Source organism: Mycoplasma sp. 4423 (assembly GCF_054353855.1).
On sequence record NZ_JBTHHJ010000004.1, the window covers coordinates 1 to 57,671 of the forward strand.

Below are 57,671 nucleotides of genomic sequence, written 5' to 3' on the forward strand. Positions count from 1 at the left end.
TTAAAAAGAATATAATTATTCTAATAAAAAACTTAACAAGAATTTGTTATTTTTTTACTATGTAAAAGGAGGTTTGATGCAAGAAAACAAAAATGATTCGTTAGAAACTCAAAAAGAAAATGTAACAAATGAAACCAGCATTTGTGATCCAATTTTTGAAGAAACCAAAAAAGCCGAAAATGATAATAGTTTAATTTCAAAAATATCACGAAAAACACTTACATTAGAAATTGGAGAAATTCTAGCAGGAACCAGCGAAAGAAAAACTCGTTTAGTTAAAAAAAATACCATTTATAAAAGAACCAAAATGGCAAATTTCGGATTGAAACTAAGTTTGCTTTATTCACAAAAACCTTTTTGAAAACTTGTTTTAATTACAATTGCTGCTGCTGTCTTTTTTGGCGTTATTTCGGTTTTTTTAGTTAAAAATGTCGGAATTTATAACTTTGGATTAGCAACTTTTGGACAAGCTTTATCAAAACTTTTAATTGTTTTGCTTCCAAAAGGAAGTGTTACACTAGGAATTCGCAACTTTTTAGATCAATTTGTCTTTTGATTAGCTTATATTATCCTAAGCATACCGATATTTATTTTTGGTTATAAAAAAATAGGTAAATTATTTACGAATTTAACGGTAATTTTTTTAGTTGTTTCTTCATTAGTTTCCTTCGGATTAGGATTTATTCATAATATTGGTTCAATCTACTTAATTGGTGATTTTTCAAATGCTGAAATTAAAAAATCACTTTCTGAATGACAGCAACCATTAAGCGGGATAATCCCACTAACCTGAAAAGATGGTGGAAATATTATTGCATTATTTGTTTTTGCTATTATATACGGATTTTTACTTGCATGAATTTTTGCAATTATTCAGATAATCGGTGGAACTGCTGGAGTTACAGGGATTATTGGTGAATGATATGCAAATACTAAGCAAAAATCATTTGGTTCTATTTCAGGTAATATTAACATTATAATTGTTTTAATTGGTGTGTTAATTGGTTCATGATTGCCTGGTTCACTACTTTTGGAAGCAGCATCAAAATCAGGTAATATTTCTGGTCATGAACTTGCTCAAATAAACTCCTTAAAGTGATCATTTCAATTATATTTATCTCCGAATTTTGTTGCAACAATCTTAACAAATATTGTCTATATCATTGTTTTAAATAAGTTATATCCAAAATTTAAGTTAGTCCGTGTTGAAATTTACTCACTCAAAAAAGCAGTAGAAATCGCTCAAATCATTAAAGTTGACCGTAAAATTGTTACAGGTGTAAGTTTGTTTAAAGCACAAGGTGGTTATTCAAATGAATTATTAGATGTTGTTACATCAATTACATTGTTTAGACAAGTAAATCGAATTATAAAAGATGTCCGAAAAATAGATAGCGATGCATTTATAGCAATATCCGATGTTACCAGCATTGATGGACACATTTTCTTACCACAAAACAAATTTTAAAAAACCAAGTTTCCTTGGTTTTTTTGTATCATCATATTATTTGCTACTAGCAAAAGGACATAAATGAATAACTTTACACAATTTGAGAATTATTTTTTACCTTGGGGGTACAAGGCTAAATAATTATAATTAAAGAATTTTAAAATATTAAATATTTACAAATAAAATTCACTTTTTTATTCTATAAATAAAATTATTTCCACATTTGTTCCATTTTTTTATTTTTAATACCTTTAAATGTATTTCTTACTCTTTTGTTTCTACATCATTTAAAATTTGATTAAAAATATCTATTATCAATGAATGAGGTATGGCAGAAGCGGGTCCTGCTTCACATATTTGTTCATTTACCATTTTATTTTTTTGAACAGGTGTTTTATATCTTTGCACAAAATCCATTGCACCCATACCACTTTTGACTTTACGAGCCTTAATCATCCGATTCAATGAAGCCAATCCTAACATCCTACTATCCAAATCGCGTCTAAGTTTAATGTTGTGATCATCTTTTAATACATAATACTTTTCACCATTAATTTCTTGTATCGTATAAGGTGGATCGATTCTTCCTTTTTTTAAAATTAATTTTAAATTGCTATAAAAATAAGTTGCTTTAGTTGTTAGAAAACCATATTTTCCATAGCTTGCTTCATTAAAGTAATGATTTTCATTGTGAAAATCTTTACAGTTAAATTGTATATATTTTCACATCATTGATTGTTTAGGATTTTCAATATAAAAATATTTTGGTTTATAAAACTTTATTAATTCAATTGTATTATTTAAACATTTTTCACCCAGACGTTTGATAAAAAGTTGCACATCTGCCTTTAAATTTTTAGTAAAACCTCCCTTTAATCTTTCAAATTCTTCTATACTGCGTTCTAAAACATAATCCTTGGTTTCGTTTAGTTTTCAAAAAGGAGTTCCTCCACCTTTCATTGCTAAAACACAACTGAAACTTTGACATAAGGGACTGGCAACTATAATATCAGGTTTAGGATATTTTCAAAATAATTGCACTATATTATCTGATGCTAAATCTAATTTATAATGGTTATTTCTAGTAGGTTCAGTAATATCTCATGTATATATTTCAAATTTTTCTTTTAAATATTTATCTTCATTTATTGCATTAAATACTGAGTTTTGACCACCACCGAATAAATCCCAGACAATTAATTTCTTCATAATTCATCCGTATAAATTTCAAATAATTTTTTTATTTCTTTAATATCAGTGTTTTTGATAATAAAACTATCAAAATCACTTTGTATATTTTTACTAAATAAATTACTATAAAGTGCATTTATTATTTTAAAGCTAAGTTCTTTTTTAATAGATTCTTTCGAAGAGCCCTTATGAATCCCTGTATGACAAGCAGCACACAATGGAATTAAATTTATGCTACTATGGAATCATATTTCAATCAATTATTTCACCTTTATCCTTAAAATACTTAATAAAATATCATTTTGGAACAATATGATGAATGTCTACATAAGATAAACCGTAATTATTTAATTTATCTATATCAATGTTTTCACCAAGTGGGCATTTATAGTCATAATTTGAGCTTATCAAGGCACATTTATAATTTCAAAAACTTCTAATTTTTAAGACTTCATTTTGGTTTATTTTTGGACCTTTGTTTATAAGTGAATTTTGAATTTTCATATTTTCAGAATATGGATTAAAATTCATCTTATTAACTGTTTCTTTAAAATTATCAAAAATTTCTTCATCAAAGTCATTCGATGTTACATAGTATAAATATTTTATTTTTGATTGCTTATTTTTCTTAATTCAATAAGGCAAAATTACATCCGAATTTAATGGTAGTATCTTATTTTTTAAATCACTATATTCCATTAAAATAAATGAATTTGATACAGATACTTGTTTGTTATAACCAAAAAATGATTTACTCATAAAAACTAAGTAAACATCTTTATTTTCACGGTATCCAGCTACTAAAATAGAATCTTTTTTATTTATCACATCATCTAAAAACGAATCATTTCTTAACCTTATTTTGTTAGGCTGATAAATATTACAAAAAGATGTAAAGTGTATATAATACAATGATTTTTGATTCATATTTTTGAATTTTGATAATTGGTATCCTAAATTAGATAAATAACTAAATAACCTTGTCTTTTTAAAATCTTCTAACGGTATTTGTGATTTAGATAAATGTTTATAAATCTCTTGATAATTCTTTTGCATAAAATCCTTATAAGTTATAAATTATAACAATTATTTTTGCTGCTGCTTGTTTATATCTAGTAATTTTATGTTTATTTTCATAACATATTCTGAATCTAACTCACATCCTATGAAATTTCTATTTAATTCTTTTGCTACAAATGATGTAACACCACTACCACTAAATAAATCTAAAACAAGATCACCCGGATTAGAACTTGCTTTTATTATTCTTTCAATCATTGTTTTCGGTTTCGGTGTTGGATGATTAGTCTTCACAACCTTGCCGTTAACTTTATTCGTATGTCTAACCGACGGAATTTCTCAAATATCAGTACATAATTTACCATTCGGATTAGGTGTTCATCGTTTCCCTTTTTTAATTATCCCTTTGTTTTTAGCATTCAAAAGTCGCTTCTTCGAAAGATATTCAGTTCTTATATCATTATAATTGAATGTATATTTATTAGATTTTGTTAGGAATGTAATTGTCTCTTGATTATTAACATATTTTTTCTTACTTGGTGAAAAACCATCTTTTTTATATCAAATAATATTATTTTTAAATAACATCCCTTTGTTAATTAAATAAACTAAAATGAAAGCAGAATTATATGAATTATTGAACAAATATATGCTTGCTGTATCTTTTAATTTCATAACTGCTAAATCTAATCAAGAATACATAAATTCAAAATATTCCTGATTAGATTCAAATTTATCTCAACTGCTTTTATTTAAATTATAAGGTGGATCTGCAATGATTAAATCAACTGAGTTATCTTTTAAATTCTTTAAAAACTCAATAACATCCATCTGATACACTTTATTAACTTCCATATTACTCCTATAACTTTTATATTATAAATCTTAATATATGAATATCTTCACAAAACGTTTTATATATTGTTATTTTTGATGTTTTTGTTGAATAAATTCCATATTTTTTGTTCTTTAATTCTCTTCTTTTGAAAAACTATATAATAATCATATGCTAAAAATTTATGTTTGTGGACCTACTGTATATAATGATGTGCATATTGGGAACCTTAGACCAATATTAACTATGGATCTTATTTTAAAAGCGGCCAGAGTATTAAATATCGACTTTAAATTTATACATAATATAACAGATATCGATGATAAAATCATTAATAGAGCTTTACAGGAAAATGTCAGCGAATCAGAAATAGCTACAAAGTATGCAACTTATTATTTAGATATTTTAAAAAAGTTAAAAGTTGACACAGTTTATCAATATGAATATGTTACAAAAAATTTGGATATTATTGAAGATTTTATAAAAAAAATGACATTAAAAAATCATACATATATATCACAAAATTCATTATATTTTGATATAAAAAATAACTTATCACACTATGGTATAGTATCAAAACAAAAAATTGAACATATGATTTTTGATGAAAATCTTAGAGAACATAAAAGGTTTTATGCTGATTTTGCTTTATGAAAAACAACTGATAAAGGGATAAAATATCATTCATCTTTTGGAATTGGTAGGCCAGGTTGACATACTGAGTGTGCAGCTTTAGTTTATAAACATTTTAATAATGATGGACTCGATATCCATGGAGGCGGTATGGATTTGACATTTCCACATCATGAAAATGAAAATATCCAATATTTTGCAGTAACAGATAATGATATCACCAAAAAATGATTGCGAACTGGACAAATTAATTTAAAAGGACAAAAGATGTCTAAATCATTACAAAATTTTATTTTAGCAAAAGATTTTTTGAATCAATATACAGGTGATCACTTAAAATTATTATTTTTGCTAAATTCTTTTACAGCAAATATTAACATCGATGATAATGCAATAAACAATATCGAAATTTTGTTAAAAAGAATTAAGAAAATCTTCTTTTTAAAATACCTAAAAAATATTAAAAGCAACTATGATAAAGATAAATACAAAAATATTATGCGACTTTTATATCAACAAAAATTTTCTGATTTTAATAAAAAGATTAATGATTTAATTAAAAACATTAATATCAATAAAAAAAGCAATGATATTAGTTTACTTACTGAAATTTTTAGTACCTTAAGATTTGATATCTGTGATTTTGATTATCTACCTTATGTCAAAATATATCATCAATGACAAGAACATCTGCAAAATAAAGACTACCAAAATGCAGATTTACTCAGAAATACCTTAATGGAACAAAAATTGGTCTAAATATGGACAAATGTTATGAAAAATTTTAAAGAAAATATGAAAGAATTATTAGTGTGTGGAAAAAACACCTTGCTTGACGCAATTGCTGCTAAATATAAATTTAAAAAAATATATTTAGCTAAAGCAGAATACACTAAATTTTTAAAGAAGACTAACAATGTAGAAATAAAGGATAATGCTTTTTTAAATAATATAACCAAGGAAAACCACCAAGGGTTTATTGGTATATTAGATGGTTTTAATTATAAAGATATAAATCTTATAATTAAAACCAAACCACAATGTATTTTAATTTTAGATCATTTACAAGATCCACATAATTTTGGTGCAATCATTAGAACTGCTAATGCAGCCGGAATCAAAGACATTATTATTCCAAAAGAAAAAAGTGTTTTAATTAATTCTACCGTGTTAAAAGTTGCATCTGGTGGTTTTGTAAATATCAATTTTTACAAAGTATCTAGTCTTTCGGCAACAATTTTGAAACTTCAAAAATTTGGGTATTGATCTTATGCTACCACCATAGATGCTAAGGCAATTCCACACACACAAATAAAATATAATAAACCAACTATTTTAGTTGTAGGAAATGAAGGAGATGGAGTTTCAAAAAGTGTTTTGTCAGTCTGCGATCAAAGTGTTTATATCAAACAATACGGAAGCATACAATCTTTAAATGTTTCGGTTGCAACTGGTATTATCCTTTTTGATTATATCAGTAAATTAAATGAGGACTAAGTTCCAGATCAAAAATCTTGATTCAGAAGTTATTGAGTTTTTAAACTTGGATGAAAGCAAGAAACACATCACAAATAATCAGATTATTCAATCATTTATAAAGCAATACCAGCAAATTTTATTCGCTGTATGTCATAAAATCCAAAATGTATATTTTGATCATGTATTTAGTTTTGATGAGATATTAAATGCAGCATATTATGAACTATTGCAGATGTTAAAAACAAAACGCAATCAGCAGGACATCCCTTTTGCTAACTATTTTTGAAGTATGCTAAAGTATCGCATTATCAATTTTTTTAATGCTCATTATGGAAGTCAAAGTCGTTTTGAAAACAAGATCGGTAGACACAATATAAATTTCAATCGTTTGCAAAACAAACTTTCATGATATAAAAACTTTCAAGAAAGAAACAATAAAAACGAAGCATATGTAAAATTAATTTCAATTATGCATCTGTTAAATGAACAAGAAAGAAATTATTTGCAAAACTTATTAAATAATAATAAAATGCATTATACAAATTCAAAACAAAAAGAAATTACAACAAACATCCGAGCAAAAATTACTGATTTCTTCTAAAAAAATAGTCCAATAATTATGGGCTATTTTTTAAAATTTGGTAGAATATATTATAAAAGGAAATTATGTCAGATCAAAGCAATAAACCATCTTATTATGTTACAGAACCAAGACAAAATGAATTTAAAAATAAATTAATTTCTTATATGCAAACTGATGCAATGTCGCGTTACGAAGAACCTGTTGCAAGTTTGCTTCGTAAAAATATTAGTAATAATTTTGAAGTATCTAGAGATAAATTTGGTTCAATTATTTTTTATAAAAAAGCAAGTAGCCCTAATGCTCCAAAAGTAATGATTGCTGCTCATATGGACGAAGTAGGATATTTAGTTCGTGATTTTACCAAAACTGGACAACTTCTTTTAACTCCAGTAGGCGGAATTTGAGCCTCTGTTGTTATTGGAACTAAAGCAAAATTAATCACTTCATCAAAACAAGAGTATATAGGTGTTTTCGGGCATACCAGCATCCATATTATGGAAGCATCAAAAATTTCACAAGCTCTTACAAATAATGATTTATATGCAGATTTTGGTTTTTATTCAAAAGAACAAGCAATTGCTGCAGGAGTTCAAATAGGGGATAGAGTTTATTTATCAGGTGAAACAATTTTGTTCAATGATACAAATTTAATTGGTGGAAAAGCAATGGATAATCGTGCAGGTGTAGCAGTTTTAGATGATATTGCTTCACAGATAGCTAATTGTGATTTAGATGTAAATTTATATTTAGTAGGAACTGTACAAGAAGAAGTTGGAACCCGTGGTGCTCGAACATCAGTTTCAATTATTAACCCAGATATTGCAATTGCTCTTGATACTACATCTTCACATGATACATATGCAACTATACCAGGTAGCACCAAATTAAATGCAGGTGCTGCAATCCGTGTAAAAGATGGTGGAACCTTGATGGATCCGAAACTAATTGATGCATTTATAAAAATATCAAATAAATATCAAATTCCTACTTATAAATTTGTTGCTGCTGGTGGAGGAACTGATGCTAAGGAATTACAATTTGCTCCAGGTGGGGCATCTGTGTTAACAATTTCACTACCACAAAGATACTTACATAGTCCCATCGGGGTTTGTGCAATTTCTGATTTATTAGCTGCTAGTGATTTGATAGTTAATTTTCTTAAGGATTTTAATGATTCAGAATATCAAAAAATTAAGTATAATTAATTATTAAGGAGTAACAATGGTTGAAATGTCAACAGGAGCATTTGTTGGTATGATGATAGGTGTTATCATTTTTGTTATTTTTGCCGCTGCAGTTGTAACATTTATTGTTGCAAAAAAAATGTTTCAAAAACAACTTAAAGAAAATCCACCTATTACAGAAAAACAAATTCGAATAATGTTTAAACAAATGGGACGCACTGCTAGTGAATCACAAATTAGACAAATTATGCGTTCTATGCAATCTGATAAATAATCTCTAAGGAGTTACATGAGTTTTTGGTTTAAGGTTCGTAAATTCCTTAAGTCTTTAAAATTAGTCCAGTTATTTATAAAATTTTTAAACTGACGCAGAAATATTTCGCAATTAAAATATCTTTTAATTGTTTATTTTTTTGTAGTTTTGATTTTTAGTTTACTGCTTTGAAGTCCAATTACTCAAAAGACATATAATCATAACTGAACTTCATTTGATAATTATATTAATGCTTTATTTACAACAGCGAGTGCTTTTTCAGATACCGGATTAGTTGTCTATGATACTTTTTCACATTGAAATTATTTTGGTCAAGCGATTATTGCTATTTTAATTTTACTTGGTGGAATCGGGATATTTGCCTTAAAATTCTTTATTTTCAATTATTTATTAGGTAGACAAATCACATCAATTGGAAATGTGCAACTGCTCCAGCATGAACGCGGTAGTTCGGATGTTAATGTAACTATAAAATTAATTATATCTTCTTTGAAATTTTTATTAATTGTCATACTTATTTCAAGTATTTTAATGTCGATTTATTTTTATTACACTCCACCACAACAAACATTAGGAATTAAATCATATTTACAAACACAAGGCGAATATATAAATCCTTATAAAAACTGAGCACACTCATTTAGATTTGGTTTCTTTCACACTATTTCAGCTATCAATAATGCTGGTTTTGACATTATTTCTGGTAATTCAATCATGCCTTATTATCTTAATTTTGGATTACAAATATGATTTATCATCCTTTTTGTGATAGGTGGCTTAGGTTATCCAACAATATATGATATCCATCGCTATTTAAAACATAAAATCCGTAGATACCAAGGAAAACATCGCTTTAGTTTATTTACCAAAGTTTCAATTATTTCCTATATTTTAGTATTTTTAGTAGGTTTTATTTTAACAATTTCCTTTGAAGCAACATCTAAATCACAAAATACTATCTGAAATAAAGTTTATATCCCAGGAGCATATTATCAAGAATACAATACTTGATTATCTGCAATTAATAATAACCAAAAATTTTCACATCTTTTAAATATCACAAATTCAAATAATCTTAGTGATTCGGAATTAAAAATATACAATTTATTAAACACAAGTAAGGATAATCTTGAAAATTTAAAACATTATATTAATCAAGGTTATATGTACGGAAACAATTTTGATAAAACTTTTGCGATAATATTCACAACTTTTTCAACACGTTCTGCTGGTTTTTCAAGTGTGAATTTACGAGATTTTAGTGCAAGTTCAATTTTAATATGAACAGCTATGATGTTTATTGGTGCTGCACCATCATCAACAGGTGGTGGAATACGAACAACTACTTTTGCTGTCTTGCTAATGACTACCATCTCTGTTTTAATGGGTCGCAAACGGGTAAGAATGTTTAAACGTGCTATTGAACAAAAAACCGTCTTTATGGCTACACAAACTTTTATTTTAGCTTTTGTCTTAGTCTTTTTTGTCACTTTAATCACATTTACTTCCTTTGATGTTTCAGGTGGACACATCAGTACATCAAATATGATGCAAACTGGTTCAAATTTATCAAAACCTTATTATGATCCAATGCATATCATTTTTGAAGTTTCTAGTGCTTTCGGAACTACCGGATTAAGCACTGGAATAACTAAAGATCTCAATGTTGCTTCAAAACTTGCATTAATATTAACAATGTTTATCGGTCAATTCGGTGTTTCATCAACCTTGTTGGTATGAAAACGTAAGAAATCAAAAGATCGCAGTTATGAATACATCGATGCTGATCTAGCAATCGGTTAGGAGAAAATATGAAATTTAAACAAAGCGATGACATCGCTGTTATCGGGTTAGGTCGCTTCGGACAGGCCGTTGTTGAAGAGTTAATTAAATTAGGCAAGCAAATTACAATTATCGATACCGACTCAGAACGGTTAAAACTTTATGAAGATGATGCACAAAGGCTTATAGTAGGTGATGCTGCGGAAACAAAATTGCTAAAAGCAATTGGTGTAGAAAAAATCGGAACAATCGTTGTTGCTGTCCCTGATAATATCGAAATCATTGCAGCCTTATTAGAATTAAAAGTTAAAAACATTATCGCTCGCGCTGTAAGTCGTCGTCACGCAAGGGTGCTAAGACAAATTGGTGTTAGTGCAATTTTGCGGCCTGAACAAGAAGCCGGAATCCGTGCTGCATTAATTGCATCAAATGAAAAATTTATTTTATATAGCAAGAATCTACAAGAACTCGGTGATGGTTTTGTGTTAGGAAACTCTGTAATTAAAAACAAAAGTATTTGTAATATACCAATTCGTGATCTAAATTTAAACAAATGAGAAATAACAATCGTGTTAATTAAAACCCAACAAAAGAAAATTAGACCAACTGCTGATACTGTCTTACATGAAAATGATACAGTTACTGTTATCGGTGAAATAGAAAATGTTACTGCTGCCTTTGAATGATTTAATAACCAAAACTAAAATTATTTTCCACATTGATAAAATGTGGAAAATTTTTTCACAAATTTTTTAACACCTATTTTTAAATATACATAAAAATAGGTGTTTTCTTTTGTTTTAGTCAAAACAAAATTGATTAAGAAACTAAAAAGATAAAAAATATTAAAATTTTATTTATAAGTGGTGGTAAATAGTGGTAGAATTTTATTAGATAGTGGGAGGACGTGGTAATGGTTGGACAACATACAAGAAACCTAGATGACAAAAACCGTGTTATCTTACCTCCAGTCTTTCAAGAACAGTTGGGTAATCAATTTATGGTTAGCATCGGTTTTGATGGTAATGCCGAACTACGCAGTATTGAAGAATTTGATAAATACCGTCAAAATATTGAATCAAAAAGCTTCTTTAATAAGGATGTGAGAAAGGTAACTAGATTTATTCTTGGTAATTCCTTTTTAGCCACACTAGATTCAGTGGGTCGTTTTAGCATCCCGAAAAAAATTACTACTGATCTTGCTATCAAAAAAGAAATAACATTTGTGGGTATGGGTTCGCTTGTTGAAATTTGAGCTAAGGAAAAATTTGATGCAGAAAATGCTGAAATATCACTTTCAGATATGTCGGCATTAGCAGAAAAAATTTCGCTGCTATAATGACAAACTTACATTATTCTGTACTCCTTAATGAAAGCATCGAATCCTTGCACATAGATAAAAATGGAATATATATCGATTTAACCCTTGGAATGGGTGGTCACTCAGAAGCGATATTAAAGCAACTTGAAAACGGACACTTGTATGCTTTTGATAAAGATGACTATGCTATTAAGATAGCATCTGAACGTCTTAAAAAAGTATCGAATAACTTCACGATAATCAAAAGTGATTTCAAAGATATAAAATCAAGATTATCGGATTTAGGTGTTTATTCAGTTGATGGAATTATTGCTGATTTAGGTGTTTCATCTCCACAAATCGATCAAGGTCACCGTGGATTTAGCTACAACAAAGATGCAATTTTAGATATGCGTATGAATCAAGATCAACAATTAACTGCTTATAAGGTAGTTAACGAATATAGTGAAAGTGATTTAGTACGGTTGCTATATAAATACGCTGATGTAAAACTTGCTAGTCGGGTTGCGAAAGCCATTATAGCATCGCGTCCTATTGAAACAACACTAAAATTAGTTGATGTGATAAAAAGAGCATATCCTGCTGCATTATTACGTGCTAAAAATCCTGCAAAACCTGTATTTCAAGCAATTCGCATCGAAGTAAACGATGAAATCAACTCTTTAAAAACAATGCTAAAAGATGCCATTAATTTGTTAAAAATCAATGCTTCCTTAGTAATTATCACCTTTCATTCAATTGAAGATAAGGTAGTAAAAGAGCATTTTAATCAGCTTTGTAAGTCAAAACTACCAAACAAATTACCGATTCAAGAACCAAAAGCATTTATTCAAAAACAAATTTTGCCTACTCAAGCAGAAATTCAAATTAATCGACGCTCAAAAAGTGCAAAATTACGTAAATTAACTAAATTAATATAGAAGGAGTTAAAATGAAAATATTTTTAAATTTCAATATTCATCAAAATCATTTTTACTTTTCTTCTGTTAAACATTCAAATAACAACTTTAGCAAAATTGCCGAAGATGTTAAAATCTATTATCAAAAATCCATAATTATTTTAGATTTTATTAAAGATAAAATCAACACTTATACCAAAAAATACAAAAAAGATGATATTTTTATTAATATCAATTTAAAAGATGACTTATTTTTAGAAACTAAATACATCCTTAGTCAAAAGCAAGTTAATACAGATGTTTTAAATGAAAAACCTGAGCAAATTGAAGATTTTATTCATTTAAATACCTTTAACTACCAATATCAAACATTTTATAATGGTGTTTATAAATACTATGATACTTTTCCAAAAGACAAAGATTATCAAAGTTTGCATCAATTTCAAAGTCAATTATTTGTTAAAACAAATAATTTACAATTAAATTCCTTTCTTGTAAAGACATATAAATACTTGACAAATTTAAACAAAAAAAATATTACATACACACTTGCAACCTTTCAACAAATTCTTGCAAGCACACTTAATCAAGAAAATAACAACCTTTTAGTTAACATATGTGATAGTAATATTTATGTAAGTTTTGTAAAAAATGGCTATATTCTCAATACTATTAACATCGCAATGGGTACAGATGTTATAGTAAATAAGTTTTTAGATCAAAATTTAAGTAAAAAAGTTATTTTTGCAAGAATCAATGAAATTTTATCTTGTGATTCTGGTCAAATTCTCGATGAAATCAACAATGATATATATTCACTTTTGATAAACTTTGTAAATATATTATGTTCAAAAATCAACCAAATTTTAAAATATAATAACAAAGAATTAAAAGTTTGAATTAATAGCAGCAATGACTTATTAACAGACTTTATAACTAAAAAACTTACAGAGCAAATAAACATTGATTCAAAACTACTGAAAGGTTTTTATCAATTAAATTCCATTACCCAAGGTGGTCTTAACTTGATACATAAACTTGATCCAATTATTAAACAGTCAATTATTTTTGCTAATTCATTTAACTATGATGATAGCGGACACTTACAAACCGTTACACGTGAAATTGATTTAACATATATCAAAAATAAAAGTTTTTGACAAAGAATCTTTGCTTTTAAACATTAATGAAAAGTATTAAAATTTTAGATATATGTGGTAGTTTTTGTGAAAACCCAATTTCTTTTCAGCAAAATGATGAAATTGAATATATTGCAATTTTTGCAAATAAACAAGAACTCAGTAAAAGTTTTTGTGAAAGCAAAATATTAATAAAAGAGAATCTAAAAGATAATATTGATGACTTTAGCAGTCATATTGATGCATTAATGTTAAAAAATATACTAGCAGATGCTGAAATTGTGTTAATCAGCAGTTATATAGACAATGTGGGAACTTGGTTAACTCCTGCAATAACAAAATTAGCAAAAATGCTAAACAAATTAGTTGTTTCAGTTATCAAAATACCTTTACAAAATTCATATTTACCTAATATAAAGCAATATTTAGATAAAATCATTGAATGTTCTGATGCATACACTTTTGTATCAACGCAAAAAATACATCATATGTATCCAGACTTTCCAGATCAAGAAATTAATAAAATCGCAAACTTACAATTAAGTTATTTAATTAACTTCTTAAATGAAAATGCGAATAATTCAATAAATCTTGCAAATTTAAAGAAGATGTTAGCAAATTCAGGATTAACTTATATTACTGCTGCAAAAGCATCCGGAAGCAATTTAAGTAGTAAAATAATTAAGAAGTTTTCTACATATAATTTAAATGATTCCCAAATCCAAAATGCTGCAAAAGTTTTTGTAAACATTAAAACAGATGTCAACACAAATAAAGAAATTAGCCGAATAATTTCTGAAATTGTTAAATATTTTAATTTATCTAATGATGTACAAATTATAAAAAATATAGTTTATCAACAAAAATCATTTAGTTTTATAGATGTAAATGTATTTATAAGTGGAATAAATCAAAATTTAGTAAATCGAAATAATTCTCTTGATAATAATATAAAAAATTTACATATAAATAATGTTGAATCTACTGATGCAAGATATTTGCAAGGATTGAAGCAAGCAAACTCAGAAAACACAAAAATTATTTCAAATCAAAAAAACTATAATTCAATGTATGATTTATGATTCTCGAAGTCTTAGAAGATAATTATTAATCAGAATTATAGTTGTAAACTAGTAATATTTACTAGTTTTTTTATATAAATAAGCATAATAATGTTTATCATATAAAAAATAATTAGTTATTTAAATTTTTAGTTAAATTGAATTAAAAACAACTAAAAAAAATAAGTAAATTTTGACTAAATTCATATATTCTATTTTATATTATGGTAAATGTTGTAAAATTAATAATATATGAAAAAAAGAACCTGAATTATTATTTTTTATACCATTATAACCTTTGGATTCATTTGATTAAAATGAAAAAATAAAAGTAAAAATCATCAAAAAAATACTATTTACCAAGAAAACAATTTACCATTTAAAATTCAAACATTAATTAATGCATTAAAACATGAAAATATTATCGAAATAACCAATACACACTACAGAGTTAATATCACTTTAAAAGATACTAAAATAATTGATATACAGTCAATAAAGGCTTTAAAAGGTGTTCGTGGGTTGTTTTTAAAATCTAATTCTATTTCTATCACTTTTGAACAATATACAGCAGCAGTAGCAGATGCTTTAGCAAAATATATCAAGTAGGTACTTATGCAAGAAAACAAATACCAAGTAATTTTAGATAATTTGCTCGATATCTCACAAAATGATGCATCAATTTTTACTAAACTTAGTGAAAATAATTGTGTAGATATTTATAATCTTTTACGTCTTGAAGATTTTAAAGAAGTTTTGAATAAGGAAAAATTTGAGATCAGTTTATTAGATGGAAACTTGATCGATTTTATCGATCAAGTTAAAAATACTTACGATTTTAATTCTTTAAAATCTCTTTTAGAATCAAAAGCAAATAAATATATAAGAACATCTAAGGTAGATTTTAAAGCTAATTTTGAATATGAACAAAAAAATGTGATCAATTTTTTAGAACATATACAACAAAAAGCGATTCGCAAATGAAAAATTTTAGATAATAAAGTAACATCCATTTTGGATGAAACCAATACATGACCGTTACACATCGGATTTTTGTTTGTTTCACTGCGCAAAGATGACAAAGTTATTTATGCGCCAATGTTTTTTAAAGAAGTTCAAATTAAATTTAAAAATACTATTCCTTATTTATTTTCAGATGGAGATATTAAAGTTAATGAAAAACTCATTTTCTTTTTAAACAACTCAGGATTTAACCTTAACATCGATTCTAACTTTGAGAACTTTGAAATTAATGCAATTTTTGAAAAACTAAAAACCGATTGAAACAATTTATTTACCTTACCTAATGATTTATATGATAAATTTACTCCACTTCGCAGTGATTTGATTATTAATGAAAACTTAATGTTTCATAAGGGTATGTTATTAGGGATTTTTCAACCTTGAGGTGGATATTCACGCAATCGGATGAAAGAAATTATTAATAACGATGAAATTAATGATATTTTTAAGGTTGAATTTGATAAAAACAAATATAAAAACAAAGTGATACAACTTCTTAAAAATGAAAATATTTCATTATTTAATGTTGCTAAATCCAATCTTTCACAAGATAAAGCAGTTTTATCTGCATTACAGCAAAATACCATTATCTGAGGGCCTCCTGGAACTGGAAAATCACAGACAATCGTTAATTTAATAACAAATATTTTAATTTATGGTAAAAAAGTTATTGTTGCTTCACAAAAGAAAGCTGCCTTAGATGTTATTAATGAACGTCTTGGAATTTTAAGTAAATTTTGTTTATTTTTACTTAATTATAAAGATGTTAAAAAGAAAAAGTTTTATCAACCTATTCAAGAATACCTTGATATGCTGGAAAATTTTGATTCAAAGCAACAACTACAAAAATATCCAGTAATAAGCCAACAAGAAAGCAGACATATTGTTAATGTAAATAATATCCTGAATCAAGATGGGATAAACCAACTATTTCAAGCATATTACTATTTATACAAATACAAAATGGATGTCGATTTAGAAAATGATCCACAGTTTATTAATGATTTACCAAAAGATATTATTTACCCTTCATCAACCTTACAAGAAGGAAAAGTTGCAAAAAGCATTTTAAAAGAAAATAATAGTTATTTCTTATTTTTTATGAAAAAATATTGAAAGATTCGCGATGTTGCTAAGCAGATCGAAAACAAATTAAGCAACTTTTCAGGAAGTTTATACCGATTAATAAACAATTTTCATTCTATTAAAAATGTTAGTAACTCGGTAAAATACCTAAATCGCATTATCAACGAATCTAAAAATATCAATTTCGATCAGCAAACATTAAGTGCTGAGATAGTTAAAAACATTACCTTAGAGCGCTATGTAAAGCAAATCAAAGAATTTAACCCACAATTGCAACGATTATATCGTGAATTTTCACAAAGTGTTCGCATCCAAAATCTTGAACCGTATCGTTTTGTTAAAAAATATGCTGAAATGATTAAATTAATCTTCCCTGTAATTGTAGCAACACCAGATACAGATTTATCTACTTGAAATAAAGAAGAATTTGATTATGCAATCTTAGATGAATCTAGTCAAATATTCATTGAAAAAGGTTTACCGATTTTATATTTAGCTAAAACTAAGATATTAGCAGGAGATAAACAACAAATGCGTCCAAGCAACTGATTTGGTTCACGAAACACTGATGATACCATTTTTGGTAAAGTGGATTCACTACTTGATTATGCTTTATCATTAGGAGTATATCAAATTATTTTAGATAAAAATTATCGTGCTAAAAATGCTGCATTAATGACTTTTTCATCTAAGTACTTTTATCAATCAACCCTCGATGTAGTTGATAATGCATCTGCTAGTGATGAAAATTCAGTTGAAGTATATCAAGTTGATGGAAACTGAGAAGATAATCACAACAAAGTTGAAGCACAAAAAGCATTACAGTTACTTAATTTAAATTTAGATAAATATAATAAAATCATTTTATTAGCATTCAACTCACGACAAAGTGATTATTTAACTAACCTAATTTATTCTTACCATCCAAATTTAGAAGCAGCAATTAATCAAAAAAAACTATTAATCCGCAACATCGAAAATATCCAAGGAGATGAAGCAGACTTAGTAATTGCTACTATTTCATATGATAAATCCACTAAGTTAAATTCTACATATGTTTCACGAAGTGGTGGTTCAAATGCTTTGAATGTTGCTATATCGCGTGCTAAAGAGAAAATGATAGTGATCAAAACTATTAAAGCAGATGATATACAAATTCTGCCAAATTCATCGGATGATTTAATTATTTTTAAAAAATGATTACAGTTTTTAGAAAGGGATGCTGATTCAAAAAGAGAGCTTCTAAAAGAAACATTTGCATCTAAAAAACTTGATTCATCGGTAGAAAACCAAAGTAAAGTAACTTGATTTAAAGAACTTGTGAAGACTGAATTTGAAGATATTATTAAAGGTAAACACAATTATGAATTATTTACCAAATATAACATCGGATCTTTAGACATCGATTTAGTTATTACTAAGAATGAAAAACCTTATAAATGTGTGCTTTTTGACACTTTTGAATACGGAGAAAATGCTATAAATGGATATTTAGCCATCCGCGATAAATATCGCTTCTTAAAGGCTAAAAAATACGATGTTATTGTAATTAATCCAATCAATTGAATTACTATGCAAAATCAAATTAGTTTATGATTTGATTTTGATGAAGTAGTTTCAGAAAACCAACCAACCAATACCTACATTTTAAATAAAACTAATATTTTTGTTGTTACTGATGCTGATATTAAACTTACAAGTTCTCAAAATACCTTGCAGCAAGAGCAAAATACAGAAGTTAAAAAGGTTACCCAACAAATTAATTATCATTCAATTGAAGAAGATAAAAATGATGCTATGATTCTTACATCACTTATCCAAAATGATGATCATTTAGATGCAGAATTACATAAAATTTTTAGTCAGAGTATCCAAACTAATGAAGATATTAAAGAAGAAACAGGAAATCAAACCCTTGATGTCAAAACCGAAGATATTTCAATCCCAGATGATTCAGATGCATCAGTTGCTGTGATTGGTAAAGATGAAGAAGTTACAGCACCGGTATATTTAAACGTCAGCAAAGAAGTAGAATTTACTGAAAATGAAAGTGATTATTGAGATTCAATTGGGATAAAAGTTGATAATAAATCAACTTTTGATAATTTGACAACAGATTATTTATACGAAGATCCAAAAGATTGAATTATGAGTAATACCGATGAAATATCTGATGAGCAAACTAAAACCGTGGTAAATGATGACTTTTTAAAAGATGTTGATGAATTTACCAAAACTGTTGAAATGAAAATAGAACGAAAGGATAAATAATGAACCTTTCTGATGTTTTATCAATACTTTCAAAAAATATTAAACGAAAAATTATTTTGCACTTATTTACCTGTCACGAACAAGAATGCGATGTTTTAACACTTGCTCAAACCTTAAAAAGCAAACAAGCCAATATTTCAAAACACCTTAGCGACCTAAAGAAAAAAAACATCATTGATGCTAACAAAAAAGGTTTATTCACTTATTACTTTTTAAATAAAAAATTTAAAAAGAAATATTTTGATCTTCTTAACACTACACATACATTAAATACTGAAAATGTGGATTGCAAATGCATTAACGATGGACACATTAAATAATGAATCATAAAATTTCTTTATTTTCTATCACCTATGGAACCAGAATTTTATTTCTGGTTACTATTTTGCTAGGTGTTTCTAGCATCATTTTAGAAACATATATGCCTTTATTTGTTAAAGACATCACTGATACAGTTTCTGATGCATTCAAAAACTATAATGATAAATATCACATTGTGCTTAAAAATGCTGCATTATTAGTCTCTTTTGGTATCTTAATCGGTGGTTTCACGATGCTTAGCTCTTATTTAAATGTTATTGCACGGTATCGTTTTGCTAAGAATCTGCGCTTGAAACTTTTTTCCAAAATACAAACTTTTTCATTTGAAGATATGGATAAATTTTCAACAGGTGTGATTGTAAACCGACTTAATACCGATATTGATAACATTGTAAAGTTGTATGGTATTATGGGCCGACCGTTATTTAGACTACCAATTATGTTTATCAGTTCTTTGGTTTTTGCTATTACACAATCAGGTGTGCTATCAATTATTTTTGCAGTCAGTTTACCATTATTATTTGGTTTCTTTTTAATTATGTGAAAATACGGTATCCCGATTTTTTATAAAACATTTAAAAAATCTGATCAATATAATACAAAGTTGCAAGAAAACCTTAATTCTATGAGGCTGATTAAATCATATGTAACAGAAAACCAAGAAGCACAAAACCACGATGCTGTAAACAATCAAATGCGAGATATTAACATCAAAGGTGAAAAGGTTTTTACTTGATATCATATTGTGATTATGAATACCATTTTTATGTCAGTGATTGCTTTAGTTGTTATTGGTGTAAATCAAGTGCTTGCACAAAAAATAAAAATCGGTACTATTACAGCTTTTTCAACTTACATTTGAATGATAACTGGCTCTTTTTTAGGAATTTTAAACATCTCAGGTGAACTGTTTCGCTCTATACCAAGTGCTAAAAGATATAATGAGCTAATTAAGCATCAAGTTTCGATTATTGAAAAAAAAACTTGCATTAATAAAGAAATTTTAGGTGAAATTGAATTTAAAAATGTGTACTTAAAATATCATGGTAACTCTTTCAACTCATTAGAAAACATTAATATAAAAATTAAGGTAGGTCAAAGCATCGGGATAATTGGTGCTACATCATCAGGAAAAAGTAGCTTGCTTTCTCTGATACCAAGATTTTATGATGCAACCGATGGAAATGTTTTAATAGATGGAATTGATGTAAAAGATTATTCTTTTGCTTCGCTTCGCTCTGGTATTTCAGCAGTTTTTCAAGATACATCACTTTTTTTAGGAAGCATTCGTGATAACATCAAATGAGGTAATCCTGATGCCAGCGATGAGCAAATTATCGATGTGCTAAAACAAGTTTGCATCTGAGATTTTGTAGCAAGTCAAAAAGAACAATTGGATTATCAAATTTTACAGGGTGGTAAAAATTTATCAGGTGGACAAAAGCAAAGGTTATATTTAGCAAGAGCATTGATTAAAAATCCTAAAATACTACTTTTAGATGACGCAACATCAGCATTAGATGCTAAAACTGAAAAAAGTATTTTATCAGTTTTAAATAACATTAAAACTACCAAAATTATTGTTTCACAAAAAATTGCTTCACTTGCTATTTGTGATCAAATTGTTGTGATTGAAAATGGAATGATAACAAATGTAGGTACTCACAATGAACTTATAAAAACTAATTCATATTATCAGAAACTAAATATGTTGCAAGGTGCTTTAGGAGGTCTTGATGCGAAATAATTTTCATACCTCTTTTGCTAAGCAAGTTCCAAAACTAACAAATAAACAAAAAATTTCTACCTTTAAAAATATTTTAAAACTACTATGAAAAGATAATAAAATAGTTTTAATTATTTCTTTGTTTTTAATCATTATTGGCTCAGGTGGTCTGTTATATAATCAAGTTTTTATCGGAAAAATTATTATTGATGGATTTTTAAATAATTTTTCTGCTAATGCACAAAATTATGCAAAAACATTTAACTATAAATGGTTTTATATTGTTGTTGCTTTATCAGCTGTATGATTTTTTATAACAGTTTTCGCTGGTTTTATCTGAAAAAGATTATTAATCAAAGTATCAAATCATATATTGACTAAGTTACGTAGCAACTTATATAAGCATATTCAAAGTCTACCCATTGCATTCTTTGATGCTAATTCTAAAGGCGACTTAATGGCTCGCTTTACATCCGATATTGATACATTAAGGGATTTTTTATCTAACTCGCTTCCTAAGGTTATTGATACATTTATCACTTTAAGTGTTTCAGTAGTAGTTATGTTTTCGCTGAATTGAAAACTTGCCTTAATTATGCTTGCAGTGATGTTAGTAATTTTAATGTTTTCATATTTTATCGGGATGCAATCTAAAAAAGGATTTATCAAGCGTCAAAGAAGCAATGGTGCTTTATCAGGATTTACTGAAGAAGTAGTATCAAATTTAAAGACATTAAAAATCTTTGGTCAAGAGCAAAATGTTTTAAATGATTATCAAAAATATTCAAATTCTTTATACCAAGACGAACTAAAAGCCCGTGGTTATGCTGATTTGTTGTTTCCGTTTGCAATGTGAGCAGGCAACTTAGGATATATTATTGTAGCTATTTTCGGAGCAATTTTATTGATCAACGGACAAAGCGAAGGTTTTGGATTAAGCGTCGGGGTATTAATTGCATTTACACAGTTTGCTAAAAGTTTTTCTAGCCCTGTTTCTTCTATTTTAGAAATAGCCAATTCGATAATCATCGCATTAGCAGGTGGTAAACGTGTGTTTGATATTCTTAAGCAATCCCCAGAACTCAATCACGGTAACATCCAAGCTGTTAAAGTTGTTTTAAAAAACAACCAATACATCGAATCTGAATCAGATGCAGCATTTTGAGCATATAAATTTACTGATGCATATGGATATTTAACAGGTTATCAAAAAGTGCATGGAGAGGTTGTTTTTGATAATGTGTCTTTTGGATATGATCAAAATATTGCTATAAAAAACATCTCATTTAAAACAAAAGCAGGAAGTAAAATCGCACTAGTTGGGCCAACTGGCGCTGGTAAAACCACCATCACTTCCTTATTAATACGCTTTTATGAGCAAAATAGCGGGGATATTTATATCGACGGGATTAATATCAAAGAGATTGATAAAAACTCACTACGCAAGGTGATAGGTATGATTTTACAGGATGCATCATTATTTTCTGACACAGTAGCCAACAACATAACTTACGGATTCGATGCAATTGACCAGCAACAGTTACATAAATCCATTCTTGTCTCAAATTTAACAGAGCATATAGATAAATTAGATGCTAAAGAACACACCTATCTCAAAGATCGTGGCAGCAAACTTTCGCAAGGACAAAAACAACTTATTACAATTGCAAGGGTTACTTATAAAAATCCACCTATTTTAATCTTTGATGAAGCAACATCGAATATAGATACCTTAACTGAATATCAAATACAAACATCGATGGATAAATTAATGCAAAATCGAACTACTTTTATTATCGCGCATCGATTAAGCACCATTAAAAATGCTGATCTGATATTAGTAATTAATAATGGACAAATTATCGAGCAAGGCAGTCATCAGCAACTGCTACAAAATCAAGGTAAATACTTTCAGTTATGAAATAATTCACAAAAACAAAATATCTAACACTGCTTTGCAGTGTTTTTGAATCAAAAAAAACATCGCAGATGCGATGTTTTTAAAAATTATTGATTTGATTTTTTCTTCTTGTTTTTAAATCAAGTATATCCAAAGGTTGCTATACCGAGAACAAATGCTAATACAGCGATTACAATACCAGCAATTGTTCCACCAGTTGGTCCAGTAGATTTTTCAACAGTTTTTGATGTTTGTGCATTTTTATTATCTTGTGGATTTTGGTCTTTTGGTTTGTTTTCGGAAGTAGGTGGAGTGGTTGTTGATCCACTATTGCCTCCTTCTTGTGGTTTTGAACCTTCGGTATTTGATGGGTTATTAGTGCTTCCGCCTTGCTCTGGTTTTTGAGTATCATTATCACCATTTTCTGGTGTATCTGGCTGAGCAGGTAAGGTTGGTTTTGGACTTAATAGTTGTAACACTTTTGATTTAAAGTTTGCTAATTCATTTTCGGTTTTAGCTTCCTTAACTTCTTGCTCTAAGTCTGCTTTGAGTTTTTCGTTTGTTAGTTTATCTAATAAACGTTTGATGCTATTAGATAAAACTTCTTTATTTTTCTTGCTTTGTTGCACTTTATCATTAATTGCATTAATGATTTTAGCTAATGCAGCAGTATCTTTTGCTTTTGCAAGTTGATCTTTAAATTCTTGTTGAACTTCTGAATCTAGGCCTTCGGTCAATGTGACAGCTTGTTTTTTAGCAGTTTCAAGTTTAGTTGGTGAAATCGCTAACATACTTTGTGCATCTTGAATTTGTTTTACATATTTTTGGATATCCGATGCAGTTAACATCGATGGATCATGATTGAGTGTTTTAATTTGATTAATTACATCAAGATATGTTTGGTATGATGCATCGGTATAGATTTCATCAGTATTAGCAAGTGGTGTCAATAAATTATCTAATGAAGCAACTAATTCATCTTTTTGAGTTTGTGCATCTTCATTAGCACGATTCATCCGATCTAAAGCTTTTTGTAAATCCTCTAACTTAGCATCTTTGTTGTTTAAAGTTGCCTGTCATTGATCAATTTGTTTTTGTAATTGTTGTGATTGTTGTGGGAATTTTAAAGCATTTTCTGCAATAAATGCTTTTGCTTTAGTAATTGCATCTGCTAGCTTTGTATATGTAGTTCCTAATTCATTTGGTTTTAAACTATCGATTGATTGTTTTACTAATTGGTTAACTTGGTAGTAATCAGCTGGTGTTGCTGTTCCAGATTTAATTTTTGAATCAAGTTGTTTCTTTGCTTGATGTAATTTTGCAAAAGTTTGTGGATCATAGTGACTTGCATCTAATGAATCGATTTTAGCTAAATTATAATCAGAAACTTGTTGATCGAAACTGGTGTATTTTAAAGTAGGTTGCACTTGATCGAATCTATCCTTTAGAGCTTGATAATCAGCTTGTGAATAAAGATTTTGATTCTTTGGATCAATCATTTGTTTTGCACTGGTTAATAACAATTGATATAGTGCATAGTTAGCATCTTGCACATATGAGGTATTAGGAAGTGTAGCATTAATAATATCATTTAATGTTTTAACATTATCTGCTGTTATTTTAAGATCACCTTTTTGTGCATTTTCAATACTTTTTTTAATGTTATTTAATGTATTAATTGGTAATTTTGCATTATCTGCAACTAATGCACTAACTTGTTCTTTTAATTTATTTCAACGATCTTGAGCATCCTTAGTTCAAGCATCAAAGTTTTCTGGTGTCTTATCAACTTGTGTTTTTAATGCTACTAAGGTTGTTTGCTCGTGGCTATTATCACCGCTAGAAGTAGTAGGACGCATCGATGGAGCAAGTTCATAAATAACTGGTTTTTTATCACTTCAGTCTATTTGGAACCCAATGATTTTTTTATTGCTATCTGATTGAGTTAAATCAAAGGTCATATTTGAAAATGCTAATAGTCCAAGTTTTTGTGTTTCTTGTTTTTTAGTATTTTTATCATAAAGCATCACTGAAATGGTTGCATTGGTTGCTGATCCATCAGAATATACTAATAAATCCTTACCATCATATGTATTAGGATCAACATAGAATTTTAAGCTTCCATTTTGTGTATCTGGACTTCAGTATGTGTTGTAATTTCCATCTAAGAATTTAACTGGGTAGTTATTTTTATTAGCAGGTAAATAATTAGTTCCATCAAATCTTGGATCTTTTGGAACATTATCTCAATTATCATTTACCACAATTTCATTAATTTGTACTCCACGAGATAAATTATGATTATTATTATCTAAAAGTATATTAAGTGTCTTGGTAAATACTATTTTTACATATCGAACATTTTTGTTAGTTAGTGCAGAAATTTTATCAGCATCAAAATATCTATAATTTGGTCGCTGTGGATCTACTTTTACAATATTTTTAAATTGTGGATATGATAAGTTGTTAGTTTGAATATATTGTGGATCTTTAACTTCTGATAACGAAGTAGGATTAGTGCTACTTTCACCTGCTGGTGTACTGTTATAGATTTCATGTCAATCCGAATCAGTATTAGTATTTTTATCAGAAACTAAGATTTTAAAGAATCTTGGATAGTTATAAGTATCTTTATCTACATACATCTTTAATGAATTTAAGGTTACTGTATTTCCTAAATCATAAATGATATAATCATTTTGCAGTGGATATCCATTATAAATATCATATGTTGATACATTACCATCTATAGCATTACCTGAATAACGAGTATCTTCACCTCAACCGTTAATTGTTTGCACATTTGAACCAATCATTCTTCCGTATGTTTTACTATCTACAACTTTTACATCCAAACTAGAAAGAGTTGGCTCCTGATTATTTTCAGCTGTTGTAGTTGTAGCCTTTTTAATTCTAATGTATCTTGCAAACTTGTTGTTATCATCAAAAGTTCCTTTATATGGATATCATACGATTCCGTTTCTTGATGTTTCTAATGATACATTATTAGGAATGCTATCTTGTCCGTTTAACTTAATAGTATTAAGTTGATACATTTGCTTTAAGTCTAAACCAACATATTTATCTGTTGTTAAGTTTACTGGTGTAGTTGATGAAGCACCATCGGAACCAGTTGTTTTACCAACAAATAATCCAAATTCATCCTTATCAACAACTTGAGTAAACAAATTAGTTGTATCACTTGAGTTTTTATCAGTATATAAATATTGATTTCCAGGTCCAAATAAATGGATTGAAACTAATGATAATGGTCCAGAAAATGAAGTATCAGTAGAACGTAATCTGAAAAATTGTGCAAATGCTTTACCACGAATGATTTGGTATCTTTGTGATAGAACTAAGTTACCAAATTTAACTCAAGCACCAGTATCAGATTCAGAACCAGATGCTTTAGCATTAGCATCTCAATATTCAATTACACCATTATTTAAATAACTAACTGATGAGTCATTTTTTCCTTGGTCGATAACTACTGATGAAACCTCAGCTGCATTAGCTAATTTAAATTGAATAAATTTATTATTAGTAAAATTATTGATTGAAACACTATTATCAAAAATAGATTTATTTATATTTGAAACATTATCATTTGTAAAATTTAGTTTATTAGCAGAATCACTTCCGTGGGTTTGGTCATCATGTTGCAAGACTAATGCAGTTGTTCCAGCCCTTGGAGCTGTATCAGTATTAACAACAAATTCATAAATACGGAATCATTTATTTCTACCAGTTCCAGTTTCGGTATCAATCATACGAATGGCACGAACATTTTTTTGGTTTACTGAAATTTTAAAGGTATTTGAAGTTGAAAAACTAGATTTGCTTAAAGTATAAGAGTTATCTGTTGTAGTCGAACCATCAGACGAACTACTTGATTGAGCATTAGGATCCTTAGGTAAATCATTTCATACATCTTTGTTATCTGTATTTAGATGATATTGAATTTTAAATTTAGTGAAATACTCTTCTGAATTAGAAGTATTTGTTCCAAATTTAATTTGTAAGTCTTTAACATCGATTGGTTTATCAAATTTAACTCCAAAGTAGTTGTTAGGTAAGATACGATTATTATTTGTTCGATTCGCATCCAATGTATAGACGAATTGTCTTTGGTTATTTAAAGTAAATATTGAACCAGGAATATTTTGTTGAGTATTTGGACTAGTTAAATCGGTAATAATACTCATTCCATTATTTTGTGGGTCTGCAGCAGTTGGAAGTAGTTTTTCTACCTTTGCCAATAGCTGTGGTGTTAATAACGAAGTAAGATTACGGGTAAAGTGTGATCCGATACCAATATCCCTAAATGAAGTTGAATAATAGTTACGACTTTGATATGATAAAAAATAATTTTGCGCTTTTATATAATAATCAACAATTTTTTCATCATCTGGATTAGATTTATTTGCTTCAATATAAGTTAACACAAAGTATTTTTGTGCTTGAAAATAATCCGAAGCAGCTAAAACAAATTCATGAATGGTATTAATAAATTTAGAATGTGATTTATTTTCTAATAAAATCTGTATTTGTGGAAACATATAATTTAATTGTGTTAAATAAGTTTGCGCTTCATTTTCATGATAAGTACTAGTTCCATTGCTATTATCACTATTTAAAACATTATAAAAATTAGATGCTGCTGGAGTTAATCCATCTCCGGCAAAAAGTGCTTCTGAATAAGTATCTTGAGCAATGTATGCTCCTAGTCTTCTTAAAGCAATTGATTCTGGTGTTTCAATTGCAGTGTTATTAGCAATAGCACGAAACGAAGCTTGATATATCAGATCCTTTTCAATTTGTCTACCATCACCTGCTGGTAATATTTTTCAAGTAATGTTAGCCAAATCGAAGAAACCAAATTTTGAAAACTCTGCTTTTTTATTTCCGGTAGATAAAATAAATCCGGTAAATTTACTTGGATCAACATTCACTGATGTATAGTCTCCGTTATATCCATTTTGAGCATTTGGACGAATCAATTCTTCAGCAGTTCTTAAATATAATTTATTTGCATCGCGAGCAAAATTATCTGGGTATTCTTTAAAGAAGATCGGTTTAATTTGTTGTCCATCTTGGGTATATTTGTCTACATCGTATTCATTAATGTATTGGTGATCATTAAATTCATCATCTAAAATTAACGGTTGCACTTCTGATGGAAGCGATGCATAATATGAAATAAATCCTGGTGTTTTAGTAGAAGCACTTTTTGTAAGCGTGGAGTAATCGCAGATGAGCGACCAAAATTTCCTTGGAAGATAATATTAGTATCTAAATCAGGATAGGTGCTTTTTAAACTCTTGATTCAAGCAACTAAATCAGTGAATAATTGCACCGTTTTAGGTGATTGCTCACCCATAGACATTAATCCGATTTTACGAACACCAGCCTTAATTGCTTGTAAGTATTTAGCTTTTAAAAGTGTTAAATTAGCATCATAATTTTCATTGGTAAAATCTGATAAAGCATCTAAGGCAAAAACAAATTTAACATGAGTTTCTTTTGAAACTTTGGCTAATTCTGTAAGTTCATCCAGTTGTGCTTGATTGAGTGGAACCATTCAAGCTTTTTGTGTTTGTTTATCTGTATCTGAATCACCATCTTTAGTAGTTATTTGATTTTGATTATTAGCATAAGCTCCAGCTAGTGTTTTATCAGGTTCAAAGATATAAGTATTGATTTTATAGTAGCTTGAAAAGCGCATAATATCAATCATTTCATCTTTAGTCTGATTATGTTCAGCACCATCAAAAACTCGGTGTGAGTCCATAAATCCACGGATTTTAACATCAGCGTAATCTTTAATGGTAAAATCTTCTATTTTATATCCATCAAGTTGTTGGAAGATATGTCATAAAGTAGTTGCACCAAAGAAAGCTGCATCTGAATCTTTTGCTAATAATGAAATGTAATTATCTTGAGTTTTAATTACATATGCATCATTTTTAGCAAAATTACTTGCTGCAAAATCATCGCTTGAATCTATTTTTTTAATATCATTATCAACTAAATTGTCACTATCACCTTGGATACCAACAAGGATGTTGGTTTTTCCGCTTACAAGACTTCTAGATTCGCTTGAAGTAATATGTCTAAAAGCAAGCGCTTCATGGATACGGTTTTTAGTTGCTGAATCGATTCCGTTTTCATATACTAAGTTAACATCTTGACTAATCAAAGAAGTTTTGTTTTGATACAAAATATTATGAACCATTGGAAAAATAGCATATTCTTGGTGCGAAGCAGTTTGTTCACTTTGGTTGCTGGTAGCAGCTGCGATACAAGCAGTTGCTACTGCAGAAGCGCCAAAAAATAATGCTTTAAGTTTAGTTTTCTTCATTATATACTTCTTTATTTATCCTTTTTCTTAGATTTTTTATTAAATACAAATACTGATGCTGCAACTAATACTGCTGCTAAGACTAATAACACAACGATTGCTGCAATGGCACCTTTGTTATTTGAAGTTGTAACAACTTTTGGATTTTCATCTTTAGGTTTTTGTGGAGTTGTAGGTTGCTCTGGTTTGCTTTCAGGAACAGGTTTTTGAGCTTCTTTATCAGCTTGTTCTTGGACGTCAGCAATTTTTTTACGTATTTGCAACAACTGTTCTTTTGTGGTTGCATCTTTTAACTCGTTCTTAAAACTTTCTTTTGATGCAGCATCTTTGATTTGATCAGCTTGCTGTGAAACTAAATTTAAAAGATAATTGAAACTTAGTTTTTGTGCAATTGTTAATTCCTTAGCTAATAAATCATTATTAGTTGCATTATTAACATCATCTAAAATACTTTGTTTAATATCTGGTGTTAAATCTTTAATTTCTTCAGAAATTGCTTTAGAAGTTTGGTTTGCATCATTTACCTTAACTTTTAGCACAGCTAAAGCATCTAAGGTAGGTTGTGCTAAGCTATCAAGCTTATCTATGCTTTGTAAACCATTTACCATCGCATCGTATTGTGCATTTAGTGCTGTCAGTGAGTTAGAATAAGTGTTTTTCAAGGCCTGTGAAGCTAATCCAGCGATTAAAGTATCGATGTCTTGGTTTAATGTGGTTACTTGGTTTTGTTTGTCTAATAATGCTGTAAGTTGGCTTGCAACTTTGTCTACATCGGTTTTGGTAAATGCTTTTGCTAAAAGATTTTCAAGAGCAGCTTTTTTAGACTCTTGCAATAATTTTGGTAAATCTTTGTTTACTGCATTTACAGCATCGGTGTATTTACTTCATTCTTGGAATGAATATTCTTCTTGAAGATGTTCGATGATTCGAGTAAGTTCAGATGAGTTATTAGTTGCATCAACACGAGCTAAGTAGTTGGATTTATCATCTAATTTAGCAATTAATGCTTTTGCTAATGTTTTTGCATCATCTAAGTTTGTAGAATTTACAACTAATGCTTTAGCAGTCTCTTTAAGATTGGCTTCATCTTGGTTAATTTGCGCTTGTGATAATAAATCAATTTTAGAACCAGAAACATTAGAAGCAATGCGATCTAAAACAGCTTGATATTCACGATATGATGCATCGGTTCAGACATTATTATCATTAGAAATCGGATCTAATAATAATAACTTGTATTTTGCAATTGCTAAATTACGTTCATTAATAACTGATTCAGTAACAGCTTTTAATGAATCTAAGGCTTCTTGCACTTTATCAGCTGTAATATATTGTGAATATACTATATTATCATCATTTTGCACCTCAGTTAACAACTGATTTGATAAAGCAGGGAACTTTAATTGGTATTTATCATTAAATGGATATGAATGAGCATCACGATATGCTTCGTATTCTTTAATTTTTGCACCGACAGTAGATTCTTCTAATGCAGCATATTTAGTATCAAATTGTTCATTTAGTTGTTTGTAATTATCTTCAGTTGTAGAATCACTAGAAGTATTAACTTTTGAACGAATTGATTCCACATGAGTTTTAAGATCATTGAAACTTGGATATTGATATTCGATTGGATTTAATAAATCAAATTTTGCAACATTTAACTGAGCAATTTGCTTGTTAAATGTTGGTAGTTTAACTAATGCTTCTTTAGTTTTCATAAGTTGATTGATCATCGCATTTGTAACTGATGTGGTTAAATTATTTGGATTTGCTAATGCTAATTTAGCTTCATTAACAGCATCTTGATATGGCTGATATGAAGTTTTTGTATATAAAGCAGGATTTACGTAACCATTTAATAAATATTGCAGATAAGTAGCTGAGGAAACTTTAGCATATGTTGGAAAAGGAACAGGTATTTTTATAGTATATTTTTCTGCATCCACATTAGCAGTTGCTTTAATGGTTGGAAAGTATAAAGCGTCTACATATTTATCAACATAACGCTGAAGAGCTTGTCTTGTAACTCTTTGGATGTTTTCCTCTGCTTTTGCATCTTTTTGAGTATCTGTCGTATCAGTTGTGGCTGCTGCACGTTTAGCTCTTGTATTTTTTGCTGGTTCAGTAGCTTTATCCTTAGAATCAATTAATTGCTTAAGAGCATGTTCAGCATTTACATATGCATCCTTTGATTCTTCGGTTCGATTATTAGTATCATTTTGATTTTCATAAGATGATTTTAACTTATTAATTGCTGTTTTATCTGCAACTTCCCCAGTAATTACATAAGGGTTAAATTGCACAATTTTTGGTTTTTTACCACTTCATTTAATTTTAAATCGAACTAAGTTTGCACTGTTTATACCCTGTAAATAGGTCTCAGGTTTATATAAAGAAAATGTTACGATGTTGTTAAATAAGGTTCCAAGTCTTTTGTATTCATATTTACCATCTAATATATTATATGTAATTTGATAGACAACAGCATCTGATGGTTGTCCAGTCGAAACTACCATTAAGTTTTTATCTTTTCAGTTGGTATCAGCAACGTTATAATATAACTCACCAGTTTCTTCTTTTGGTTCTCAATAGGTAGTATAATCTGCATCCAGCATTGCAGCAGGTTCATGTTCTACCGATGCAGCTTGATAATTAGTTCCATAGAATCTAGGATCGGTTTTTGAATAATATTTTCCACCATTAACTTGGATTTCGTTGATTTCTAATAAGCGATTGACCGGATAATCTTTTTTAATTAATAATTTTACATATCTAGCTTTAGTATCAGTTAAATTATCAACACCTCATCATTTAAATCGTGGATGTTCAGTATCAATAGTTCCACTATTGGTGCGAGCTAAAATATCTTCTAAGTTATTTGGATCATTTCCGATTTCAAATAATGATTTTCATACGGTATTTTTATCATTTGTTTGAGCTACCAATACTTCTAAGTCTCTTGGATAGTTATATGAGTTATTATTTGCATAGATTTTTAATGATGTTAAATCAATATCAGAACCTAAATCATAAACAACTTCATTATTTGCTTTTGGAGTTGAGATAAATTTAGTTGATGTATCGAAATCACCATCAAAACCACCATAGTTATTTTCAATGTTAGAAGCTTCTAAATCACTATCTACAATGCGACCAAAACGATCAAAGTCTTTAACTGTTACTGTCATACCACTAAAGTAAATATCTTTTGATGTTGTATCAGTTTTAGTTTCGCCTAAACCAAAATCACTATTATCATATAAGTTTTTTGAGTATTGTAATCGAATGTATCTAACCGGCTTATCAGTTAGTTGTGTGCTATTATATAAATTAAATCAAGTTACACCATCAGTTGATGCTTGACTAATAAGGTATTCTGGAAGCACACTTGCAAATTTGACATCTTTTAAAGTATAAATCTTTTGTAAATCTAATCCGAAACCACTTTTATCTTTTACTTTAACTGATACTGTGTTTCCTTCTTTGGCAAATAATTTAAAGGTATCATTATTATATGATGATAATAATTTATCAGTGTTAACATTATAAGAATGATATATATAAGCAGTTGTTACCGGATTTTCAAGTGGGGTAATAAATAAATGTTTAATATCTCATGATGGTTTTGCTGTAAATCCAGTTGTAGGTTTAATACGGATACCATTATATTTTTTAGTATCAGTAATTTTAATTACATCATCACCTGTAGAATTTTGAATAGTCGATAAAGTGGTAAAAGTATCATTAACATACCCTTGCACGATATATTTATCTAAAAAGTTATCCCCTTGCACAAAGTGGATTGAACTAATCGCACTGTGACGATCAAAGTTTACATCAACATAGTCTCCAGAATAATCTACATTATTGCTATTATTATTATTATTAGAAACATTATTTGTTCCTGAACTACCAGATGCTGTAACTGATGTAGTAAGTTTAGTAACAGTATCTGAATCTGGGTTAACAATATCATTGATTGATTGATCGGAAGAATATTTCATTACTGTAAAAGGATAATAATGGACTCCTTCAACAGCTTCATTAGGTCCATATATTTGTAAACCTGCTAGTTTTAACGGATTATTTCCATGTTCTCTGTTTGTTGCTCTAGAAACAAGCGAGATATATTGAGTTTTTGCATATCCATATGTTTCATAGTATTCTGCTTTTGCATCTTCAGCACTTTGTGCTTTAATATAAGAATTATCATAACCTTTACCAAAATTCTTTCAAGTAGATGTGGCAGAATCATAATATTTAACTTGGATTAGTGGGAAACCTTTGTTAGTATTGTCTATATCTTGTTGGAAAGCAACAGCAGAAACTTCTGATAATTTATCTAATTTAAAGATAATTTGATCTAAATCTGCTGCATTTGCAGTTCCAAAAGTTTCTGTGGTAGAAAAATTATCATCAGTTAATTTTTCTAATTCAGTTTTAGTTCTATTAGTAGGATTTTTCAACTTCGAAGTATCTACAGCACTAAGATTATCGGTTGAATGATTATAAAAATTATAATTTAGTTTTTGTAAATCATTTATATCTGTTTGTGGATTTACTAAGAATTCTAAAAGTCTAAATTCATCATTATTAGTAGTGTTGCTATCATTCTTAATTCTTACCCCAATTACATCATCGATTGGTTTAGTAAGCTTAATTACCTTACGAACTGATGATTGGATTCCGGTTACCGTGGCAACGGATGCATTTTCACCATCAATATCATGTCACGAAGATTCTTTGATTGTTTTTTTTGTTAAATCAATTATATGTGTGTTTCGTTCTTGTGTATTTTGTCTTTTCTCTGCAGTATATGTAGTAACATCCAAATCTGATGCATAATCTACATCATCTGCATAGAGTACTTGAATTTTAGCATTATCAAAGTGATCCTTGACACTACCATTTTTATATCCTGCATATCTCAATCAAAGTTCTCTGAATTGAATTGGTTTATCAAATAATGTTCCAAAGTATTTATTTTTGTTATCGGGTGGTACTGAACCTGTTTGATTTCCATAAATTAAAACTCTTTGGTTATTTTTTTGTAAAACTCATTTTACATCAGATTTAGAATCTTTGTTTTGTAAGTTTGTGATCACTTCTTGATTTCTCGGAACATCTCCAAGACTCTTGTGTAATTCATGATTTACAACTGGGATAAGTCATTGAATAAATGGCTTAAGAACCTTGTTTCCAGCATTTACTTCAACTGCCACACCATCGTAGTTATACTGATGTGATTCAATAGCACTCTTATATAAATTTACTCCTAATGTGAATGCATTAAGTGCATCATCATATTTATTTGCTTTAATATCAACAGCTGCATCAATTAGATGATTTGCTGCTGTTGATAAATCTTTAAGCATATTTGCTCAAGGTTTAATTTCTGAAAAGAATGCTTTGGTTTTTGTTGCTGTTGAAATTTTTAATAAATCCACTGCATCAGTTAAATTAGTTAACTCATCTTGTAATGTATATACATCATATAAATTAAATGCTTTAGTATTATATGTTTGTTTAAACTTATTAGCATGACTTTCTAAAGCAACTGAATCGGTATTAGCAACAGTGTTTGTTGCTGAATAAGGATTATCAAATAATCTTAATGCAATGGTACGTAATGCTTGTGCGTCTTTGCTCTCTAAATCTGAATCATTTAAAAGATAATTAAATGATTGTACTCAGGCATCGTTAGATGATTGTCATACTTTTCAGCCATAATTTGCTGTTTCAAATAATGCGATGCGAGAAGCAAGTTTAGCTTGCATTGGTTTTACTATAATTCCATCTAATCCTTTGGTTAAAGATTGATTATTTGTAATAGATGGTAGATATGTTGATAAACCACCTAAAACCATATTTCCTTGATCTTCATATTTTTGTGTAGTTGGTCAATTTAATAATAAACTAACTCCACGATTTGCTTTATTTACAAAGTCACTTACATTTGATGCAACTTCTGCTGCATTAGATTTAGGTAATTTTACAATCTCAATTTCTTTTGGTAATAAATTGTAATAATCTTGGTATTCGGTATTAGATACTAAAAATAAAGTTGATGCATCAAAATCTGAAAAAGCAGTAACGACTTTTTCTTTAATTCAAGATGTTAAATCATTTAAGATTTTAGTATTTAAATTCGCATCATTGCTTGCATATAGCGCAATACGTTTAATACCAGCTGTTGCAAGTTGTCAAATTTTACTTTCTAAACTTGCTAAATCTGAATTATATGTATCTGCTGTAAAGTCACCTTGGTTAAATGGATTAATTGTATATACAAATCTTACTTTAGTAGATTCTCCAGTTGTTGCTAATTCTTTGATATTAGCAAGCTCACCTGGTGTATATAATAATTTTCATTGACTACTATGTTTTAAGTCGTCACTAGCAGCATATAAATATGTATTTAATTTATATTTAGATGCTCATGCAAAATAATCAAGACGATCTTGTTGTGATCACTGTGATTCTTTGAAATCATCTAATGTTCCACGCATTTTTATATCTGCATAGTCTTTAATGGTAAATTTTTCAATCTCATAACCATTAAGTTGTTTGAAGACTTCCGCTAAAGTAGTTGCAGCATAAAATGCCGCATTAGTATTTTTTGCTAAAACAGAAACATATCCATCTTTTAAAGTTGAAATTCAATATGCATCAGTTTGAAGTCATAAATTATCTCCATAAGGTAGATTATTTGATAAATCTGATAATTTATTATCAACTAAAACATCTGAATCTCCGTGAATTCCTACTAAAATATTTGTTTTACCTTTAACAAACCTTCTAGAAACAGAATATTTTAATCCTTTATCTTTAAAAATTGTTTCATATTTTGCTCTAGTAACAGAATCAATTCCATTTTCAAATACTAAATTGACTTCTCTAGTGACTAAAAAAGTTCGTTTTGCACTGTTAGTTGTATCTGTTGAATATGAAATAGAATGCACATATGGAGTAATTTTATATGTGGTTGTCTGTCCTTGTTGGTCAGAAACACTTGATGTTGTTGAAGTAGTCTGACTTTGTCCTTGTGTAGGTGCTTCCGCAGAAGCAGCAACACCAGCAAGTAGTCCTAAACTACCACTAGCACCAAGAAATAATTTTAATTTTCTTTTGATTTTCATTTCACCTCAATAAAGTAATAATTAGGTATAACTTTAAAGTTTTATTAACATACAAATGTATGTTTTTATCTTTTTAAAGATATACAAAGAAATTATAAATGTTTTTTTTTTTTTTGCTTACATTATGCTATTAATTCGTTACTACTTTTAAAATCATTGAAATATGTAAGTTAAATATTTTATGCCTATAAATAAGATAAAAAAGTTTAATACTATTTATATTTTTACTTATTTAAGTTTTAAATATACACATTATTATTAAATTTTTTTGTATGTATATAAAATAAAAACCAATAAAAAACTAAAATTATTAAAATTTTGAACAAAAAATGTTTAACACTTTTATCAAAGTGTTAAACAACTATTTATAACCAAATTTACCCAATAAATTTAAATCATCATTTCACTTTTTAGCAACTTTAACTTTCAATGATAAGGTTGTGGGTAATCCAAATTGATGTGCAATTTTGGTACGCGCTGATTTTCCTATTGCTTTAATTTTTTCGGCATTTTTTCCTATTAACATTCCTTTTTGTGAATCTTTTTTAACATAAATAACTGCATCGATTATTATTTTTTGAGAATTAGATTCATCAAATTCCAAGATTTCAACAGCAATTGAATGTGGTAATTCTTCATATAATAAATTAATTGCTGATTCACGAATAATTTCTTTAGCAATAAATCGCATCGATTTATCTGTGATATATTCACTATCATATTGTGGTTGTCCATCATAAGTATATGTTTTAATTAAATCTATTAATGCATTAATAGATTTATCATTATTGATGTTTGTTGAAATAATATGTTCAAAATTATACGCAAGTAATTGCTGCATTTTTTGTTGTAAAAGTTCAGGTTTACCTTGAATTTTATCAATTTTAGAAATTACAGCAATTTTGTGTTTTACATTCTGTATTTTTTCTAAAATCATTTTATCACCATTACCGAGATTCTCATCAGATGGACTTAAAAACAACAATACATCAACATCGTTAGTTGCTTCATAAGCATTTTTATTTAATGTTTGACTTAACTTATTTTCAGGTCTATGGATTCCGGGTGTATCAGTAAAAATAATTTGGTAATTATCATCGTTATATATACCTGTAATTTGATCTCGAGTAGTTTGAGCAGTATCTGTAACAATTGCAACATTGTAACCGATAATAGCATTTAATAAACTGCTTTTTCCAACATTGGGTCTTCCAATAATGCTTGCAAAACAAATTTTCATTATTTAATATTCTCCGAATGAATGGGATATGGACAAAGCTCGATCAATTTATTAATACGAACTTTGCTAGCATCATTGCTATATTGATAAATCAATGCATCATCAGGCATAAATTCTGTCATTACTTGCCTGCATCCTGCGCACGGACTTACTTCTGATTTTCCTGAAGAAATAATATGTATTTCCTTGAATTTTCCAACTTTTCCACCATATGCTACTGAACCAAACAACGCAATTCTTTCGGCACATAAACCAGATGGATATGCAGCGTTTTCAACATTAACACCTTTGTATTGATTTCCATTTTCATCGATTGCAATTGCTGCAACTGCAAATTTTGAATATGGACAATATGAATATTTTAATAATTCTTTTAATTCTTCAACATTTATTTTCATTTTATCCCCTTGTGATTTTTAATGGATTAAAAATTATATCTACAATACTATCCATTTGTTGTTTTTGACTTTCATTTGAATGATCATAACCTTGCAAATGTACCAATCCATGTGTAAATAAATAACAAAATTCACGTTTAAGTGAATGATTAAACTCTTTTGCTTGCATCTTCATTTTATGTCAACATATTACTAGCTCACCTAAAAAATAAATCGGTAGTTTGTCATATAAATTATTTTCTTGAAAACTAAATGAAAGAATATCGGTTACATAATCTTTATTACGATACTCTGAATTAAGTTGTTTAATTTTATTTTTTGAAACAAAGCTTACATCTAAAATAATTTGCTTATTTTTATCAATTTTAAAATAATTAGCAAAATTATTTAAAATATCATACATTTGATTGATAAAAATATCAGTATTTTTAGGTTGATTAGAAAGGTTGATTTGCAGGTTATATTTAAACATAGCATAATTATATAAAATTAGTTAAATAAATGTATAAATCAGTTATAAATATATTTATAAATTAATTCTTTTGATTCAATTAAACGAACTGGGATAAATTCAAGGTTTTTTTGTTTTAAAAACATTGATAAATCTGAATTTTTGATAATAATTTCTTCATTTTCATTTATTGCATCAATATTAATTTGATATTGATGCAATTTATCTTCAAAATTAAAGTCAATTTGATAGTTTTTTAATGCTAATTTATCATAAGCTATATTTTTTAAAATCAACTCATTATTATTTTGCTTAATTATCACCTGCTGATATTTATTAATCGACTGATACATAATCAAATAAATAAACATCGCAAACAATGCTAATAATGAAAAAAGTAGTAAATATTCTAAAAAACTAATTTTGTACTTTTTCAAGATTAATTACTTGCGAATCAGCAAAAAGATATTTATTATTATGTGAAATTTCTACTACTTTTTTGTTTTTCAAAATATATCGAAGTGGTTTTTGGACCATCAAAAAAATCTCTTGTGAAATCGATTCAAACGCCTCATCAAGTAAAACCACATCGTAATCTAAAATAAAAATTCTTAACAACTTGATTATTTGCATTTGTCCACTTGATAAGGAATTGATATTTATATTTTCTATATCATCCAAATTTGCTTTTTTTAAAATAGGATATAGCCTAAATCTATTAATGGTATCATTGAAACCAAAAGAATCAGATATCATTAAATATTCAGATATAGACATATCTAATTTTTGATTTTTATCCCCTACATAATAAATTTTTTCACGTATTTGGTTATTGTGTAAATTTATTTTTTGATCATTGATTAAGATTTCCCCATAATCAATTTGATATTTACCACTAATGATGTTGCATAATGTAGTTTTGCCACTACCATTATCACCTTTGATGATATGTTTTTGATCAATTATGAGCCTTGGAATATTAACAACTTTGTAATTAGGATTGCTATTATATGAAAAGGATACATATGATAGATGTATTTTATCAATCGAATTGATATTCTCTAAAAGATTTGAATTTGCAGGTTTACCAGTGCTAAAAATATTAAGCATAGTTTTGCTAATCTTATAATCCTTTGACATCTGAAGTGCTTGTGGAATAAATTTTAGTGGTTTAATAAACAAATTTGATGCTGTGATAAAAAATAACAGTTCATATACTTTCAAATTCTGCGATCATATTTGAAATGTTCCATAAATTAGGATGCAAAATGGATAAAAAACATCTAAAAACAATTCAAAATGATTAAAATTTTGCATCTGTAAATTAAAATTAGAATTTTCTTGTATATATGCTGCATAATCATTCAATAAATTCTTTTGATATAAATTTGCAAATGTATAATCAAAATTATCTTTTAAAATATTAATATAATTATTGATTTGTTTATCGGTTAGAATACTTTGAGCAACAATTTGATTTTTGTTTTTAAAATACCAAAACATATAAATGCTAGCAAAAACACTTGTAATTATTCCAAAAGCACCTACAACAAATAACAATTTTTTATTTATAGCAAAAATAATAATCAATGAGATGATAAAACTGATAATATTTACAAAAACCTTAGACAAAAAAGTCTTTTTATGAATTAAGTAATTCATTAAAGAACTGATGCGATTTTTTATCTCTATTTCACCTAATTGATTAATAATTTTAATATTTTGATGACTTCAAGATTTCAATAAATTATTGAATTCTTTTGAATAACTAGTCAATACTTTATTTTCAAAGATTCTCATGATCATTATTTGAATTAAACTAATAATTACAAATAAAATAATAAAAAATCCACTCATTAATCATAATTCCTTTTTAAGATGAAATGGAATTATATTTTCAAAAATATATTTTGTTGTTAATGGTGTAATAAGTGAAATAATTATTTGCAGCAAATACATAAAAATCAACTTTATGGAAATACTTAAACCACCGAAATAAGTATTTCTATACTTTTTTATTATTTGTTTTTGTGCTGCTTTATCTTTACTTATTTTGACCAATATTCCTCGATATAACTTTAAAAAAATATTTTTATCTTGTTTTATTCTTCCTTGTTTTGGATCATAGATTAACAATTTATTTCCTTGCACTTCTTCAATTAGCACCATATGTTGCATATTTTGATTTAAGATTATTGCAGCAAGTGGATATTCATCAACATCAAGTTTTTCAAAATCTTTTACACTACATTTAAAACTTTGTAACTGATATTGGTATTGTGATAAAGTTTTTTGAAAATGAAATAGACTTATACCTTCTTCATCATAACTAACATTTAACTTTAATTGGTTTATATCATATTGTTCGTTATAGTATTTATTTGCTAGATGTATAAATACATATAACGAACAATCTCTTGAATCAATTTGTTTATACATAATTTTTATATTATTTTTTAAAAAAAAGTTACTAATAAGGAACAAAAAATGTGAATATTATGTAAATAATTTAAAAATATGACAAAAATTAGTATAATTACAAAATAAACAAAGGGGTAAAATGGAAGTAAAAACTAAAAGAAAGTTATTTTGATTTTCTGCTCTTGCAACAACTGTTACTGCTGGTGCTTTTGGTTTATCAATTGCAGTTTTAAATACAGGAGCAAGTGATAGAAAATATTATGAATATAAATATTCAACACTTGAATCTTATATAAATTCTGTTAAATTACCTGGTTTAGCAGATCAGCAAGTGAAAAATTTATTACAAAAAGCAGATGTTAATTATCATAATCCTAATCAATTTGATGATTTAGATTTTTTATATCAACAATTTCGTGAAATTTTAAAACAAGCATTGAAACCACGATTAGATAAATTTACTAATTATAATATTTCATTAATTGTCCAAACACAAAACACTAAACAATTAGTGGATGCTTGAAATAGCATTGATAATATTGAAGAATTTTATCAAATCTTGCCTAAAATCAAGGATGTTAATAAACAAAACCAATTAGAAACAGAATTTAGAGCAAGCATTACACCAGATAATACATCGGCTGTTTTAGCAAAAGCACAAATGGAAATACAAAAATAAAATCGTCTTTTGACGATTTTATTTTGGTTTTGCTATTAAAAAATTTATATTCTTTCCTTTTTGACTTCATTTAATTTCATAACCTGTTTTAATATTTTGATTATTATATTCTGATTTATGTAAATCATCGGTTTGATAAATTATTTTTCAGTTATTTTGTATTAACGAATCAAGTGAAAATTCAAAAAGTTTGTCATTATCTGTCTTAAATCATAACTTTCCACCTTGTCCTAATAATTGCTTATATGTATCTAAAAATGTTTTATATGTTAGTCGTCTTTTAAAATGTGCATTCTTAGGTCATGGATCACTGAAGGTAAGTCAAATTTTATCACAAGTTCCCTTGAATATTTCATTTATTTTAATCGCATCAGCAGTTATAATAAATAAGTTAGTCAAATTAAGTTCTTCAATTTTTTTGAGAATTTTAACTGCAACAGTTGCATATTTTTCAAGAGCATAATATTTGATATCAGGATTTTGCTTTGCAAGGGCTGTTATCATTTCACCCTTACCTGCACCTATTTCAATAACATCAGTGTGATTTAATTGTATCGGAAATTCTTTTAGATAATAAATAGATTCATTTAATTTACCTTGTGCATTTTTATCAAATCTTAACCTCATATACTCCTTATATTAATAATTTCATTCAAGAAAAAAAGAATTTTTCAAAGATGTTGTAATCTTTATTTAACTTTGGATTATCTGTTAAATCACTGCAATATTTATCATATTCATCAAAAATATCATTAACTTGCGCAACTGCATCTCCATAAATAATATCCATTGTTTCATACTGCGAATTCATACTACGACTATCTAAATTAGCACTACCTGCTCAAGCAATTTGTGAATCAATGATACCGATTTTAGAATGCATAAAATGGTCATTATATATTTTTACCTTTAACCCATGTTTAATAAGTTTTTTAAGTTGTCATAATCCAATTTGATGCACTATTTTCTTATCTGGTAAGCCTGGAAAGTACACAGTTATTTCTACCCCACTTTTTAAACATAATAAAAATTGTCGATACAAAGCATCGGATGCTGAAAAATATGGTGATGCAATTTTAATACTTTCTTTAGCATTAGCAAATAACTTTAATCAAGTAAATTCGGAAACAGAATGTGGAAAACTTGGTGATTCAGCAACTAAAACAGAATGATTGCGATGGTCATCATCGCAAATTGATGACAAATATTGAGTAGGTTTTAGTTCTTCTTTAGCAAAAATATGTCAAAGTTTTAAAAAAAGTAAGATATAAACATTAACATATTCACCTGTTATTTTATAATTAACATCAATTCAGTGCCCATATTTTTTTGATAATGAAGCATATTCATCAGAAATATTATTTCCGCCAGAAAACACTATTTGTGAATCTATAATAATAAATTTTTGATGGTTGCGGTTAAAACTTGCGGCATTAATAAATGGATAATAAATTTTACCAATATAAATAATTTTAATACCTAACTTAATTAATTTCTTTATTTGTTTTTTTTGAGAATGATATGCACCAAAAAAATCAATTAATCATCTTATTTCGATACCTTGTGAGTGTTTTTGTTTAATAAGATCTAAAAACTCTTTTGAAATTTCGCTTTTTTTGATTATATATGAAATAATAAATACTGATTTTTGAGCATTTTTTATTGCTTCAAATAATGTTTTATAAAACCGATAACCTTCGTTATAAAAATGGTATTGGGAACTTTTGGTCTTGGTATCATTAATGCGAGCAACAGCCTTTAAATTTGCATCATAACATTCATGTGTGCTAGTTAATCCGAGCGATTCGTATGTATTAATTTTATATCTAGGATCATTTTTTAGTTTGATTTCACTTCTGTTTCGTGAAATTCAACCAAAACCAAAGAAAAGAGCATGTCCTACAACCGGGAATAAAATTAAGATATATAATCAACCTAATTTTGCTTCAAAATTGCGACGTTGTAAACCAATAAAAAACACAAAAAAAGTATTAACAAAATAAGCTATTGTCAAAAATAAGTAAATATAGTTAGTATTAATCAAAAATAACAGACTTGCTATCCCTGCTAATAAAGCAAAAAGAAAAATAAATTGAGCTATAAAGATAAAAAATCTTTTACTAAAAATCCCTGTTTTCATAATTTAATGAAATACGCAATATCAATCAATATTGCGTATATTTTTATTCTGGTTTATAACCTTTTCCAGCACGGATTTTTCCATTTTCTCCGTGTACATAGTATGTACCGTTATGTTTTTTAGCTAAATCACGAGCATATGGAATTGCTTCTTTTTGAGTATCAAATGTAATAGTTGCACGTTCTGAACCTTCACGTGATACTCTTCATTTACCTTTCTCTTTATCTAATGTGATATGTCAGGTAGGTTTTAAGTCTTTTTTCTCAACTAACTTGTCAGCCATTATTTATCTAACTCCTCTATTCTTGATTGGTGTCTACCACCTTCATAATTTGTTTTTAAATACTCATCAACCATTTTTTTAGCATTTTCTGGAGCAATTTGACGTCCTCCGAATGCTAAAACATTGGCATTATTGTGTAATTTTGCTAAATGAGTATCTTCTAACGAAGTAACTCTAGCAGCTCGAATGTGTTTATGACGATTTAGTGCATATGAAATTCCTAAACCTGTACCACATACCCCGATACCAAATGCAGGATCTTCTTTATCCATATATTCAGCTAATTTATGTCCTTGAGTCGCATATGAACTTGGAACTGCATCAGTGTTTGGTCCTAAATCAACTACTTGATAACCTAAAGATTCAACATAATTTTTAAGTTCTTCTTTAAGTTTATAACCGGCATGATCGCTTGCAAAAGCAACAATTTTTTTATCCATTTTATTCCTTTTTTGTGTATTTTTTTGTATTATACTAAATTCTTATAGTATTATAAAGAAAAAATGAAATTTTACATAAGAATTATAAAAATCTTAAATTGTTTTGTTTGCTTGATTTATAGCAAATTTTAAATAATATGGTAGAATTAATAAATATGAAGACTAATCATAAAGTAGCAATGTCTTGTAGTGAATGTCGTCGTAAAAATTACACAACTAATAAGAGTTTAGGTAAAACTGAACGCTTAACTGTTAAAAAACATTGTATCCATTGTCACAAACATACAATACATAAAGAAGAGGTTTAAATGTCACAAGAAAACGAGCATATCGTTAAATCGAAGCGAAAAAAACGTTTTTGGATGCGCAAGCTAGTTAAAGAGGTTAGACGTGTTAGATGACCCGATGCAAAAACAAATTCAATTAACTTTGTAAAAATTTTAATTTTTACTGTAATATTCACTATTTTTGTAACAGCCTTATCATTTGGCTTTACACATTTATTCAAATTATGAAACATTTAGGAGGCTTATGAGTAATTTGAAATGATATATGATTTCTACCGTTAGAGGTAAAGAACAACAAGTTATCGAATCATTAAATAACCGAATAGTTGCTGAAGATTTATTACATGATTTTGATTTAACTGCAACACCACAAGGAGCATTTAAAATCTTTCAACGTCCAACACTAACTTCTAAAGAACATCAAAAGAAATTAGAAGGTAATGAATTTAAGGTTAAATATGTAAATTTATATCCAGGTTATATTTTTGCTCATATGCATATGTCTGATAAAGCTTGATTCTTGGTGCGTAACACTCAATATGTTACTGGATTGGTTGGTTCTTCTGGTAAGGGAGCAAAACCTACTCCAGTATCTAATCTTGAAATTACTAAAATGCATAAAAAAGAAAAAGAAGCACAACGACGTTTTGATTCAGGTGAATACAATTTCGGTTTAGAAGAACATAATTTTGTTGAAGTTATTGAAGGTCCATATACTGGTTATGTTGCAGAAGTAATTGCGATTGATCATAAAAATAAAGAAGTGACTTTGTTGATTGAAAGTTATGGTAAAAAATCTGAAGTAACAGTTGATTTAGATTCGGTTCGCTTAGCAGATAAATAATTGATCAAAATAAAGGATGCAATTAGCATCCTTTTATTTTCTTACTTAAAATTAATATAATCAGATATTTTTTTAGCAGCAATTGCTCCATCTGAGGCAGCTGTGATAATTTGACGAATATCTTTAGTTCGGATGTCACCTGCAGCAAAAATTCCTTTAATTCTAGTTTGCATAAATTCATCGGTTTCTATAAACCCGTTTTTATCTAAAATATTGAGGTTTTTAGCAAAGGTTGTGGTAGGAACCATTCCAATGTAAGGGAAAAATGATCCAATTGAAATAGTTGTTTCATTTCCGTTTTTATCTACAATAACAGCAGATTCTAACGAATCATGTCCTTGTAATTCTTTAATTTGTGATTCACGATAAACAGTAACATTTGGCTTAGCAAGTAATTCATCAACTAATCTTTTTTCTGCTGTGAAATCTGCATCTTTGATTACAATATGTACATGTGAAGCAATATTGGTTAAATAAGTTCCTTCTTCAACTGCTGAATTACCTGCACCAAGCACCAATGATGGAAATCCTTTATAAAGTGGACCATCACAAATTGCACAATAACTAACTCCGCGGTTTAAAAATTCTTGAAAGTTTTTAATAAAGTTTGGTTCGCGGTTTTTCATTCCGGTTGCTATCAATACAGTGCGACCAAATACTGATTTCCCGTTTGTTAATTTAACTTCTTTTTCATAATCCGAATGGTTAATCAGTTCTTCAACTTCACCATATTGATATTTTGCACCAAATTTTTTAGCATGTTCTAAAAAATGTGTTGCAAGTTGTCACCCTTCAGTCATTTCGGTTCCAAGTCAATTTTCCACCTTATTTGTTACCACTAATTTTCCACCAGGTGCTCCTTTTTCAATAAAAATTGTTTTTAATTCTGCACGTGAAGCATATAATGCTGCATTTAAACCAGCAGGTCCTGCTCCAATAATAACTAAATCATAAATTTCTTTTTCCATAATAACTCCTTATTTAATTCAACTTATTTAAATCATATATAAGAATATGCTTTTTTAAACATATGGATTATTGATGTAGCATCAACATATTGAAAGTAAGCATTTTGATCTTGATATTGATAGAATTTAAACACTTTATGTCTGTATTCTACTTTATATTTAACTTTAGCTCACATTTGATAGTAAATAAATACTAATACACCGACAACAACAAATGCGATCGCAACATATTGATATAATCCATATGCTTCTTCACGCAGTGGTTCCATCGCCATACGTAGCAGTCCGTATCAAATTAAGTATAAACCAATGCTGCTTCCAGGTTTAAAGATACCAAAGAAGTTTATCACTCATACAATTAAAATATATCCAACTAAGTTTGCTAATCCTTCATATAAGAATAATGGATAACGATATGCTCCGTTTAATCCCATTGAATTAGTTAAAGCATCAGAGATATACATATTTTGTGCAAAGGTTTTACCAAAGATTAATGAACTTTGTCCGCTTCAATCGATTTTTCCATAAACTTCATGGTTTGCATAGTTACCCCAACGACCAATAAATTGACCTATTAAGATGGTAGGAATAATTATTGATGCAGCTTTTCGAATATCTAAGTGTTTGCGTTGTGTATAAACATAAAATAAATCTACTAAAATCGTTACTACAAGTCCACCTTGAATACTTAATCCACCCTCTCAGATTTTATACCAAGCCGAACCTTTAAATGGTTCATCTTGATAAATAAGTTGCTCGATTATATATCCAAGACGCGAACCTAAAATCCCAAGTGGGATGGTAATAATGATTAACACAAAGAGTTTATCCATATTTAACTTCTCTCGTTTTCAAAAATAAATGATTGTTAAAATGGATGCTAAATAACCGAGCATAATCATTAATGAATATACCTGCACGCTAAATGAACCAATACTAAATAAAGGTGCATCTGGTATCCCTTCATGCTTTGCTGTTTCAGGTACTCATATCGGAATACTAGTCATCTAGTTCTAACCTCCTTTTTTCTATTTCTTTCAAGATATCAAGTCCATCGTGACGCGATAAATAGGAACTGACAGCAGCTTCAATTAATGAAGCAGCTGAACCCCCTTCTTTGATTGGAACTTGTATTTTCTTAATGCTACGACCTAAAATTGGGTATTTAAGAAAATCGACTCCAATGCGATCTAACTCATTTTGTTTTTCAGTACGAACCAATTCAACAACTAAATTGATAATCGATGATGGTGCTACAGCTCGAATTCCGTATGTATATTTTACATCAATTATACCAATTCCACGTACTTCTAACATATTTTGAGTTATTTTTGGTGATTTACCGATAAATAAATTTCCATTATCTTTGATTAAAACAGAATCATCACTAATTAAAACATGACCTTTTTGCACTAACTCTAAGGCTGCTTCGGATTTTCCTATCCCTGATACACCTGTTATCAAAACACCAGTACCACCTACTAAAACTAAACAACCATGTACTAATTTTTCATCTGCAAAATGGTTGTTTAAATAAGACCCGATATTGGTTGCTATATAAGATGAAGACATCGGAGTCAAGCAAACTGGTACACCATATTTATCAGCCATTAATTGAATTCAACTTAAAGCAGGTTTAGAAATACGTCTTGAAAGCAGCACCAATGGTGGATTACCTAAAAACACATGTTCAATTGCTCGCAACGCTGCTACTCGCCCGATGCTTTGAAATCATATAGATTCGGTAGTTCCTCATGAAATTATATTTCCTGATAAATCACTATTTCCGATATGTTCGGTTAATTCCAGACCAACTTGTTTTATTGCAGGCCGATACACACATCCTCAATTAACTTTATTTAAATCATTATTTAAAAGTTTTAAATTAAATAAGTTCACAATATGTCTAACACTGATATTTTTACGATTCATATTAATTAATTATAAAGAAATTATAAAATTTTAGATAAAAATTCAGCTGTGTATCCAACATGTCATTTAGCAACTTCTTCAGGACTTCCAGATGCAACTATTCTACCACCTTTAACTCCGCCGTCAGGACCTAAATCAATTAAATAATCACAGTTTTTAATCACATCTAAATTATGCTCAATCACAATTACTGAATCACCTTTATCAACAATGCGATCTAAAATTTCAATTAATTTCTTAACATCATGAATGTGTAATCCAGTTGTTGGTTCATCTAAAACATATAATGTTTTACCTGTAGGTTTGCGTTGTAAATAGGTTGCTAATTTAACTCTTTGTGCTTCTCCACCTGATAAAGTTGTAGACATTTGCCCAAGTTTGATATAACCTAATCCAACATCTAATAAAAATTGAAGTTTTTCACTAATTTTTTTATGATTTTTGAAAAATTCAAAAGCTGCTTCCACACTCATTTCTAAAATATCATTAATATTTTTATCACGGTATTTGATTTCAAGTGTTTCACGGTTGTAGCGTTTGGCATCACATTGGTCACAAGGGATGTAAACATCTGGTAAAAAATGCATTTCTATTTTCAAATAACCATCACCAGAACATTTTTCGCAGCGACCCCCATTGGTATTGAAACTAAAAGTTCCTTTATTATAACCTCTAGCACGAGCTTCTGCAACATTAGCAAATACATCTCGGATGTCATCAAAAACACCTGTGTATGTAGCAGGATTAGATCTAGGAGTTCGTCCAATCGGGCTTTGTGAAATAGGTACAACTTTATCAATATTAATAAGTCCTTTAATGGTATCAAACTTAGCTTTTCGTTGCGCACTTCCTTCGGTTAAACCTCGCATATGTTGAATTCCTGCAACTAAAATATCATTAACTAATGTACTTTTCCCGCTGCCTGATACACCTGTTATCCCTACTAGCATCCCAAGGGGAATTTTAACATCAATATTTTTTAGATTGTTCTCACGAGCACCTTTGATTTCAATAAAATTTTGATTACCAGATCGACGCTTTTTAGGTATCTTGATTTGATATTCACCTGATAAATATTTACCAGTAATTGATTCAGGTGAATTAATAATATTCTCTAAATTACCAAAAGCTACTATTTTTCCACCATGTTCACCGGCTTGCGGGCCAATATCAACTATATAATCAGCAGCAAAGATGGTTTCTTCATCGTGTTCAACAACTATTAAAGTGTTACCTAAATCAACCATATTTTTCAATGTTTGAATTAGTTTTTGATTATCTTTTTGGTGCAATCCAATTGAAGGTTCATCTAAAACATATAAAACTCCTGATAAATTTGATCCGATTTGGGTAGCTAAACGAATCCGTTGTGCTTCACCTCCTGACAAACTTTCTGCGCTACGGTCAAGGGTTAAATATTCTAAACCTACATTCTTTAAAAATGATAATCGATCGATAATTTCTTTAAAAATTAGATTTGAAATTGAAAGTTGATGCTCACTAAGTTTTAATTGTACTTCTTCGATTTTTTCAAGCAATTTTTCAATTGACATTTTTATATAATCAAAAATATTCAACTTATCTATTTTTACTGCTAATGCATGCTGATTTAAACGGGCTCCTTTACATAATGAACAAGCAAAGGTTCCCATATATTTTTTTAAATAATCACGACGATTTTCAGAAGTTGTATTGTAATAATGATTTTCAATTAAGGTTATAATTCCTGCAATTTTATCGCGACGGCGATATTTATTCCCTGATGATGAAATCAATACATAATCTATTTCATCATTTTGCGAACCGTATAAAATTCGCTTCATTTGCTCATCGTTCATCTCATCAATTGGTAAATTTTTAGGAATATGATAATATTCTAACATTGCATCATATTCTTGTCATTCAAGATTTTGAGTATTTACAGTATTAGCAAAATATTTAATTGCCCCTTGTTCGATTGTTCTTCATTGCTCAGAGATTAACACATCGATATCTGCTTTAAATTCTAAACCTAATCCCTTACAATTTTCACACATCCCATATGGAGCATTGAACGAAAACATTCTTGGTTCTATTTTTGGAACTGAAAAATCCTTATAAATACATGCATATAACTTTGAATAAATATTTACTTGTTTAGTAGTTAAATTCTCTACTCTAACTATCCCACCTGATTTTTCAGTAGCAATATTAATTGCTTCTGAAATTTCATTATACTTTTGCTCACTTACTTCAATTGCTCTAGTAATAACTAAATCAATGTTATGTTTATTGTTCTTATTTAGTTTAATTTCATCTTCAAGTAAATACATATCTCCATCAATTTTTACCCGTGTGTAACCATCATTTTTAAGTTTTTCAAGTAGGTTTTGATGACTTCCTTTTTCACTTTCAACCAATGGAGCATATATTGCAATTTTTTGATCTTGATTATTTAAAAAAATTTGATCAAGAATATCTTTTGAAGTTTGTGAACTTATTTCAATGTTATGATTTGGACAAAAAACCTTACCAATCCTTGCAAAAAGTAATCTAAAGTAATCATATAACTCAGTTACAGTCCCAACAGTTGAACGTGGATTATTATGAACAGTTTTTTGTTCAATTGAAATAGCAGGACTAAGTCCTTCGATTTTATCCACATCAGGTTTTTTTGTTCCACCTAAAAACATTCTAGAATATGAACTTAGCGAATCAACATATCGTCTGCGACCTTCTTCGTAGATGGTATTAAAAGCAAGAGAACTTTTTCCACTTCCACTGAGACCTGTAAAAACTATTAACTTGTTTTTTGGGATTGTTAAATCAATATTTTTTAAATTATTTTCGCGAGCTCCTTTAATCACTAATACATCATCTTTCATATCACCTCTGTAAATATAAATGTTTATAACTATATACCAGTAATAAACATTTTATGCTTTATTATTAGATTTAGGTATATAATCAATTAGGTTTGGATTATAGTGATATCCACGGCCTTCTTTAGCTTGTTTTTTACCATTTAATAAGGTTGCATCAGCAGAAAATGAATTATTTAATTTAAATATACTTTGTCCAACTCCATAAAAATCTACAGGTGCATTTGAAGCTTCAAAATATGCTATTTTAGATGCATTAAATCCAGATGAAACAACAATTTTATAATTGTTAGCACCTACATCATCCAATGCCACACGCAATCTTTTTACTTGTTCAACATTAACACCATAAAAATCTGGGTTATCAGGTTCATTATCAAACATATGATCCTTCATATTCTTAGATGTATCAATCCGAACACCTCAAACCTTATCACCTAATGCATTCCATACTGCTAACGAATCTTTAACAACATCATTATTGTAATCTACTAAAGCGATAATTTTATCGTTTGGAAAACTATGATGAAATGCAAGTGTGGCTGCAACTACATCACCATCAAAATTTTGTATTAAAGCATGAGGCATACTTCCGAAAACACTTTCTTGATTGTTTTTTTGAGCAAATTTCTGCATCGGCGTTGATACAATGTGAATACCTGCAATACCAACTGCATATCCATCGATTGTTTGATTGATAAAATGATCAGCACGATCACCCATAAAAATTATTTCTTTGTTATTAGCAACTTTCTTAATGTTATATGCATTGGTGGCAATCGAAGTATAGCGAGCCAAAATCCCGTCTATCATACCTTCTCAAATTCCAAAATCTTGATAATGTCCTGTAAGTTCTAATACAATCTCTAAATTATTGATTTTGCTACCATCAGGTAAATATTTAATTTTATATTTAGAAGTGTCAGTTTGTTCTTCAAGTAATCTTAAAACTTCTTGCATTCCTGCTAAAATACTATCATCTCGACGCTGAAAAAACTGTAGTGTAATAATATTTTTTGGATTATGCTGCTTAATAACCTCTTGGGTTTTATTAAAATAGCTTGCAACATAATCGGTTGCTTTATCATCCTTTTTATTTTTCATTTTTTTCTTCCTGCATAACTGCTTTACGTTGCTCTATTGCTCAATTCTTTCTTTAGTTTTAATAAAGTAAACTGGAGGTAAGGCTTTTTGTCCTGGTTGTAAGATTCTCAATACTTTTCTAAGGATAAAACCAACAGCAGGCGCTGAAAAGAAAGATAGAGAAATCATTATTAATATTAAAATAGATTTTAAATATAAATTATCTCCACTATAACCTAGTGGATGTCAGAAACTGATAACTGAATAAATTGCTATCCCACGATCTAATTCGGTATTGTATATCTTTGGAATAATATAATTTTCTTCATTAGTTTGTGCTACTATACTAGGTAAAAAGTCATGTTGACTAAGATTTTTAAATTTATAACCAAATGTATATATAAAAATAACAAAAATCAAATATGTAACTGGGTAAATCGAAAAACTTCATATAACACGAGTACTTACACGAATTCTTTTTCTTTCTCAAAAAAGAGTAATTATACCAAAGAACGGGGCAATCGCATGTCATACTAAAGTTCGATAAAAATCATTATCTGTATCATTTCCACCGATGCTAGAATCGACTATATAACCAAACCAAAAAGCTGATACAACTATGATAATATAAACTATTCCAGAAAAATAAAATTTTTGCATTTTACGGGATTTTTTAAAAAACGGAAAGATTAAAATCGTAATCGCCATTAAAACATTTGACATAAAAGTAAATCAATAAGTTGTTCCTCCTCACAATAATAGCACTGCATTAGGAAGCAAACTACGATATACTTCACGTTGCATATTTGGATTTGAATCTGCTATTTCTTTGATTTTCCTAAGTAAATCTGGATTTTGATTATATACTTTTCAAGTTTCATAACTTTTATCTGCTCAGTTTCATAAAATAATTGAAATATATAAAAGAATAAGATTGACTCCTATAATAAAGGTTGCTCAATCTTTGGAATCGAAATGTTTATAAGTATAATAAAACTTTCTAAAACCTTTTTCCATATATTTCCTTTTATTTAACTGATGATACATAAGATAAACTTTTAATATTATTTTATGTAAAACTAATAAAATCCCCTTAAAATTAATTGAATATTTTTGGGTTTAATATCAATTAAAGATTTTATAGCAATTTTTAACTGGTTACTGATATTTTTAAATAATGTATTTAATGATTTTCGCGATGTTTCCTTTACCTTTACTTCAAGGAATATCATTAGATTTGTATGATTTTCTTCAAATACTAAATTAGGTTTACCAACAACTTTAATTTCTTTAAAATCTGACATTGTAAGTTTTATAATATCTAAAAAAGCACCCTCTTTAACAACATAAATTTGATCTGAATTAAAGGGAACATTAATATAATTTGACATAATTACTCTTTTGATTTACCAGAATATTTACCTGTTTCAGTTGAGATAATAATAATATCACCTTCTTTAATAAACATCGGTGTTTCTAGTTCATAACCTGTTTCAACAATCACTTTTTTTTGTGGATTTGTAGTGGTATTACCTTTCACAGCATCTGGTGCTGATGTAACTTGTAAAGTTACATTAACAGGTAGTTCGATATCTAAAACCTCGTTTTCAAACATACGAATTTGAACTTCCTTTCCTTCTTTTAAAAAGTTCATTTCTCAAGTAACTTTATCAAGTGAAATTTCAATTTGCTCATATGTTTCTTTGTCCATTAAAATAATATTTTCACCATCTGAATAAAGATAATCCATTTTTCTTTTATCGATGTGAGCCGGTTTTACCTTGTCTCCACCTGTATAAGATTTTACGGTGGTTGAACCTGTTCTTAGATTTTTTACTTTTGCTTTAACATTTGCTTGTCCACGTCCTTGTTTAGAATGTTGAGCTTCTAAAACAACAAAAATTTCTCCATCATCTTGAAATGTTATTCCAGGCTTAAATTCATTTACATTTATCATATTTCCTCGTTTCTGACTTTTTTTATGTTTTATAAATTATAACTGAAAAAATTTAAATATGCATCCTTTTTATCTCATAACAAATAAAATCATATTTGTTATTTTGAAGAATTTATATATAGTCTTATCATACGAAAACATATTAACCATTTACTTCTATAAATAACATTACAAAAAAATTAAGAATTTATTATGATTTTTTTTGCTCTTATATAAAATATAAAAATATGAAAAGCAAAAATATTTTAATTCAAAAATTAGCTATTAAAAACATCTTAAGCAATTTTTGTGATTTAGAATATCCGTCTTTATCTTACAGTATCGAAGAATACTGTGAGAATCTTTTCGATACCGTCTCCCTGCTGCTTATTTAAATCAATAAGAAAGGAGATACATGTATATTAATTCAGATAATAATCAATCAAAACAAATTGAAACAACTCGTGAAATTAGTTTGAAAAAAACTAAAAAAGCAAATATGCCAATTATCGAACTTAAAGAAGTTGTTAAAGAGTTCGGTGACAAAACTGTCTTACATAAGATAGATTTACAAATCAAGCGTGGTGAATTTGTTACTATGCTTGGTCCATCTGGTTCAGGAAAAACTACCATCTTAAGACTTATAGGTGGTTTTGAATGAGCAACTCGTGGTGAAATTTTATTTAACGGTTATGATATTAAAGACCTTTCTCCACATAAACGTAATGTTTCAACCATTTTTCAAGATTATGCATTGTTTCCACATTTAAATGTGCAAGGAAACATTGCATATGGTTTGAAATTAAAACGTATTAAAAAAGAAGAAATCAATCAAAAACACATCGATTTACTTAAACATAAAATTGAAGAATGAACCAAAAAAGCTGATGCAAAAATGGATAAAATTGATACACAGCAAGATAAATATATCGAAGCTTTAAAAAAGATACCAGCAGATACATCGCAATATAATCGCATCCAAAATTGGTTGGATGATTTAGATTTTAAATATTCTTATTGAGAGAATTATGTTGCTCAAAAGAAGGAAGCATTTGAAAATAGATATTTCAAACGTAAGATGACTGCTAGTGAAATGGATGAAAAAATTGAAAAAATCATCGAATTAGTTGGTTTAAAAGGTAATGAAACTAAAGCAATTTCTGAGTTATCAGGTGGAATGAAGCAACGTGTTGCTCTAGCTCGTAGTTTAGTTATTGAACCTGAAATTTTGCTGCTTGATGAACCTTTATCTGCTCTGGATGCTAAAATCCGTAAAAAGATGCAGGAGTTACTAAGAAGTGTACAACAAGAATTAGGACTCACTTTCATCTTTGTAACCCATGACCAATCTGAAGCACTTGAACTTTCTGATCGCATTGCTGTAATGCGCGATGGAATAATCGAACAATATGATACACCTAAAAACATATATGACTACCCTGTAAATATATGAGTTGCTAGATTTGTTGGAGATTCAAATATTTTTGATGCTAAATTTTTACCTAACGGGAATGTAAAATTGTTAGGTAGAGAATTCAAAACTATCCATGATATCGAAGAATTCGGAAGTGAAAACACCCTCGATGCATTAATTAGACCTGAAGATATAGATATAACAAGTAATCCAACATCGATGAGCGGAAAAATACCAAGTTATGTAAAAGATATTTCCTACCGAGGAAGTTATTATTATTTAACAGTTGAAACAGAAGATGAAGATATTTTATATGTTGAAACAGCCAAAAAATTCGACATTGATGAAAAAGTATATTTAAGTTGAACAATTGATACCATTCATTTGATGAAAAAAGATCCAAAGTGAGATTATACAACTAATGTTTTCAAAAATTAAACAAACATTCACTTTTGACAAAAAAGCCTGGTTATTCTTACCTTACTTATTAATTGCAATTTTCTTAATTGTATTACCTGTATTAATGATTGTTATCAGTGCTTTTTCAGCAACCAATAATGAATCTTTTGATGCAGCAGTGTTGCTTAAAGATCTTAACACTTGAAACATTATTGGTCGTTCATTATGAATAGGAATTGTTTCTGCCTTCTTATGCTTAATCATCGGTTTTCCATATGCTTATTTTATTTCAACATCTAAATCAAAAATCTTTAAACTTTTTGCATTAAGTTTAATGATTAGTCCGATGGCAATTTTTACCATTGCTCGAATTTACTCAATTAAAGGTTTAGCATTAGCTATTTTTCATACAAATCCTAAAACACTCAATAGTGAACTTTTTATAATCTTTGGTCTTACCTATTTAAACCTACCTCTAATGGTTTTACCTTTATATACAGTATTTAAAGATATGCCAAAAAATATTATTGAAGCAAGTAATGATTTAGGATACAATAATATTCAAACAATGTTTAAAGTTATCGTTCCATATGGAACTAAAGCTATATTAAGTGGTTTAGCAATTATTTTCTTGGCTAGTGCAACAACCTTTGTAATTAGTGCAAAATTACTTCCAGATGGTTCACAACACCAACTTATCGGAGATTTAATCAACTCAAAACTAAATCCTGGTAATAAATATGATCTAAGTAGTGGTTCTGCACTTGTTATAGTGGTTTCCGCTATCTTCATCGGTGTATATTCGTTATTTATATTTATACCAAAACTCATTTTTAAATTTAAAAAAGGAGCACACTATGAATAAATTTACTGAATTTTTAAGACGTAGTTATATTTATATTATTTTAGCAATTATTTATGTTCCTTTAATAACAGGTGTAGTATTTAGTTTTAATCAAAAAACACCAAAAGGTGAGTTTAATCCAACTTGAACTAAAGGTGTTTTTGAAAACTGGGTAACCTTATTTGATAACGGACGTGGGCTTGCTTTATTAAACACAATTTTATTAGCAATTATTGTTTCAACATTAGTTGTTATTATAAGTTTAATTACCGTTTATGCTCTCTATCGACAAAAAAATCGTTTAATGCGTTCTACTTTGACAGCAACATCAAATATCCCACTTATCAATCCTGATAACATTACTGCT

General features: G+C 28.4%; 48 protein-coding genes (1 of these 48 running past the window's edge). 24 read left to right on the plus strand and 24 right to left on the minus strand.

Annotated elements, in window-relative coordinates; genetic code table 4:
* Window positions 1–76 precede the first annotated feature (76 nt).
* Window positions 77–1,468: a DUF2179 domain-containing protein gene (locus ACXYRN_RS01085; RefSeq protein WP_458597357.1), complete on the plus strand. Its 1,392-nt coding sequence runs from the start codon at window positions 77–79 to the stop codon at window positions 1,466–1,468.
* Between the two features lie 246 nt (window positions 1,469–1,714).
* On the opposite strand, the gene ACXYRN_RS01090 is transcribed toward ACXYRN_RS01085, so the two are convergent.
* The 4 genes from ACXYRN_RS01090 to ACXYRN_RS01105 are packed head-to-tail and all read right to left on the minus strand — an operon-like array spanning window position 1,715 to window position 4,516.
* Window positions 1,715–2,659, minus strand: coding sequence for a hypothetical protein (locus ACXYRN_RS01090; protein ID WP_458607345.1), 945 nt, complete (start codon window positions 2,657–2,659; stop codon window positions 1,715–1,717).
* A complete protein-coding gene (locus ACXYRN_RS01095; protein WP_458607346.1) occupies window positions 2,647–2,901 on the minus strand; it encodes a hypothetical protein in 255 nt (84 codons plus the stop codon). The genes ACXYRN_RS01090 and ACXYRN_RS01095 overlap by 13 nt, the downstream gene beginning before the upstream one ends.
* Window positions 2,879–3,697, minus strand: coding sequence for a hypothetical protein (locus tag ACXYRN_RS01100; protein WP_458607347.1), 819 nt, complete (start codon window positions 3,695–3,697; stop codon window positions 2,879–2,881). Before ACXYRN_RS01100 ends, ACXYRN_RS01095 begins: the two co-directional genes overlap by 23 nt.
* Window positions 3,698–3,727: 30 nt before the next feature.
* On the minus strand, window positions 3,728–4,516 hold the full coding sequence (locus ACXYRN_RS01105) for a DNA-methyltransferase (protein WP_458607348.1): 789 nt from the start codon (window positions 4,514–4,516) through the stop codon (window positions 3,728–3,730).
* 151 nt (window positions 4,517–4,667) lie between these two features.
* Between ACXYRN_RS01105 and ACXYRN_RS01110 the strand changes: the two genes are divergently transcribed.
* The 16 genes from ACXYRN_RS01110 (at window position 4,668) to ACXYRN_RS01185 (ending at window position 23,226) form a co-directional block, all read left to right on the plus strand.
* On the plus strand, window positions 4,668–5,888 hold the full coding sequence (locus tag ACXYRN_RS01110) for a class I tRNA ligase family protein (protein WP_458607349.1): 1,221 nt from the start codon (window positions 4,668–4,670) through the stop codon (window positions 5,886–5,888).
* A 15-nt stretch (window positions 5,889–5,903) separates the two neighbouring features.
* Window positions 5,904–6,626: a 23S rRNA (guanosine(2251)-2'-O)-methyltransferase RlmB gene (gene rlmB, locus ACXYRN_RS01115; protein ID WP_458597352.1), complete on the plus strand. Its 723-nt coding sequence runs from the start codon at window positions 5,904–5,906 to the stop codon at window positions 6,624–6,626.
* On the plus strand, window positions 6,616–7,209 hold the full coding sequence (locus ACXYRN_RS01120; RefSeq protein WP_458597351.1) for a hypothetical protein: 594 nt from the start codon (window positions 6,616–6,618) through the stop codon (window positions 7,207–7,209). Before rlmB ends, ACXYRN_RS01120 begins: the two co-directional genes overlap by 11 nt.
* Before the next feature lie 65 nt (window positions 7,210–7,274).
* On the plus strand, window positions 7,275–8,396 hold the full coding sequence (locus tag ACXYRN_RS01125) for a zinc-binding metallopeptidase family protein (RefSeq protein WP_458607350.1): 1,122 nt from the start codon (window positions 7,275–7,277) through the stop codon (window positions 8,394–8,396).
* A gap of 16 nt (window positions 8,397–8,412) precedes the next feature.
* On the plus strand, window positions 8,413–8,649 hold the full coding sequence (locus ACXYRN_RS01130) for a YneF family protein (RefSeq protein ID WP_458597349.1): 237 nt from the start codon (window positions 8,413–8,415) through the stop codon (window positions 8,647–8,649).
* A gap of 15 nt (window positions 8,650–8,664) precedes the next feature.
* Window positions 8,665–10,452 carry a potassium transporter TrkG gene (locus ACXYRN_RS01135; RefSeq protein WP_458597348.1) on the plus strand — a complete coding sequence of 596 codons (1,788 nt, stop codon included), beginning with the start codon at window positions 8,665–8,667 and terminating at the stop codon, window positions 10,450–10,452.
* Window positions 10,453–10,460: 8 nt separating this feature from the next.
* Window positions 10,461–11,135: a potassium channel family protein gene (locus ACXYRN_RS01140; protein ID WP_435130478.1), complete on the plus strand. Its 675-nt coding sequence runs from the start codon at window positions 10,461–10,463 to the stop codon at window positions 11,133–11,135.
* Window positions 11,136–11,344: 209 nt separating this feature from the next.
* The gene (locus tag ACXYRN_RS01145; protein ID WP_458597347.1) at window positions 11,345–11,770 is read left to right on the plus strand and encodes a division/cell wall cluster transcriptional repressor MraZ; all 426 of its coding nucleotides are present in this window, start codon (window positions 11,345–11,347) and stop codon (window positions 11,768–11,770) included.
* The gene (gene rsmH / locus ACXYRN_RS01150) at window positions 11,770–12,672 is read left to right on the plus strand and encodes a 16S rRNA (cytosine(1402)-N(4))-methyltransferase RsmH (protein ID WP_458607351.1); all 903 of its coding nucleotides are present in this window, start codon (window positions 11,770–11,772) and stop codon (window positions 12,670–12,672) included. Before ACXYRN_RS01145 ends, rsmH begins: the two co-directional genes overlap by 1 nt.
* 11 nt (window positions 12,673–12,683) lie before the next feature.
* Window positions 12,684–13,838, plus strand: a complete 1,155-nt coding sequence (locus tag ACXYRN_RS01155) for an MAG3720 family protein (protein ID WP_458607352.1) — start codon at window positions 12,684–12,686, stop codon at window positions 13,836–13,838.
* Window positions 13,838–14,887, plus strand: coding sequence for an FtsZ/tubulin family protein (locus ACXYRN_RS01160; protein ID WP_458607353.1), 1,050 nt, complete (start codon window positions 13,838–13,840; stop codon window positions 14,885–14,887). Before ACXYRN_RS01155 ends, ACXYRN_RS01160 begins: the two co-directional genes overlap by 1 nt.
* Window positions 14,888–15,103: 216 nt before the next feature.
* On the plus strand, window positions 15,104–15,460 hold the full coding sequence (locus ACXYRN_RS01165) for a PTS glucose transporter subunit IIB (RefSeq protein ID WP_458607354.1): 357 nt from the start codon (window positions 15,104–15,106) through the stop codon (window positions 15,458–15,460).
* Window positions 15,461–15,466: 6 nt separating this feature from the next.
* On the plus strand, window positions 15,467–19,231 hold the full coding sequence (locus ACXYRN_RS01170) for a DEAD/DEAH box helicase (protein WP_458607355.1): 3,765 nt from the start codon (window positions 15,467–15,469) through the stop codon (window positions 19,229–19,231).
* On the plus strand, window positions 19,231–19,551 hold the full coding sequence (locus tag ACXYRN_RS01175; RefSeq protein WP_458607356.1) for a hypothetical protein: 321 nt from the start codon (window positions 19,231–19,233) through the stop codon (window positions 19,549–19,551). The genes ACXYRN_RS01170 and ACXYRN_RS01175 overlap by 1 nt, the downstream gene beginning before the upstream one ends.
* Window positions 19,551–21,299: an ABC transporter ATP-binding protein gene (locus ACXYRN_RS01180; RefSeq protein WP_458607357.1), complete on the plus strand. Its 1,749-nt coding sequence runs from the start codon at window positions 19,551–19,553 to the stop codon at window positions 21,297–21,299. The genes ACXYRN_RS01175 and ACXYRN_RS01180 overlap by 1 nt, the downstream gene beginning before the upstream one ends.
* Window positions 21,289–23,226 (plus strand): ABC transporter ATP-binding protein, encoded by a 1,938-nt coding sequence (locus tag ACXYRN_RS01185; RefSeq protein WP_458607358.1) that lies wholly within the window; start codon window positions 21,289–21,291, stop codon window positions 23,224–23,226. Before ACXYRN_RS01180 ends, ACXYRN_RS01185 begins: the two co-directional genes overlap by 11 nt.
* A 59-nt stretch (window positions 23,227–23,285) precedes the next feature.
* Here the strand turns inward: ACXYRN_RS01185 and ACXYRN_RS01190 are convergent, their stop codons facing one another.
* The 8 genes from ACXYRN_RS01190 to ACXYRN_RS01225 all read right to left on the minus strand — a co-directional run bounded on the left by ACXYRN_RS01190 (window position 23,286) and on the right by ACXYRN_RS01225 (window position 41,212).
* Window positions 23,286–28,352: a hypothetical protein gene (locus tag ACXYRN_RS01190; protein ID WP_458607359.1), complete on the minus strand. Its 5,067-nt coding sequence runs from the start codon at window positions 28,350–28,352 to the stop codon at window positions 23,286–23,288.
* Window positions 28,340–29,542, minus strand: coding sequence for a glycoside hydrolase family 20 zincin-like fold domain-containing protein (locus ACXYRN_RS01195; protein ID WP_458607360.1), 1,203 nt, complete (start codon window positions 29,540–29,542; stop codon window positions 28,340–28,342). The genes ACXYRN_RS01190 and ACXYRN_RS01195 overlap by 13 nt, the downstream gene beginning before the upstream one ends.
* An 11-nt stretch (window positions 29,543–29,553) precedes the next feature.
* Window positions 29,554–36,684: a beta-N-acetylglucosaminidase domain-containing protein gene (locus tag ACXYRN_RS01200; protein WP_458607361.1), complete on the minus strand. Its 7,131-nt coding sequence runs from the start codon at window positions 36,682–36,684 to the stop codon at window positions 29,554–29,556.
* Between the two features lie 361 nt (window positions 36,685–37,045).
* Window positions 37,046–37,924, minus strand: a complete 879-nt coding sequence (era, locus tag ACXYRN_RS01205; protein ID WP_458607362.1) for a GTPase Era — start codon at window positions 37,922–37,924, stop codon at window positions 37,046–37,048.
* Window positions 37,924–38,322 (minus strand): cytidine deaminase, encoded by a 399-nt coding sequence (gene cdd, locus ACXYRN_RS01210; protein ID WP_458607363.1) that lies wholly within the window; start codon window positions 38,320–38,322, stop codon window positions 37,924–37,926. Before cdd ends, era begins: the two co-directional genes overlap by 1 nt.
* Before the next feature lies 1 nt (window position 38,323).
* Entirely contained in the window at window positions 38,324–38,794 is a 471-nt protein-coding gene (ybeY, locus tag ACXYRN_RS01215; RefSeq protein ID WP_458597334.1) for an rRNA maturation RNase YbeY, read from the minus strand.
* A 17-nt stretch (window positions 38,795–38,811) separates the two neighbouring features.
* A complete protein-coding gene (locus ACXYRN_RS01220; protein ID WP_458607364.1) occupies window positions 38,812–39,210 on the minus strand; it encodes an MAG1140 family protein in 399 nt (132 codons plus the stop codon).
* On the minus strand, window positions 39,191–41,212 hold the full coding sequence (locus tag ACXYRN_RS01225) for an Mbov_0121 family peptidase domain-containing ABC transporter (RefSeq protein WP_458607365.1): 2,022 nt from the start codon (window positions 41,210–41,212) through the stop codon (window positions 39,191–39,193). Before ACXYRN_RS01225 ends, ACXYRN_RS01220 begins: the two co-directional genes overlap by 20 nt.
* Before the next feature lie 121 nt (window positions 41,213–41,333).
* On the opposite strand from ACXYRN_RS01225, the gene ACXYRN_RS01230 reads away from it, so the two are divergent.
* On the plus strand, window positions 41,334–41,873 hold the full coding sequence (locus ACXYRN_RS01230) for a hypothetical protein (RefSeq protein ID WP_458607366.1): 540 nt from the start codon (window positions 41,334–41,336) through the stop codon (window positions 41,871–41,873).
* A gap of 18 nt (window positions 41,874–41,891) precedes the next feature.
* Here ACXYRN_RS01230 and trmB read toward each other — a convergent pair whose 3' ends face one another.
* Genes trmB through ACXYRN_RS01250 form a run of 4 tightly spaced genes read right to left on the minus strand, consistent with a single transcriptional unit; the run spans window position 41,892 to window position 44,736 of the window.
* Window positions 41,892–42,500: a tRNA (guanosine(46)-N7)-methyltransferase TrmB gene (gene trmB, locus ACXYRN_RS01235; RefSeq protein WP_458607367.1), complete on the minus strand. Its 609-nt coding sequence runs from the start codon at window positions 42,498–42,500 to the stop codon at window positions 41,892–41,894.
* A gap of 7 nt (window positions 42,501–42,507) precedes the next feature.
* Window positions 42,508–44,013, minus strand: coding sequence for a phospholipase D-like domain-containing protein (locus tag ACXYRN_RS01240; RefSeq protein WP_458607368.1), 1,506 nt, complete (start codon window positions 44,011–44,013; stop codon window positions 42,508–42,510).
* Window positions 44,014–44,056: 43 nt separating this feature from the next.
* Window positions 44,057–44,296: a DUF2188 domain-containing protein gene (locus ACXYRN_RS01245; protein ID WP_458607369.1), complete on the minus strand. Its 240-nt coding sequence runs from the start codon at window positions 44,294–44,296 to the stop codon at window positions 44,057–44,059.
* Window positions 44,296–44,736 (minus strand): RpiB/LacA/LacB family sugar-phosphate isomerase, encoded by a 441-nt coding sequence (locus tag ACXYRN_RS01250; RefSeq protein WP_458607370.1) that lies wholly within the window; start codon window positions 44,734–44,736, stop codon window positions 44,296–44,298. The genes ACXYRN_RS01245 and ACXYRN_RS01250 overlap by 1 nt, the downstream gene beginning before the upstream one ends.
* Before the next feature lie 155 nt (window positions 44,737–44,891).
* Between ACXYRN_RS01250 and rpmG the strand changes: the two genes are divergently transcribed.
* The 3 genes from rpmG to nusG are packed head-to-tail and all read left to right on the plus strand — an operon-like array spanning window position 44,892 to window position 45,867.
* Complete coding sequence (rpmG, locus tag ACXYRN_RS01255; RefSeq protein ID WP_435130437.1) at window positions 44,892–45,044, plus strand: 50S ribosomal protein L33; 153 nt, start codon at window positions 44,892–44,894, stop codon at window positions 45,042–45,044.
* A complete protein-coding gene (gene secE, locus ACXYRN_RS01260; protein WP_458597325.1) occupies window positions 45,045–45,260 on the plus strand; it encodes a preprotein translocase subunit SecE in 216 nt (71 codons plus the stop codon). It begins immediately after the preceding gene.
* 7 nt (window positions 45,261–45,267) lie between these two features.
* Window positions 45,268–45,867, plus strand: coding sequence for a transcription termination/antitermination protein NusG (gene nusG, locus ACXYRN_RS01265; protein ID WP_458597324.1), 600 nt, complete (start codon window positions 45,268–45,270; stop codon window positions 45,865–45,867).
* Window positions 45,868–45,908: 41 nt separating this feature from the next.
* On the opposite strand, the gene ACXYRN_RS01270 is transcribed toward nusG, so the two are convergent.
* The 8 genes from ACXYRN_RS01270 to efp form a co-directional block, all read right to left on the minus strand.
* Window positions 45,909–46,835, minus strand: coding sequence for an NAD(P)/FAD-dependent oxidoreductase (locus ACXYRN_RS01270; protein ID WP_435130433.1), 927 nt, complete (start codon window positions 46,833–46,835; stop codon window positions 45,909–45,911).
* A 23-nt stretch (window positions 46,836–46,858) separates the two neighbouring features.
* Entirely contained in the window at window positions 46,859–47,842 is a 984-nt protein-coding gene (gene lgt, locus ACXYRN_RS01275) for a prolipoprotein diacylglyceryl transferase (RefSeq protein WP_458607371.1), read from the minus strand.
* A complete protein-coding gene (hprK, locus tag ACXYRN_RS01280) occupies window positions 47,835–48,767 on the minus strand; it encodes an HPr(Ser) kinase/phosphatase (protein WP_458607372.1) in 933 nt (310 codons plus the stop codon). The genes lgt and hprK overlap by 8 nt, the downstream gene beginning before the upstream one ends.
* 20 nt (window positions 48,768–48,787) lie before the next feature.
* On the minus strand, window positions 48,788–51,631 hold the full coding sequence (gene uvrA, locus ACXYRN_RS01285) for an excinuclease ABC subunit UvrA (RefSeq protein WP_458607373.1): 2,844 nt from the start codon (window positions 51,629–51,631) through the stop codon (window positions 48,788–48,790).
* A gap of 51 nt (window positions 51,632–51,682) precedes the next feature.
* Complete coding sequence (locus tag ACXYRN_RS01290) at window positions 51,683–52,750, minus strand: nicotinate phosphoribosyltransferase (protein ID WP_458607377.1); 1,068 nt, start codon at window positions 52,748–52,750, stop codon at window positions 51,683–51,685.
* A 15-nt stretch (window positions 52,751–52,765) separates the two neighbouring features.
* Complete coding sequence (locus tag ACXYRN_RS01295; protein ID WP_458607374.1) at window positions 52,766–53,728, minus strand: MAGa3780 family membrane protein; 963 nt, start codon at window positions 53,726–53,728, stop codon at window positions 52,766–52,768.
* 62 nt (window positions 53,729–53,790) lie between these two features.
* On the minus strand, window positions 53,791–54,102 hold the full coding sequence (locus ACXYRN_RS01300) for an MMB_0454 family protein (protein ID WP_458597319.1): 312 nt from the start codon (window positions 54,100–54,102) through the stop codon (window positions 53,791–53,793).
* A 2-nt stretch (window positions 54,103–54,104) separates the two neighbouring features.
* On the minus strand, window positions 54,105–54,668 hold the full coding sequence (gene efp, locus ACXYRN_RS01305; protein WP_458607375.1) for an elongation factor P: 564 nt from the start codon (window positions 54,666–54,668) through the stop codon (window positions 54,105–54,107).
* 394 nt (window positions 54,669–55,062) lie between these two features.
* Here efp and ACXYRN_RS01310 point away from each other — a divergent pair, with 394 nt between their 5' ends.
* The 3 genes in view from ACXYRN_RS01310 to ACXYRN_RS01320 are tightly spaced (each overlapping or abutting the next) and all read left to right on the plus strand, a layout consistent with a single transcriptional unit that may run on beyond the window.
* Window positions 55,063–56,499, plus strand: coding sequence for an ABC transporter ATP-binding protein (locus tag ACXYRN_RS01310; protein WP_435130417.1), 1,437 nt, complete (start codon window positions 55,063–55,065; stop codon window positions 56,497–56,499).
* Window positions 56,483–57,325 (plus strand): ABC transporter permease, encoded by an 843-nt coding sequence (locus ACXYRN_RS01315; protein WP_435130416.1) that lies wholly within the window; start codon window positions 56,483–56,485, stop codon window positions 57,323–57,325. Before ACXYRN_RS01310 ends, ACXYRN_RS01315 begins: the two co-directional genes overlap by 17 nt.
* A protein-coding gene (locus ACXYRN_RS01320) for an ABC transporter permease (protein ID WP_458597317.1) crosses the window boundary here: on the plus strand, window positions 57,318–57,671 show its 5' portion. The gene runs 438 nt beyond the window's last position; the window shows 354 of its 792 coding nt (coding positions 1–354); the start codon lies at window positions 57,318–57,320; its stop codon lies beyond the right edge, outside the window. Before ACXYRN_RS01315 ends, ACXYRN_RS01320 begins: the two co-directional genes overlap by 8 nt.